This is a genomic window from Pseudomonas sp. LTR0 (assembly GCF_036630035.1).
GTDB lineage: Bacteria > Pseudomonadota > Gammaproteobacteria > Pseudomonadales > Pseudomonadaceae > Aquipseudomonas > Aquipseudomonas putida_Y.
This window is the reverse complement of record NZ_CP123734.1, coordinates 4,390,391-4,447,676: the sequence shown is the minus strand read 5'-3', so window position 1 is coordinate 4,447,676 and position 57,286 is coordinate 4,390,391. Positions and strand designations below refer to the sequence as shown.

Sequence of the window (57,286 nt, the reverse complement as noted above, 5' to 3'; positions counted from 1 at the left end):
GCGCGCCCAGCGGCGTTTGCGCGGCTGACCCATCCCCATGCGCTGCAGCAACCTGCCGTTCATGCGCATTATCGGACGCCGATAGCGCGACAGCCCGATCACCCCGGCCAACGCTGTGCACAGCAGTAACGCACTGCCCAGCAACATGCTTTCCTGGCTGTGGCCCAGGCTGTGGAACAGCGCGTAGCCGGTAATCGCCAGCATTGCGCAGAAGAAGAACACCAGGTCGTTCAACTGGTCCATGGCAAAAACGGCGCCGCTGCGTGCCGGGCTGATGCGGTCTCGCGCCAGCAGGGCCATCAGGGTCAGCGGCCCACCACTGCCGCCAGGGGTGGTGCAGATGGCAAATTCAGTGGCCATGACCACGCCCAGGCTGCGAGCATGGCTCAACTGTTTTGCCTGCTCACCCAGCAACAGGCGCAGGCGCAGCGCATTGATGACCCAGCACAACAGAATCATGCCTAGCAGCATGAGCAGCAAGTGCGGGTCGAACCGGCTCAGTCGCGGCAGCAGCTCGCTACCACCCAGCAACGCTGGCACCAGCGCTGCACCCAGCAATGCCAGCGCCAACCAGGCCCAACGCTTCATGCTGCCCCCTGGCGCTCCAGCCAGGCAGATTTGGTCAATGGTTCGCGACCATCCTTCAACAGTTTCTCCAGTGTTCGCAGCCAATAATCACGGGATGAGCGATGGCGCATGTCTACAGGGTGCAACCCCATGCGTATTGTGCTTGCGCCCCGCCAGCGCTGGCATTGCCAGTCGCACAGCGTGTGGGACAGTTTGCGACGCCATGCGCTTCGGGCGCTCCAGACCAGGCCTGGCGCATCAATGGCCGTAAAGTCCGGCAAACGGTACAAATGCTGCGGTGTGCTGGTGTATTTCAGTGGCAGGCTGCACAGCGCTTGCCGCGTGCCTTGGCTCATGAGCCAGGCAGGTGCGACAAACCCTGCCACAGGCCACCCTTGGCCCTCGAACAGTGCCAGGCCCTCCTGTAGGCGGGTAAGTGCTTCGCTCTCATCAAGGCTGTAGAACTCGCCTTCATGTGTATAGATGCGCCGCATGAAGTAGTCGACGGGGTTGCGCGGTGCGGGTCCTTCGTCTGCATGGGCATAGCCGTGAAGCGCCAGTTCGTCGCCTTTGGCCAGGCGTGCGTCCAGAAGGCGGCAGAACGTAGGTGCCCGGTGCAGCGGATTACGCCGATGGAAGTCCGGGACCACCAGCCATGTCATTGGCACGTTGCCCAGCGCGTCAACGGCCTCTACGAACGGTTCATAGTCCGGCCAGGTTTCCGGGGCAACATCATGCAGCACCAGCATGAGGCTGCGCTGGCTCGCGGAGGGCTCAAGCATGGGCGCGCACCTGTGGCTGGTGGCCGAGCACGGCCTGGTAGTGCTGCAGCAGGCCAGCCACCACGTTATCCCACGAATAATGATGCTCTACATGGTGACGGGCCTGCACACCGAGCTCGCGTATACCTGCCTCGAACGCCTCGCGCACGGCCGACGCCATCGCCCGACCATCGTTGGGCGCGCACAGGCGGCCACACTGTTCGTTGATGATTTCAGGGAAGGCACCGGCGCGCACGGCCACCACGGGCGTGGCGCTGGCCATCGCTTCGAGAATGACCAGGCCGAATGTTTCCTGGTCGCCAGCATGTACCAACAAGTCGGCGCTGGCCATCAGCCGGGCCACCTCTGCAGCCGGGCAGAAGTGATCGATGACGCTGACGTTGTGCGGCACGTTGGCCGGCATGCTCGAGCCTACCAGTAACAGGTGGTAGGGGTCGCCGAGTTGCCGCATGCAGTCAAGCAGTACCGGTAGGTTCTTTTCCCGCGAGCCTCGGCCGGCATAGATCAACAGGCGGCTGGTATCGGCAATGCCCAGTTCGGCACGTACATGTGGGTCGCGCCGGGCGGGGTGGAAAGTGGCAAGGTCAACGCCCAGCGGCTGCACATGGACATCGCGCACGCCCAAACGGCGTAATTTTTCGGCCATCACCTGGCTGGGGGCCAGTACCCGGTCAAAATTGCCGTATAACTTGCTGACGTAGGCCTCGACATTGGGGGCGAACCAGTTGCCCATGCGGTTGCTGACCAGTAACGGCAGGTCGGAATGGTAGAAGCCGATCACTGGCACGTCGAGCTGGCGCCGTGCTTCCAGCGCCGCCCAGGCGGTCAGGTAGGGGTCGCCAACTTCGATCAGGTCGGGCTTGAGCATGCGCAGTGTGTTGCACCAGGGGGCCAGGCGTACCGGAAAGCGGTAGCCTTTGCCAAACGGCAAGGGCGGCGCAGGTACCTGATAGATACCATCGGCGTGTTGGGCACTGGCCCCAGGAATCAACAGGCTATGGCGTACGCCGTGAATGGCGTCGAGACGGTGATGTTTGGCATCAAGATAGGTACGTACGCCACCGCTGGCCGGGGCGTAGAACATGGTGATGTCGGCGATGTGCACGATCAGCATCCCTCCGGGATCGTCTTCGGGTCTGTCATCCGGCGTTGAATTGCCGGCGATGACACGCCTAAAGGTGGACCTATCAGAAGGATAGTTTGTTCGATCAGTTTGAGAGGGGGCGCAATGCCTGGAGCAGCACAAAGGCTGCGCCAGGCGAAGGTGTAGCAGCTATCAGATACGGAAGCTGCCCACCAGATGCTTCAGGCGGCCAGCCTGTTGCTCGAGGTCGGAGCACGCGCGCAGGGTCGCTTGCAGGTTCTCCACGCCTTCCTGGTTGAGCATGTTGATCTCGCTGATGTCCATGTTGATCGCCTCGACCACGGCGGTCTGCTCTTCGGTGGCAGTGGCCACTGACTGGTTCATGCCGTCAATTTCGCCAATGCGCACGGTTACGCTGTCCAGTCGCTCGCCCGCCTGGTTGGCGATCTGCATGCTGTCCTGGCTGTGGCGCTGGCTCTGGTCCATGGTATCGACCGACTCGCGGGCCCCGACCTGCAGCTCTTCGATCATGGTCTGCACTTGCTGCGCCGATTCCTGGGTGCGGTGCGCCAGGTTGCGCACCTCGTCGGCGACCACGGCAAAGCCACGCCCGGCCTCACCGGCGCGGGCCGCTTCGATGGCGGCGTTTAGTGCCAGCAGGTTGGTCTGCTGGGAAATGCTGGTGATCACTTCGAGGATCTGGCCGATATTCACGGTCTTGCTGTTCAGTGTTTCGATGTGCGCGCTGGACGTGACGATCAGGTCGGACAGGCGGTTCATTGCGGCAATGTTGCGCTCGACCACTTGCTGGCCTTCTTCGGCCAGCAGGCGCGCGGAGCTTGCGTGCTGCGAAGCCTGGGCGGCGTTGCCGGCAATTTCCTGGGCAGCTGCTCCCAGTTCGTTGATGGCGGCTGCGACACTGTTGGTGCGGTTGGACTGCTCATCGGAGTTGGTCATCGACGAGTTCGAAGCACTGATCACCCGCAGGGCCACTTCGTTGACCTGCTCGGTGGCCGAAGACACTTCGCGAATGCTGCTGTGAATACGTTCGACGAAGCGGTTGAAGGCGTTGCCGAGGACACCGAATTCGTCGTGGTTGTGGATATGCAGGCGCTTGGTCAGGTCGCCTTCACCTTCGGCAATGTCTTCCATGGCGCGGGTCATGGTGTGCAGCGGCTGCATCAACACGCGGATCAGCAGGCCGAGCAGGCCGATGATGATCACCACCGCCACTAGCGTGGCGATCACCGCAGAGGTGCGGAAGGTGCTGAGCATCGAGAAGGCCTTGTCCTTGTCCACCGACAGGCCGATGTACCAGTTTGCCGACGGCAGGCCGGTAATTGGGCTGAAGGTCAGCAGGCGAGTCTGGCCATCGCTTTGCACTTCGGTCAGCTCACCGGTCAGTTTCGGCGTGTGCTGCGGGAACAGGTCAGACAGCGACTTCATGACCAGGTCTTTATCCGGGTGCACCAGGATCTTGCCCTGGTCGTTGACCAGGAAGGCGTATCCCATGCCGCCGAAGTTCAGCGAGTTGATGATCTGCACCAGGCCGTCCAGGGCCAGGTCGCCGCCGACCACGCCAACGCTGCTGGAGACCTTGTTGAGGATGCCTATGACCATCTTGTTGGTGGTCATGTCGATGTACGGTTCGGTCAGGGTCGCGCCGCTGGCGTTCATGCCGTCCTTGTACCAAGGGCGGGTGCGCGGGTCGTAGCCGTCGGGCATCTTCGCGTCCGGGCGCACGCTGAAACTGCCGTCGACCTTGCCCAGGTAGACCGTGAGGAAGCTGGAGGTCAGCGCATTCTGACCCATCAGGGTTTCGGCGCTGGCTGGGTTCTGGGCAATGTTCTGCGCCAGGTTTTCCACCAGTTTTATCCGGCCCTCGAACAGGTTGCGAATGTTGGTCGACGTGGAGGCGCCCATTTCAGCCAGGTAGTTTTCCAGGTCCTCGCGGATCGCATTACGCTGGAGGTAATCGTTGTAGAGGGTGAAAAGGCTGAAGGCGAGTATCACGATCAGTGATGCCGCCAAAAGAATCTTGTGGCTGAAACGAAGGCTTTTGTTCATGGGCGTAATCGGTTCCGCTAAGGTTCTATATCAGGCGTTCGCACGAGTGGAGCCGTAGGTTGTGCAACATCCCGAGAAGTCCCTTTTCGGTTGTTCCTCTCTATTAAGGCGAATATCACCCACAGGTATCGGCCGAATTAAGCTAAAGCTTGAGCAGAGGATTAAAAAGATGTCGGAATTTTCGACCATCGTTGTAGGTGCGGGCCCGGATGGCCAGCCAGTCGGTCAAGCAATGCGCCTGGCCAACCGGCACGGTCTGGTGGCTGGCGCAACGGGTACTGGCAAGACCGTCACTCTGCAGCATCTGGCGGAGGTGTTCAGCGACGCGGGGGTGGCGGTGTTCGCCGCCGATGTCAAAGGCGACCTTTGTGGTTTGGGCGCTGCCGGTGCGCCGCAAGGCAAGGTGGCTGAGCGCATCGCTGGCATGCCGTGGCTGGGGCATACGCCCCGGGCCTATCCGGTGAGCCTATGGGATATCGCCGGGCAGTCTGGCCACCCGCTGCGCACCACCCTCAGTGAAATGGGGCCGCTGCTGCTGGGCAATTTGCTGGAACTGACCGACAGTCAGCAGGCGGCGTTGTACGCAGCATTCAAGGTGGCCGACCGCGAAGGCCTGCTGCTGCTGGACCTCAAAGACCTCAAGGCCCTGCTGGCGCATCTGAAGGATAACCCGCAGCTGCTCGGCGAAGACAGCGCGCTAATGACCACGGCTTCTACCCAGGCCTTGCTGCGCCGGCTCGCTACCTTGGAGCAGCAGGGCGCCGAGGCACTGTTCGGCGAGCCGGCATTGCAGCTGGAGGACCTGCTGCGCCCTGATCCGGATGGCCGTGGGCGTATCCACCTGCTCGATGCCAGCCGATTGGTGCACGAGGCTCCCAAGGTGTACGCGACGTTCCTGTTGTGGCTGCTGGCCGAATTGTTCGAGCAGTTGCCCGAGCGCGGTGATGCTGACAAGCCGGTGCTGGCGCTGTTCTTCGATGAAGCACACTTGTTGTTCAACGGCACGCCCAAGGCGTTGCAGGAGCGGCTTGAGCAAGTGGTCCGGCTGATCCGCTCCAAGGGGGTGGGTGTCTATTTCGTTACCCAGTCGCCGGGGGACTTGCCCGACGCGGTGCTGGCCCAGTTGGGCTTGCGCATTCAGCACGGCTTGCGGGCGTTCACGGCCAAGGAGCAGAAGTCGCTGCGGGCGGTAGCCGATGGTTTCCGCCCCAACCCGGCGTTCGATACCCTGGCAGTGCTGACCGAACTGGGTATTGGCGAAGCGCTGGTGGGTACGTTGGAAGAAAAGGGCACGCCGGCCATCGTGCAGAGGGTGCTGGTTGCACCGCCGCAGTCGCGTATTGGGCCACTGAGTGCGGTTGAGCGCAGTGCGCTGATTGCCGCTTCGCCATTGGCTGGGCGCTATGACAAGCCGGTGGACCGTGAATCTGCCTATGAAATGCTGACCCAGCGCAAGGGCGAACCGGTAGAGCCGGCGCCACAACCGAAGGCGGATGAAGAGAGCTTTGCCGACAAGGCTGGCGAGTTCTTGCAGAGTGCAGCGGGGCAGGCGATCAAGTCGGCAGTGCGCCAGGCAGCTAACCAGTTGGGGCGGCAGTTGGTGCGCGGGTTGATGGGGTCGTTGTTAGGGAGCAAGAAAAGGTAGTCTTCCTGCGCAGGCCCATACCCTCGGTAGCACAAGGCTGCCCCGGCAAAGAGCAGGGCAGCACAGGAATGACGGCTATGAAAAAGGCGCCCGGGGGCGCCTTCATTCATTGCGGTGTCACTCAGCCAATGGCTTTGGACGCCAGCCAGAACAGGCCGGCCGCCAGGCCCATCGAGGCAGGCAGGGTCAGGACCCATGCCAGCAGGATGGTCTTCACAGTGCCGCCTTGCAGGCCACTTTTGTTGGCGACCATGGTGCCGGCCACGCCGGATGACAGCACATGGGTGGTCGACACCGGCAGGGCGAATACGTTGGCCATGCCGATGGCGCAGGCTGCAGTGATCTGTGCCGACATGCCTTGGGCATAGGTCATGCCTTGTTTGCCGATCTTCTCGCCTACGGTCAACACTACGCGCTTCCAGCCAACCATGGTGCCCAGGCCAAGGGCCAGGGCGACGGCCACGATCACCCAGAACGGGGCGTATTCGGTAGTGGCGGTGAGGTCTTTGCGCAGCTTTTCAAGGTCGGATTTTTCACGGGCGTCCAGGCCTGGCAGCTTGCCAACCTTCTTCGCGGTGTCATCCAGGCACAACAGGTAGCGGCGTACTTCAACGCGCTTATCGGCGTCGAGGCTGTGGTAGTCCGTCACGCCTTTCAGCGAGGTCTGCAGCGCAGCAATGGTCGGTTCGGTCTGCTGAGGGTTGCAGCTGAACTGCTCCGGCAGGTCGCTGGCCTTGGCCTTGCCCAGTGCCAGGAACTCGCCCAGGGTGGCGGCGTTACGCTGGTAGAACTGGCTCATGTGCAGGGTAGCGTCGCGCGTACGCTCGATCTGGTAGGTGGTGCTGTTCAGGTCGAGTACGAATTTGGCCGGCACAATACCGATCAGCACCAGCATGATCAGGCCGATGCCTTTCTGGCCGTCGTTGGAGCCGTGCACGAAGCTCACACCCATGGCGGAAACCACCAGGACCAGACGGTTCCAGAAGGGCGGGTGCTTTTTGTCGTCGAGCTTGCGGCGTTGTTCCGGCGTTTTGTGCATCTTCGACAGCGGGCGCCACCATTTCAGGCCGATCAGCACCAGCGCAGCAACGGCGAAGCCGGCCATTGGCGAGACCACCAGTGACATGGCGATATCGATCGCTTTCTGCCAGTTGACACCGTCGCCCAGCGGAATGTCGTTGATCAGGGCGTTGGCCAGGCCGACACCGAGAATGGAGCCGATCAGCGTATGCGAACTGGAGGCGGGAATGCCAAAGTACCAAGTGCCCAGGTTCCAGGTGATGGCCGCGGCCAGCAACGAGAAGACCATGGCCAGGCCATGTCCGGTGTTCACATTGATCAGCAGCTCTACCGGCAACAGGTGCACGATGGCATAGGCCACCCCTACACCGCCGAGCAGAACGCCAAGGAAGTTGAACACGCCGGAGAAGAACACGGCGAGGTGCGGTGGCATGGCTTTGGTATAGATGACGGTAGCTACCGCGTTGGCGGTGTCATGAAAGCCATTGATGAACTCGAAGGCGAGTACGAAGGTCAAGGCGAGCAGTAGGCTCACCAATACCCAGGCATCCAGTCCGCTGAATAAATCGATCATGAAGGTTGTCTGGCGGGTCATAGGGGGGCGGGATTATGCCAGAAAACCTTGGCAATCGATGCACCTGCAACAGACAGATGACAGTCTTCATGGTGCAAGCGTGTCGTGCAGAGGGGGGCGTTCAGTGGGGTAAATTGCGGCTAAAAGTCGAAAATCATGGCGAAAAATGGCCTAAATGTTGTGAAATGTCCATTTCTCAAAATTTCAAACGGCCGTATGAAATTTGTGTAATTCCATTTCATCATCGGCCAGACAGTAAAGATCGACCTCGCCCGGGTTGACCGGGCGACGACGCGCAGAGGACCCCCGAGGCTCAGGGATTGTCGCTGCGCAGTTCTTTTTCGATGCGTTCCAGTTCCTGGCTGAAGGCCTGGTCGCGAACGCTGGCACGCTTGCGCCAAGGTTTGCGTTCCGGATCCGGTTGTGCGGCGTAGGTGGTGACTTCGCCACCATAAACTTCCTTGTAACGTTCAGCCTGGCGCTCGAGTTCCGCGCGCAGTTCATCTTTCGTCACATGCAGTACCTGAAATAAGTGTAATGACTGTTGTCATGCATTGTGCCACATGCATATTGCCTTGCTGGCCGCAACGGCTTGTTAAAGCGGAAGGTTCCATCACCACGGTAAGCGGAGGGCCTGCGCAGTCGATTATAGCAACCGATAATTCGCCGAACATCGTTATTTACTCAGCACTGACATCATCTGGCGCAAGTAGCAGGATCTGTTCACCAACAGTTTGGACCTTTCGTACAAGTTTGAAAGGAATGAAGGATAGAAGTTCGCTGCAATGTCAGGGCGGGCCGTAACGAAAAACGGCCTCGCCGAAAGGCGAGGCCGTTGCCTGGGGACTTCTTACGGTGGGTACCTGACCAGTCTCTCCAAAGAAGCCACAAGTGGCAGAGGAAAGGTATAAGCAAACGTGTCGGCGGTCAATTGCGATTATCGGCCGTTTGTTCGATAATCGCACGAACCGGTGTTTTTTTTGAGGTGTGCGATGAGTGACGAAACCCTGGACAACGATTCCGGCAATGCGGAGGTGGCGCGACCTGCTTCGGCTGCCATGGCGCCGCCGATCGTGGCTTCCCCGGCCAAGCGCATCCAGGCCTTTACCGGTGACCCTGACTTCATGACCTCTCTGGCACGTGGCCTGGCCGTGATCCAGGCCTTCCAGGAGCGCAAGCGGCACCTGACCATCGCCCAGATCAGCCACCGTACCGAAATCCCTCGCGCAGCGGTGCGCCGCTGCCTGCACACGCTGATCAAGCTGGGTTACGCCACCACTGACGGGCGTACCTATTCGCTGCTGCCCAAAGTGTTGACGCTGGGGCATGCTTACCTGTCGTCCACACCACTGGCAATTTCTGCCCAGCCGTACCTGGATCGCATCAGCGACCAGTTACATGAGGCGGCCAACATGGCCACCCTTGAAGGTGACGACATTCTTTATATAGCCCGTTCGGCCACGGTCGAGCGGCTGATCTCGGTCGATCTGTCAGTGGGCGGGCGCCTGCCGGCCTATTGCACGTCGATGGGCCGCATTCTGCTGGCGGCCATGGACGACACCAGCCTGCGTGAGTACCTGGAACGTGCCGACCTCAAGGCGCGCACCAGCCGTACCCTGAATGACCCTGAATCGTTGTTCGCCTGCATCCAGCAGGTGCGCGCCCAGGGCTGGTGCGTGGTCGACCAGGAATTGGAACAGGGGCTGCGATCGATTGCGGTGCCGGTGTATGACGCTTCGGGGCAGGTATTGGCTGCGTTGAATGTAAGTACCCATGTCGGGCGGGTGACCCGCAGTGAGCTGGAGCAGCGGTTCTTGCCGATTTTGCTGGCGGCCAGCCGGGACCTTTGCCATCAGTTGTTCGGTTGAGTCCGCAGGGAGCACTTTGCGGCCCCGGATCGGAACAGGCAAAACCGTTTCTTGTGCGATAAACGCACAGTGTCGTGCCGAGTGAATTGCTTCACCTCGGCACGCTGATTAATGTCTCTCGCAACGGTCGGCCAGCCGACCGAACAAGAAAAACATAAGAGGCACTTACTCATGAATACTGTCACCTCGCTGCTGCGGCCGCACCCGCATGCAGTAACGTTATATCCAGGCTGACCCAGGCCATTTACCCCAATCATCGCCCTTGTACCGGTTACCCGTGTGCAACGGCCTGACTGTGCCCTACATTCTGGATAACAATAATGAACCAAGCGCAAACCAACGTCGGCAAAAGCCTCGACGTTCAATCTTTCATCAATCAGCAGCCGCTATCCCGGTATCAGTGGCGGGTTGTGCTGCTGTGCTTCCTGATCGTCTTCCTCGATGGCCTGGACACCGCTGCCATGGGTTTCATCGCCCCGGCACTGTCGCAAGAGTGGGGGATCGACCGCGCGAGCCTTGGGCCGGTCATGAGTGCTGCATTGATCGGCATGGTATTCGGCGCGCTGGGGTCCGGGCCGCTGGCTGACCGTTTCGGCCGCAAAGGCGTGCTGGTGGGGGCGGTGCTGGTGTTCGGTGGCTTCAGTCTGGCCTCGGCCTATGCCTCCAACGTCGACCAGTTGCTGGTGCTGCGCTTTCTGACTGGTCTGGGGCTGGGGGCTGGCATGCCCAACGCCACCACGCTGTTGTCCGAATACACCCCGGAGCGCCTCAAGTCGCTGCTGGTGACCAGCATGTTCTGTGGCTTCAACCTGGGCATGGCCGGTGGTGGCTTCATTTCCGCCAAGATGATCCCGGCCTACGGCTGGCACAGCCTGCTGGTCATCGGTGGCGTGCTGCCGTTGCTGCTGGCGCTGGTACTGATGGTCTGGCTGCCGGAGTCGGCGCGGTTCCTGGTGGTGCGCAACCGCGGCACCGACAAGGTGCGCAAGACCTTGTCGCCAATCGCGCCGCAAGTGGTGGCCGAGGCCGGTAGTTTCAGCGTGCCGGAGCAAAAGGCGGTGGCTGCACGCAACGTGTTTGCGGTGATCTTTTCTGGCACCTACGGCTTGGGCACCGTGCTGCTGTGGCTGACCTATTTCATGGGCCTGGTGATCGTCTACCTCCTGACCAGCTGGCTGCCAACCCTGATGCGTGACAGCGGCGCGAGCATGGAGCAGGCCGCGTTCATCGGCGCGCTGTTCCAGTTTGGTGGAGTGCTAAGCGCAGTCGGCGTGGGTTGGGCCATGGACCGTTTCAATCCGCACAAGGTGATCGGTATTTTCTATCTGCTGGCCGGGGTGTTCGCCTACGCAGTGGGGCAGAGCCTGGGTAACATCACTGTGCTAGCCACGCTGGTACTCGTCGCCGGTATGTGTGTGAACGGTGCGCAGTCGGCAATGCCATCGCTGGCGGCCCGCTTCTATCCCACCCAGGGCCGGGCCACAGGTGTATCGTGGATGCTGGGTATTGGCCGCTTTGGTGCGATTCTAGGGGCCTGGAGTGGCGCAACGCTGTTGGGCCTGGGCTGGAACTTCGAGCAGGTGCTGACGGCCTTGCTCGTACCGGCGGCGCTGGCGACCGTGGGTGTGGTCGTCAAGGGGCTGGTCAGCCACTCCGACGCAACCTGAGGGCGAGGGCCGCGTCGCGGCCCATTCGCAGCACAAGGCTGCTCCGGCAGGAGCGGTGTTGTGCTGCGATCAGGGCGCACAACTGCCTGGTGGTGGGGGAATAGTTGTAGAACAAATGGTTCGATAATCGCACGAATAGTCGATTATCGGATTGTAAGGTACCCACCAGTCTCCTTAATCTGGGTTTATCGAAGCACCCTGACCAGGAGCCTCCAAATGCCACGCGCAGACCATTTCCGAACCCACCCAAATCGAGCTGTCCACCATGTGTGACCTCGACGCCCGTACCGCCGCGGCCCATGGCCAGCTGGCAGGAGAAGCCTGATGCACGACGTATTCATCTGTGACGCCATCCGTACCCCCATCGGCCGCTTCGGCGGCGCCCTGGCCAGCGTGCGGGCCGACGACCTGGCAGCGGTGCCGCTGAAGGCGCTGGTAGAGCGCAACCCAGGCGTGCAGTGGGACCAGGTAGACGAAGTGTTCTTCGGCTGCGCCAACCAGGCCGGTGAAGACAACCGCAACGTGGCCCGCATGGCACTGCTGCTGGCCGGCCTGCCGGAAAGCATCCCGGGTGTCACCCTGAACCGCCTGTGTGCGTCGGGCATGGATGCCATCGGCACTGCTTTCCGCGCCATCGCCAGCGGCGAGATGGAACTGGTGATTGCCGGTGGCGTCGAGTCGATGTCGCGCGCCCCGTTCGTCATGGGCAAGGCTGAAAGCGCCTATTCGCGCAACATGAAGCTGGAAGACACCACCATTGGCTGGCGTTTCATCAACCCGCTGATGAAGAGCCAGTATGGTGTGGATTCCATGCCGGAAACCGCCGACAACGTGGCTGATGACTATCAGGTTTCGCGTGCTGACCAGGACGCGTTCGCCCTGCGCAGTCAGCAAAAGGCTGCTGCTGCGCAGGCTGCCGGCTTCTTCGCCGAAGAAATTGTGCCGGTGCGTATCGCTCACAAGAAGGGCGAAATCATCGTCGAACGTGACGAACACCTGCGCCCGGAAACCACTCTGGAGGCGCTGACCAAGCTCAAACCGGTCAACGGTCCGGACAAGACGGTCACCGCCGGCAACGCCTCGGGCGTGAACGACGGTGCCGCGGCGATGATCCTGGCCTCGGCCGCTGCGGTGAAGAAGCACGGCCTGACCCCGCGCGCCCGCGTTTTGGGCATGGCCAGCGGCGGCGTTGCTCCACGTGTCATGGGCATTGGCCCGGTGCCGGCGGTGCGCAAGCTGACTGAGCGTCTGGGGGTGGCGGTAAGTGATTTCGACGTGATCGAGCTTAACGAGGCGTTTGCCAGCCAAGGCCTGGCAGTGCTGCGTGAGCTGGGTGTCGCTGACGATGCGCCACAGGTAAACCCTAATGGCGGCGCCATTGCCCTGGGCCACCCGCTGGGCATGAGCGGTGCGCGCCTGGTGCTGACTGCGCTGCACCAGCTGGAGAAGAGTGGTGGGCGTAAAGGCCTGGCGACCATGTGTGTGGGCGTTGGCCAAGGTCTGGCACTGGCCATCGAGCGGGTTTGACCTGTACCGGCCTCTTCGCGGGCAAGCCAGCTCCCACAGGGATCCACGCAATCACCTGTGGGAGCGGGCTTGCCCGCGAAGAGGCCTGTCCTGTGAGACATAAGGCCAATTGCCAGCCAGATAGCGGAACGAGTGTGTTACCAGGTATGTCTAGATTTACCTAGTACCCTCCAGGAGTAAAACCGTCATGACTTCAACCTATTACACTGGCGAAGAACGCAGCAAGCGCATCTTCGCTATCGTCGGTGCCTCGTCAGGCAACCTGGTGGAATGGTTCGACTTCTACGTCTACGCCTTCTGTGCGATCTACTTCGCCCCGGCCTTCTTCCCCTCGGACGATCCCACCGTGCAGTTGTTGAACACGGCTGGTGTATTCGCCGCAGGTTTCCTGATGCGCCCAATCGGTGGCTGGATCTTCGGCCGCCTCGCCGACCGCCATGGTCGCAAGAATTCCCTGATGATCTCGGTGCTGATGATGTGCTTCGGCTCCCTGATGATCGCTTGCCTGCCCACCTATGCCAGCATCGGCACCTGGGCACCGGCGCTGCTATTGCTGGCTCGCCTGATCCAGGGCCTGTCGGTTGGGGGCGAATACGGCACCACGGCCACCTACATGAGTGAAGTGGCCCTGCGTGGGCAGCGCGGCTTCTTTGCTTCGTTCCAGTACGTCACCCTGATTGGCGGCCAGTTGCTGGCGGTACTGGTCGTGGTGATCCTGCAACAGCTGCTGACTGAAGATGAACTGCGGGCCTGGGGCTGGCGCATTCCTTTCGTGGTGGGGGCCATCGCCGCCCTGATCTCGTTGATGCTGCGCCGTTCGCTGCACGAGACCAGTAGCGCCGAAGCCCGCAATGACAAGGATGCAGGTTCGATCGGTGGCCTGTTCCGCAATCACGCAGCGGCGTTCATCACAGTATTGGGTTACACCGCTGGTGGCTCGCTGATTTTCTATACTTTCACCACTTATATGCAGAAATACCTGGTCAACACTGCGGGCATGACAGCCAAGAACGCCAGCTACGTGATGACCGGAGCATTGTTCCTGTTCATGGTGGTACAGCCGTTCTTCGGCATGCTGTCCGACCGTATCGGTCGGCGCAATTCGATGCTGCTGTTCGGCGCGCTCGGCACCTTGTTCACCGTGCCGCTGCTGATGGCACTGAAAACCGTGACCAGCCCGCTCATGGCCTTCGTGCTGATCAGCCTGGCCCTGTGTATCGTCAGTTTCTACACCTCGATCAGCGGCCTGGTGAAAGCCGAAATGTTCCCGCCACAGGTGCGTGCACTGGGGGTGGGCCTGGCCTATGCGGTGGCCAACGCAGCATTCGGCGGTTCGGCCGAATATGTGGCCCTGGGTCTGAAAACCCTGGGGATGGAAAACACTTTCTACTGGTACGTGACGGCGATGATGGCGATTGCTTTCCTGTTCAGCCTGCGCCTGCCGAAGCAGGCGGTGTATCTGCACCATGATGATTAAGGACGCTGCATGAGCAACCAACTGTTCGACGCCTATTTCACCGCGCCGGCCATGCGCGAGATTTTCTCCGACCGAGGCCGCCTGCAGGGCATGCTGGATTTCGAAGCAGCGCTTGCCCGTGCCGAAGCCTCTGCCGGTTTGGTCCCGCACAGCGCGGTGGCGGCCATCGAGGCGGCATGCCAGGCCGAGCGCTATGACGTTGGCGCGCTGGCCAATGCCATCGCCACCGCGGGCAACTCGGCCATTCCGCTGGTGAAAGCGTTGGGCAAGGTGATCGCCACCGGCGTGCCTGAGGCTGAGCGCTATGTGCACCTTGGGGCCACCAGCCAGGATGCGATGGATACCGGTCTGGTTCTGCAACTGCGCGATGCCCTCGATTTGATCGAGGCCGACCTCGGCAAGCTGGCCGATACCCTGTCGCAGCAGGCCTTGAAGCACGCCGATACGCCATTGGTGGGTCGTACCTGGTTGCAGCACGCCACCCCGGTGACCCTGGGCATGAAGCTGGCCGGTGTACTGGGTGCTTTGACCCGCCACCGTCAGCGCCTGCATGAACTGCGCCCGCGCCTGCTGGTCCTGCAGTTCGGCGGAGCCTCGGGCAGCCTGGCGGCCTTGGGCAGCAAGGCGATGCCGGTGGCCGAAGCGCTGGCCGAACAGCTCAAACTGTCCCTGCCCGAACAGCCCTGGCACACCCAGCGTGACCGCCTGGTGGAGTTTGCCTCGGTACTGGGCCTGGTTGCCGGCAGCCTGGGCAAGTTCGGCCGCGATATCAGCTTGCTGATGCAAACCGAGGCGGGGGAGGTGTTTGAGCCTTCTGCGCCGGGCAAGGGTGGGTCTTCGACCATGCCACACAAGCGCAACCCGGTGGGTGCTGCCGTGTTGATCGGTGCCGCAACCCGCGTGCCGGGCCTGCTGTCGACGCTGTTCGCGGCCATGCCCCAGGAGCACGAACGCAGCCTGGGCCTATGGCATGCCGAGTGGGAAACCTTGCCGGATATCTGCTGCCTGGTCTCTGGCGCCCTGCGCCAGGCTCAAATGATTGCCGAGGGTATGGAGGTGGATGCCGCGCGCATGCGCCATAACCTCGACCTGACACAAGGCCTGGTGCTGGCCGAAGCGGTGAGCATTGTCCTTGCCCAGCGCCTGGGGCGCGACCGTGCCCACCACCTGCTGGAACAATGCTGCCAGCGCGCGGTAGCCGAACAACGGCACCTGCGTGCCGTGCTGGGTGACGAACCGCAGGTCAGCGCCGAGCTGTCTGGCGAAGAACTCGATCGCCTGCTCGACCCTGCCCATTACCTGGGCCAGGCCCGCGTCTGGGTGGCGCGCGCCGTGTCCGAACATCAACGTTTCACTGCCTGAAGGAGACCGCTGTGGCGCACTTGCAACTGGCCGATGGCGTTTTGAATTATCAGATCGATGGCCCGGAAGACGCCCCGGTGCTGGTCCTGTCCAACTCGCTGGGTACCGACCTGGGCATGTGGGACACCCAGATTCCGCTCTGGAGCCAGCACTTCCGGGTGCTGCGCTACGACACCCGTGGTCACGGCGCATCGCTGGTCACTGAAGGCCCTTACAGCATCGAACAGCTGGGCCGCGACGTGCTGGCCCTGCTCGATGGCCTGGACATCCAGAAAGCTCACTTCGTCGGCCTGTCGATGGGGGGCCTGATCGGCCAGTGGCTGGGCATCAATGCAGGTGAGCGCCTGCGCAGCCTGACCCTGTGCAACACGGCCGCCAAGATCGCCAACGACGAGGTGTGGAACACCCGTATCGACACTGTGCTCAAAGGTGGCCAGCAGGCCATGGTCGACCTGCGCGATGCCTCCATCGCCCGCTGGTTTACCCCAGGTTTTGCCCAGGCACAGTCGGAGCAAGCTCAGCGTATCTGCCAGATGCTGGCGCAAACCAGCCCGCAAGGCTATGCCGGCAACTGCGCAGCGGTGCGTGACGCTGATTATCGTGAGCAACTGGGCCACATCCAGGTGCCCGCGCTGATCGTTACCGGTACTGAAGACGTAGTGACCACCCCTGAGCATGGCCGCTTCATGCAGGCCGGTATCCAAGGTGCCGAGTACGTCGACTTCCCGGCGGCGCACCTGTCCAACGTCGAGATTGGCGAGGCCTTCAGCCGCCGCGTGCTCGATTTCCTGCTGGCTCACTGAGGACAACGCCATGGACGAGAAACAACGTTACGACGCTGGCATGCAAGTGCGCCGCGCAGTGCTGGGCGATGCCCACGTGGACCGCAGCCTGGAGAAGCTCAACGACTTCAATGGCGAGTTTCAGGAAATGATCACCCGCCACGCCTGGGGTGACATCTGGACCCGCCCGGGGCTGCCGCGCCATACCCGCAGCCTGATCACCATCGCCATGCTGATCGGCATGAACCGCAACGACGAACTGAAGCTGCACCTGCGCGCCGCAGCCAACAACGGCGTGACCCGCGACGAGATCAAGGAAGTGCTGATGCAGAGCGCGATCTACTGCGGCATTCCGGCGGCCAATGCCACGTTCCACCTGGCTGAGTCGGTGTGGGATGAACTTGGCGTAGAGTCGCGCCAGTAAATCGTGTTCGCGGGCAAGCTCCCTGCCACAGGTCCTGTATAACCCTGCAGACCTGTGGCCGGGAGCTTGCCCGCGATGGCCCTTAAACCGATGCCTTTTTCTCCCGCATGGCAACCGGGCCGGCGTTGGTTTCTACGGCATGCTTCAGCGTCGGGCACAGGCCCAACATGAACGCAGCTTCGGCCACCACGAACAGTGGCCCGATGATCAGGCCACTCAGGTCGTCGACAAATGCCGGCTTGCGGCCTTCGTAGTAATGGCCGATGAACTGGATGACCCAGCCCACCACGAACGCCCCCAGCCCGGCGCCGAGCCATAGTGTTGTCGACTGCACTGCCAGCATCTCACCGACCCACAGGCACAGCCCCAGCAACAGCCCCATCACCAGCCCGAAGCGCAGGTCCAGGCGCAGGTAGAACCACACCGACGCCGCCGCTGCCACCAGGGCAGGGGACAGCCACATGCCAGCCATCTCCCAGCCTGGGCGTGAAAGCAGGATGGTGACTGCCAGTACGATCATGGGAATACCGACGAAGTGGGTGGCGATGTTGCGCGGGTCGCGGTGGTAGTTGGCGTATTGGCTCAGGTGGTCGACGAGGGTTTTCATTGTTGTGCCTCCCTGTTCTGCTTGGTTTCACCTGTACCCGATAGTGATCAGGATAGTCCGCCGTCACCACCATCATCAGCTCAGCGAATGGCGGCAGTTCGCACTGGCAAATTCATGGCAGGGTTTTATTCAGCTGCAGCAAATCATGCCCCCGAAGAAGGTGCATGAATGTTTATAGCGTTAGGTCACTTGAGGGGGAGACTGGCCTCTTCGCGAGTTTTTCCGCGAAGAGGCCATCTGATTCACAGAAGATTCAGCGGATAACTCACAATCAAGCGGTTCTCATCGAACGCGTTGGTGCTGAAGTCGCGACGCATGGTCGAGTTGCGCCATTTCACCGACAGGTCCTTGAAACTGCCCGACTGCACCACATAGGCCAGCTCTGTTTCCCGTGCCCATTCCTTGCCATCGTCCACGCTGCCCACGGTGACGTTTTCACCCTTGATATAGCGGTTCATCAGGGTCAGGCCGGGTACGCCGACGGTGGCGAAGTTGAAGTCATGGCGAACCTGCCAGGAACGCTCCTTGGCATTGTCGAAGCTTGAATTATAGCTGTCGTTGGCCAGGGTACCGCCACTGGTGCCATTGACCCGCATCCAGGCATCGTCGCCGCTGACCTTCTGCAGGCCAACGTAAAAGGTGTGGCCTTGGTAGCGCGCCGAAAGCAAGGCGGAGGCGGTGCGGTTGTCCAGCTTGCCGGCCCGTTCGGCACCATCTTCCTTGCCGATGAAGTAGCCCAGGTTGGCGCCCAGCGTCCAGTCGCCCAGCGGCTGGCTGTGCGTCAGGTTGAGGTACTGCTGGCGGTAGATGTCCTTGAGCTGGGCATCCCACAGGCCGATCATGGTGCGCTTGTCGTTGAAGCTGTACTCACCGCCGCCGAAATTGAAACGGTCGGAGGTGAAGGCAGCTTTGCCGTTGAGCGACATGTCTTCCATGCTGGCATCGTTGCGTGGGCTGTTGCCGCGGAACTGGCCGGCATACAGGGTCAGGCCGGCGATTTCCCTGGAGGTCAGTTGACCACCGCGGAATGTTTGCGGCAACGAGCGACCATCGTCTGAACGCAGGATTGGCAGTACCGGCATCCATTCACCGACTTTCAGCTCGGTTTCGGACAGCTTGGCTTTCAGCGCCACACCCAGCCTGCCGAAGTCATCGGCCGGGCGCCCGTCGTCATGCACAGGTAGCAAGTGAGTGTTGGTGGTGCCTCTGCCGCCGTCGAGCTTGACCGAGTAGAGCCCCAGTACGTCCACGCCGAAGCCGACCGTGCCCTGGGTGAAACCGGAACGGGCATCGAGGATGAAGCTTTGCGTCCATTCCTCGGCCTTGCCCTGTGGGTGGGCCGGGTCAACGAAGTTGCGGTTGATGTAGAAGTTGCGCAGGTTGAGGGTGGCCTTGGCGTCCTCGATGAAACCGCCTTCGTTGGCGGCGAACACGGGGAGGGCGCAGGACATGGCCAACAGGCCGGGCAGCAGCTGGCGTGCGGGTAGCGAAATGCTCATCTGTCGTGGATCTCTTGTTTTTATGGTCGAGCTGTTGCACTGCAGGATCAGGCCTGCAGGTGCGGGTCTTTTTGATGAACTTGGGCAACGTTGCGTGGAGGGGATGGTGCGGGGTTGTGCGGGGGTGAGGCAATTCGCCGCAAACGGAACGGGGCGATAATCGAACGGAATGTTCTGGTTGGTTAATAAGTCTCCTGTGCTGGCCTCTTCGCGGGTAAACCCGCTCCTACAACGGCTTGCGCCCAACCACCGATATGTGTCCACCACACGATCTGTGTAGGAGCGGGTTCACCCGCGAATACGGTGGTGGCTGCGACGGTGAATCACCGGGGGATATTGGCCGGCACAGGCAGTAAAAAAGCAAAGCCCACCGCTAAGGGTGGGCTTGTGCTGTAACAAGGCCGATCAGCCTTTCGGTGTTTCCACCGAAGCCTGCTGGTTTTCCTGCCCGGTCTGCTCGTACCAGCCACCGCCGAGCGCCTTGTACAGGTTGACTTCGCTGGTCAGCTGCGACAGGCGGTCTCCGATCAGAGCTTGCTGGGCACTGAACAGGTTGCGTTGGGCATCGAGGAAGGTCAGGTTGCTGTCAATCCCGATGCGGTAACGGCGTTCGGCCAGGCGGTAGTAGTCCTGGTTTGCCTGCACCAGGTCACGCTGGGCCTGCAACTGCTCGTCGAAGGTCTTGCGCGCCGCCAAGCCATCGGAGACTTCCTGGAAGGCGGTCTGGATGGTTTTTTCGTACTTGGCGACGTTGATGTCCTTCTGGATCTTCGAGTAGTCCAGGCTGGCTTTCAAGCTGCCGGCGTTGAAGATCGGCAGGTTGATCTGCGGCTGGAACAGCCAGGTGCCCTGGCCGCCCGAGAACAGGTGGCCCATGTCGGGGCTCAGGCTGCCGGCGTTGGCGGTCAGGCTGATGCTTGGGAAGAACGCTGCGCGGGCTGCGCCAATGTTGGCGTTGGCGGCCTTGAGCAGGTGCTCGGCTTCCTGGATGTCCGGGCGACGCTGGAGGATATCCGATGGCAGCCCGGCGGGTACTTCGGCCAGTTGGTCGTCATCGAGCGCCAGCGGCTTGGCCAGGTCGGCAGGAATGCCGGTACCCAGCAGCACAGTCAGGCTGTTGACGTCCTGGGCGACCAGGCGCTGGTACTGCGAGTACTTGACCCGGGCGCCTTCCACGGCGGTGCGCGCCTGGCTGACGTCCAGGGCCGAGGCCACGCCGACTTCATTGCTGCGACGGGTGAGGTTGTAGCTTTCCTCGTAGGTCTTCAGCGTTTCTTCGGTCAGCTTGAACAGGGCCTGATCGGCCTGCCAGGTGTAGTAGGCGTTTGCCACGCTGGCTACCAGGGCGATTTGCGTGGAACGACGCGCCTGCTCGCTGGAGAGGTAGGTTTCCAGGGCCTGCTCGGTCAGGCTGCGCACACGGCCGAACAGGTCCAGCTCGTAGGCGCTGACACCCAAAGTGGCCGAGTACTGGCTGGTAATGCCAGATTCGCCTGTTTGCGACATGTTTGCCGGGACACGCTGGCGGCTGCCGCTGCCGGTGGCCGAAACCGCCGGGAACAGGTCGGCGCGCTGAATGCGGTATTGCGCACGGTAGGCGTCGAGGTTCAGCGCCGCGACCCGCAGGTCGCGGTTATTGACCAGCGAGGTCTGGATCAGCTGTTGCAGCGCCGGGTCGTGGAAGAACTGGCGCCAGCCCTGTTCAGCAGCGGCAACATCCGCCGATTGCGTCGGCGAATAGGCAGGGCCTTGCGGCCACTGCGCAGCCACCGGCGCCTCCGGGGTCTGGTAATCAGGGATCAGCGAGCAGCCGCCAAGAATGAAAGCGGTTACCGCCAGGGACAACAAAGACTTGGTCATTGCCCAGCCTCATAACGTGGATTTTCAGGGGTGACGTCTTTTTCCGGCTCTTTGCTGCCGAACAGTGACGACACTGCGACGAAGAACAGTGGTACCCAGAAGATAGCCAGCACGGTCGCACTGATCATGCCGCCGATCACGCCAGTACCGATGGCGTGCTGGCTGCCGGCGCCAGCGCCGCTGGCGATCGTCAACGGTACCACGCCCAGGATGAACGCCAGCGAGGTCATGATGATCGGGCGAAGACGCATGCGGCACGCTTCGATCGCTGAGTCGTACAGGCTACGGCCTTGTTCGTGCAGCTCCTTGGCGAACTCGACGATCAGAATGGCGTTTTTCGCCGCAAGACCGATGGTGGTCAACAGGCCAACCAGGAAGTACACGTCGTTGGACAGGCCGCGCAGGCTGGTGGCGATCAGTGCACCGATGATACCCAGCGGTACTACCAGCACCACAGCGATCGGGATCGACCAGCTTTCGTACAGGGCTGCCAGGCACAGGAACACGAACAGTACCGAAAGGGCGAACAGCGCCGGCATCTGCGAGCCGGAGAGTTTTTCCTCGTAGGACATGCCGGTCCAGGAGAAGCCGATACCGCTTGGCAGCTCGCCAGCAATGCGCTCGACCTCGGCCATGGCTTCACCGGTACTGTATCCAGGCGCCGGTGCACCGAGGATTTCCATCGCTTCGACACCGTTGTAACGCGACAGCTTTGGCGAGCCGTAGGTCCATTCGCCTTTGGCGAAGGAGGAGAACGGCACCATCTCGCCTGCGCCGTTGCGCACGTACCATTTTTGCAGGTCTTCCGGGCTCATCCGCGCGCTTGGTTCGCCCTGGATGTACACCTTCTTGACCCGGCCACGGTCGATGAAGTCGTTGACGTAGCTGGCGCCCAGCGCAATCGACAGGGTGTTGTTGATGTCGGCAATGGTCACGCCCAAGGCGCTGGCACGTTCGTCATCAATGGTCAGCTGGTACTGCGGTTCATCGTTCAGGCCGTTCGGTCGCACGGCGCTGAGGATCTTGCTCTGCGCGGCTTTGGCCAGGAACTGGTTGCGCGCCTCCATCAACTTCTCGTGGCCGACACCGCCGCGGTCCTGAAGGAACACGTCGAAGCCGGTGGCGTTACCCAGTTCAAGCACCGCTGGCGGGGCGAAGGCGAACACCATTGCATCACGGAAGGTGAAGAAGTGCTGCTGGGCACGCTGTGCCAGCGCGAACACGCTGTTCTCCTTCGAGCGCTCATCCCATGGTTTGAGCATGATGAATGCCATGCCCGAGCTCTGGCCGCGGCCTGCGAAGTTGAAACCGTTGACGGTGAATACCGACGATACGGTATCGGCTTCGTCCTTGAGCAGGTATTCACGCATCTGATCGACCACGGCCTGCGTGCGTTCGGCACTGGAGCCAGCCGGGGTCTGCACCTGGGCGAAGAGTACGCCCTGGTCTTCTTCCGGGAGGAACGCGGTAGGGATGCGGGCGAACAGCCAGATCATGCCGACCACGATCAGTGCATAGGCCAGCAGGAATGGCACCTTGTTGCGCAGGATGGTGCCGACACTGCGCTCGTAGCCATTGACGCTGCGGTCGAAGTTGCGGTTGAACCAGCCGAAGAACCCGCCTTTGGCGGTGTGGTGCTCGCCCTTCTTCAGCGGCTTGAGCATGGTTGCGCAAAGCGCCGGGGTGAAGATAAGCGCAACCAGCACCGACAGACCCATGGCCGAGACGATGGTGATGGAGAACTGCCGGTAGATGACACCCGTGGAACCGCCGAAGAACGCCATGGGCAGCAGTACCGCCGAGAGCACCAGGGCGATACCCACCAGGGCGCCCTGGATCTGTTCCATCGAGCGCTTGGTCGCTTCCTTGGGTGGCAAGCCTTCCTCGGACATTACCCGCTCGACGTTCTCCACCACGACGATGGCGTCGTCCACCAGCAAGCCGATGGCCAATACCATGGCGAACATGGTCAGGGTGTTGATGCTGAAGCCTGCAGCGGCAAGGATGCCGAAGGTACCCAGCAATACGACCGGTACGGTCATGGTGGTGATGATGGTGGCGCGGAAGTTCTGCAGGAACAGGTACATCACCAGGAACACCAGCACCACGGCTTCGATCAGGGTGTGGATCACGCCGCTGATCGATTCGGTGACCACTGGGGTGGTGTCATACGGGAATACCGCCTTGACCCCCGGCGGGAAGAACGGTTCCAGGCTTTTGATGGTCTCGCGCAGTGCCTTGGCGGTGTCCAGGGCGTTGGCGCCGGTTGCCAGTTTTACCGCCAGGCCGGAGGCCGGCTTGCCGTTGAACTGGGCGCTGACTGCGTAGTTTTCACCCCCCAGGCCCACTTGGGCGACGTCACCCAGACGCACCTGTGAACCGTCTTTATTGACCTTGAGCAGAATGTTCTCGAACTGCTCGGCGGTTTGCAGGCGGGTCTTGCCGATGATGGTGGCGTTAAGCTGGGTGCCCGGCAGGGCTGGCAGGCCGCCGAGCTGGCCGGAAGACACCTGCACGTTCTGGGCGGCGACAGCTGTCTTGACGTCGACCGGGGTCAGCTGGAACTTGTTCAGCTTGGCCGGATCGAGCCAGATACGCATGGCGTACTGCGCACCGAACACCTGGAAGTCACCCACACCCGCAGTACGCGAGATCGGGTCCTGCATGTTCGAGACGATGTAGTTGGCCAGGTCGTCCTTGGTCATGCTGCCGTCTTCGGAGACCAGGCCGATCACCAGCAGGAAGTTCTTCACTGCTTTGGTGACCCGGATACCTTGTTGCTGCACTTCCTGCGGCAGCAGCGGGGTAGCCAGGTTCAGCTTGTTCTGTACCTGTACCTGCGCGGTGTCGGGGTTGGTACCCTGTTCGAAGGTGGCGGTAATGGTCATGCTGCCGTCGGAGTTACTTTCCGACGACACATAACGCAGGTTGTCGATACCGTTGAGCTGCTGCTCGATCACCTGCACCACGGTGTCCTGCACGGTTTGCGCCGAGGCGCCCGGGTAGGTCACGGCGATGGCGATGGCCGGCGGCGCGATACTGGGGTACTGGTTGATCGGCAGCTTCAGGATCGACAAGGCCCCGACCAGCATGATCACCAAGGCGATCACCCAGGCGAAGATCGGGCGATCGATAAAGAACTTCGACATGGTTTACTCCGCTTTGGCGTCTGCTTTTGCCGCGCTGGCCTGATCAGGGCCGGCCGGCTTCTTGACGTTGGTGGCTTCGCTGACCTTCACCTCAACGCCTGGGCGCACGTACTGCAGCCCTTCGGTGATCAGGCGGTCACCCGGGTTGAGGCCTTCCTCGATCAGCCAGTCGCTACCCAAGGTGCGGCTGGCCTTGAGCTGGCGCAGTTCGACCTTGTTCTCCTGGTTGACCACCAGGGCGGTTGGTGCGCCCTTGAGGTCGCGGGTCACGCCTTGTTGCGGTGCCAGGATGGCGTTGGCGTTGACACCGGCCTTGAGCCGCGCATGCACGAACATGCCTGGCAGCAGGGTGTGATCGGGGTTGGGGAACAGGGCGCGCAGGGTCACTGAGCCTGTGGTCTCGTCCACCGCGACTTCGGAGAACTCCAGGCGGCCTTCCTGTTTGAACAGGCTGCCGTCTTCCAATACCAGCTGAACCGAGGCGGCGTTGTCGCCGGCCTTCTTCAACTGGCCGCTTTCCAGGTCACGGCGCAGCTTGAGCAGCTCGGCGGTGGACTGGGTAACGTCGACATAAATAGGGTCGAGCTGCTGGATGGTGGCCATGGCATCGGTCTGACCATTGCTCACCAGTGCACCTTCGGTGAACGAAGAACGGCCGATACGGCCGCTGATCGGCGCCAGAACCTTGGTGTAGCGCAGGTCGATCTGTGCGCTCTTGAGCGCAGCCTCGGCCTGCAATCGTTTGGCATTGGCGTCGTCATATTCCTGTTTGGAGACGGCCTGCTCGTCAATCAGTTGCTTGTAGCGTTCGGCCAGCGAGCGTGTAGCCAGCAGGTTGGCCTTGGCATTGGCCAGGGTGGCTTCGTATACGGCAGGGTCGATCTGATACAGCTGCTGGCCTTCCTTGACCTCACTGCCTTCCTTGAACAGGCGTTTGAGGATGATGCCGTTGACCTGCGGGCGCACTTCGGCGACGCGGTAGGCACTGGTACGCCCCGGCAATTCCGAGGTGAGGGTGAAGGCTTGCGGCTGGATGGTCACGACGCCGACCTGAGGAGCCTGCGCCGCTGGCGCTGCTTCTTCTTTCTTACAGCCACTGAGCAAGGTTGCCAGGGCGACGGCGGAAACCAGAGCGGTAACGGCTGGCTTGAATTGCATGAGGATCCTCGGGTCGCTGGAGCAGGGAGACGCTCAAGAGTAATGGAAGAGATCTTGATCTGGGAAAAATGCTATCCGGTGGATAAATAGCTTGCTAAGGAATATACTTACATTCATGGTTGTTTGTAAATACTGCTGGGCTGTACTCAGGTATTGCGTCAGCGCTTGATTAGTTCATCCGAGAGGCCCCCAGCAGAGGTTCCCCGGAGCGTTCCCCGCACGCGCTGCGCGTTCGGGCCAGATGAGGTTGTACTGCCATGGTCCGTCGAACCAAAGAAGAAGCCCAGGAAACCCGCGCCCAGATCATCGAGGCGGCGGAAAAGGCCTTCTACAAGCGCGGGGTTGCGCGAACCACCCTGGCCGACATCGCCGAACTGGCGGGTGTGACGCGGGGGGCGATCTACTGGCACTTCAACAACAAGGCCGAGCTGGTGCAGGCGTTGCTCGACAGCCTGCACGAGACCCATGACCATTTGGCGCGCGCGAGCGAAAGCGAGGATGAAGTCGACCCGCTTGGCTGCATGCGCAAGCTGCTGTTGCAGGTGTTCAACGAGCTGGTGCTCGATGCCCGAACCCGCCGTATCAATGAAATCCTGCATCACAAGTGCGAGTTCACCGATGACATGTGTGAAATTCGCCAGCAGCGCCAGGGTGCGGTGCTGGATTGCCACAAGGGCATCACCCTGGCGCTGGCCAATGCCGTGCGCCGGGGCCAGTTGCCTGGCGAGCTGGATGTCGAGCGCGCGGCGGTGGCCATGTTTGCCTATGTCGATGGCCTGATCGGGCGCTGGCTCTTGCTGCCTGACAGTGTCGATCTGTTGGGTGATGTCGAAAAATGGGTCGACACCGGGCTGGATATGCTGCGCTTGAGCCCGGCTCTGCGCAAATGACACTTTGTTAAGGATTGTGAGGGAGTGTTTCCCCTTTGTGTTAAGGGGGGATTAAGGGCGCGGCTGCCTTGCGGCTGTGCGCAGCACAAGGCGGCTCTTGCAGCGATTGCGTAGCCTTCAGCGGCCGCGCAATTGCCGGTCGGGCAAAGCCAATGCCGCAAACAGCCCCAGCACCGCGACAAGTGCACTCCCCATCAGCAACTTCCTGAACGTGTCCAGCAACCGCCCCTGAGTCACCAGGTCCACCTCCGCGGCCTTCAAGCTCCCCAGCAACGGATTACCCGACAGTTTGAAACCACCCTGATGCAGCAGTGCCAGCAACAGGCTGGACATGCACGCCACGCCCATGGCTCCGCCCAGCGAGCGGAACAGGTTGGTGGTGCTGGTGGCCACGCCGATGTCCTTGCTGGCCACCGCGCTTTGTGTGCCCACCAGCGAGGTCGGAAATTGCAGCCCGCAGGCAATACCGGTAAGCAGCATGAACAGCGCACCGAGCAACGCTGATTGCGGCGGAGTCAGTGCCATCGCGAAAATGGCCACTGGCATCAGCAGTGCACCGGCCAGGATCTGCGGCTTGTAGCGCCCGGTCCGGCTGGTCATGCGGCCACCTGTGAAGGCGCCCATGGGCAGCCCCATGGCCAGCGGCAGCAGGTGCAGGGCGGCGCTGTCGGCACCTGCGCCGGTGATGCCTTGGTAACGCAAGGGCATGAGCATGGTCAGGGAAATGGACTGGAAACTGGCGAAGAAGATCACTGCCCAGCACAGCACCGCCACCCGGTTGCTGAACAGGCTGAGCGGCAGCAGCGGCTCTGTGCAGCGGCGTTCGTGGGCGATGAAAAGCGTCAGGCCCAGCAGGGCGCAGCCGAACAGCGCCAGCACGGCCGGGTCGGCCCAGGCGTGGCCCTGGCCCACCAAGGTGATGCCCAGTAGCAGGCTGCCAAGGCCAAGGATCAACAGCACGGCGCCAAGGTAGTCTACCTGTGCCTCGCGACGCTGCAGCGGCATGCCACTGAGGGCTCGGTGTATGGACCACAAGGCGACCAGCCCCAGCGGCAGGTTGATCCAGAACACCCAGCGCCACGACAGGTACTCGGTCAACCAGCCGCCCAGCACTGGCCCGGCCACGCTGGCCGCGGCGTACATGCTGCTGAAGTAGCCCTGGTAGCGGCCGCGTTCGCGTGGGGGCACGAAGTCGCCAATGATTGCCTGGCTCACCGAGACCATGCCGCCTGCGCCAATACCCTGCAGTACCCGGGCCAGCAACAGTTGCTGCATGTCCTGGGCCATTGCACAGGCAATGGAAGCCAGGGTGAACAGGCTGATGCCGGTGAGGATCATCCGGCGCCGGCCGTAAAGGTCGCCCAGTTTGCCGTAGATCGGCACAGCCACGGTCATTGCCACCATGTACCCGGAAATGACCCAGGCCAGCATGCCGACATCGCTGAACTGTGCCGAGATGGCGGGCAGTGAGACGGCGACGATGGTCTGGTCCAGAGCGCCAAGGAAGATGGCCAGCATGAGGGCGGTGAGCACGTTGCGCAGGGAGGTAGGGGGCAGGGCGGCGGTCACGGGAATACCTTGTTTTGTCTACGGCAGCCCCTTGGCGGGCAAGCCTGCTCTCAGAGAAGCCCCCGAATTGTACCCTGAGTTAGGTAGCTTCCTATGTACTATCTGCATCCCCTATGCAAGATCGGCATTGGCGCATTCATCCAGCGAGGCATGGCTGCGTGATATCGTTGGTATGCCACAGAGGCTGAAATTCGGGGCTTGCACCAGCTTGGTGCAACATTTTGCCGCAGGTTTTTCAGTACGCTGTCTCCCACACCTTTTATTCCTCTGCCTGCATGTCGAGCATGACCGCCCAGATGGCGACGGTTGGAACAGGTCAGGTAGACCCGATTACAGGGGTCGGTAGTTACCGTTCAAATTTCAACTTTTTTGCGGAGTGATCATGCCCAAGGCTTCCCACCAAGATCTGCGTTTTGCCTTCCGCGAGCTGCTCGCTTCAGGTTCCTGTTTCCACACTGCCTCGGTGTTCGACCCGATGTCGGCACGCATTGCCGCAGACCTGGGCTTCGAAGTCGGTATCCTCGGCGGTTCGGTCGCTTCGTTGCAGGTGCTGGCTGCTCCGGACTTTGCTCTGATCACCCTAAGCGAGTTCGTCGAGCAGGCCACCCGCATTGGTCGGGTCGCGCAACTGCCGGTACTGGCGGACGCCGACCACGGCTATGGCAACGCACTGAACGTGATGCGTACGGTGATCGAACTGGAGCGCGCCGGTGTGGCCGCACTGACCATCGAGGACACCCTTCTGCCCGCCCAGTTCGGGCGCAAGTCCACCGACCTGATTCCGGTCGATGAGGGTGTTGGCAAGATCCGTGCGGCGCTGGAGGCACGGGTCGACTCGTCCCTGTCGATCATTGCCCGAACCAACGCGGGCGTACTCAGCACCGAAGAAATCATCGTGCGTACGCAGAGCTACCAGAAAGCGGGCGCTGATGGCATTTGCATGGTCGGGGTCAAAGACTTCGAGCAGCTCGAGCAGATTGCCGAGCACCTGACGGTGCCGCTGATGCTGGTCACCTATGGCAACCCGAACCTGCGCGATGACGAACGCCTGGCGCGTCTGGGCGTGCGCATCGTAGTCGATGGCCATGCGGCTTACTTTGCCGCAATCAAGGCCACTTACGACTGCCTGCGGCTGCAGCGTGGTCGGCAGAACAAGTCGGAAAACCTCAGTGCCACCGAGCTGTCGCACACCTACACCCAGCCTGAAGACTACATTCGCTGGGCCAAGGAATACATGAGCGTCGAGGAGTGATCGGCAGAGCGCCGTCCATTCAACGGACGGCGCTCAAGTTTGCACTCCACAGTCGGCCATTGAGTCGCCTGCTTCGCGGGCATGCCCGCTCCCACTGGGACCGCGCAGATCCCAAGGCATGTGCATACCTGTGGGCGACCCCGAGAAAGGGCTGTCACAGGCTGGCCTGGCCTTCCAGCCAGTCCAGTAATTCGAGCAACCCCGGCGGCAAGCTTCTGGCCTGGCTCACCAGGTAATACCCCTTGCCCGTCAGCACCTTCAGCGCAAACGGCATGCACAACCGCCCACCGCGCAGGTCATCGCCAATCAGCGACCAGTCACCGATCGCCACCCCTGTGCCCTGCGAAGCCATGGCCATCGCCATGTCCAGTGTCTCGAAATGCTGTTTGGGTCCATGTGTGGCCAGCGTCACTCCAGCCGCCTGCAACCACAACCGCCAGTCGTGTTCATCTCGCGAGGGGTGCAGCAGCATGTGCCTGGCCAGGTCTTCCACCTGCTGCAACGGCACTGGCCCTTCACGCAGTGATGGAGCGCACACTGGGGTCAGTTGCTCATCGAACAGTTTGCGCACATGTAGCCCGTGGTTTGGTGCATTGCCATAGACCACCGCTGCATCGAAGCCCTCGCGACGCAAATCCACCCCGTGCTGCACGGTCGTGGTCAGCTCCACCGGTACGTCCGGGCGCAGTGCCTGCCATTCCATCAGGCGCGGTAGCAGCCAACGCATCACGCAGGTGGGTGCCTTGAGCTGCAAGGTAGTGCTGTGCTCACCCACTTCGCGCACCCCCTGTTCGATCAGCGCGAACACCTGCTGCACCCGCGGCAGCCAGTCCAGGCCTTCACGGGTCAGGCTCAACCCGCGGGCCTCGCGCTTGAACAGGGCATAACCCAGGTGTTCTTCGAGAGCTGCAATCTGGCGGCTGACAGCGCCTTGGGTGATGTGCAACTGCTGCCCTGCGCGGGTGAAGTTGCAGTGCTGGGCGGTGACCAGAAATGTGTGCAGGGCAGGCAGGGGTGGGAGGCGTTTCATTGCAGTAAGCCATGATCACAGGACATGGCTAGTATGTGTTTTTTTACATTGTGGCGATAGCCGTGGCTTGGGTCCAATAAGGGCATACCCCAACAAGATTCATGGTGATCCCTGATGGCAACCTGCGGCGAAGTACTGGTCAAACTCCTTGAAGGCTATGGCGTCGATCATGTCTTCGGCATTCCCGGTGTACATACCGTGGAGCTCTATCGTGGCCTTGCGGGCTCTTCCATTCGCCACATCACCCCACGTCATGAGCAAGGTGCCGGGTTCATGGCTGACGGCTATGCGCGCACCCGCGGCAAACCCGGGGTGTGCTTCATAATCACCGGCCCGGGCATGACCAATATCACCACTGCCATGGGCCAGGCCTATGCCGACTCGATCCCGATGCTGGTGATTTCCAGCGTGCAGTCCCGTGACCAGCTGGGCGGTGGCCGTGGCAAGCTGCACGAGCTACCCAACCAGGCCGCGCTGGTATCGGGTGTGGCGGCGTTTTCCCACACCTTGATGAGTGCAGCCGACTTGCCGCAGGTGCTGGCCCGGGCATTTGCCGTGTTCGACAGTGCCCGGCCACGCCCGGTGCATATCGAAATCCCGCTTGATGTGCTGGTTGAGCCGGCCGACTTCCTGCTGCCGGGCCGCCCCGTACGTGGTAGTCGGGCAGGGGCTGCACCGCAGGCCGTGGCGCAGATGGCTGAGCGACTGGCCAGTGCACGTCGGCCGCTGATTCTGGCCGGTGGCGGGGCGTTGGCTGCGGGCGCTGCGCTGGCGCGCCTGGCCGAACACCTTCAGGCCCCGGTGGCGCTGACCATCAATGCCAAAGGCTTGCTGCCTGCCAGCCACCCATTGCAGATCGGCTCGACCCAGTCGTTACCCGCCACACGGGCGCTGGTTGCCGAGGCCGACGTGGTGCTGGCGATCGGCACCGAACTGGCCGAAACCGATTATGACGTGACCTTCAAGGGTGGTTTCGAGATCCCGGGCAGGCTGTTGCGTATTGACATCGACCCGGACCAGACCGTGCGCAATTATCTGCCGGAGCTGGCGCTGGTAGCCGATGCCGAGCTGGCAGCCGAAGCGCTGATCGGCGCCCTGCAAGCCCAGCCGCAGCCAGTGTACGAAAGCACTTGGGGCGTGGCTCGCGTGGCCAATCTGCGCAAGGTCCTGGCGGCAGACTGGGACCAGCCCACCCTGAGCCAGACGCGTTTGCTGAGCGCCATACTGGAGCGCCTGCCGAATGCGATTCTGGTGGGCGACTCGACCCAACCTGTGTACACCGGCAACCTGACACTCGACATGGAGCAGCCACGCCGCTGGTTCAACGCCTCGACCGGCTACGGTACCTTGGGTTACGCGTTGCCAGCAGCCATGGGCGCTTGGTTGGGCAGTGCCGAGCAGGCCGTCGAACGCGCCCCGGCGGTGTGCCTGATTGGTGATGGTGGTTTGCAGTTCACCCTGCCGGAACTGGCCAGTGCAGTGGAGGCGCAGGTCCCGCTGATCGTACTGCTGTGGAATAACCAGGGGTATGAGGAAATCAAGAAATACATGGTCAATCGGGCGATCGAGCCGGTCGGGGTGGATATCCATACCCCGGATTTCATCGGCGTGGCGCGGGCGTTGGGCGCGGCAGCAGAGAACGTGGCCGATATCGCCCAATTGCAGGCCGTGCTCGGGCAAGCGGCGGAGCGCAAGGGGCCGACCTTGATTCAGGTGGACCAGAATCAGTGGCAGGCCGCGGTGTTGGGGTGAAGCATTGCGATTGCCTGTATCGGCCTCTCGCGCCTGCAGGCAGCGCGCAATTTTCGCATCTGTGCAAAAACCTGTAGGAGCGGGTTTACCCGCGAAAGCGCCGCTGCAGGCGAATGTCGAGCTTCAGACCGCAGTAGCCCTCAACCGAGCCACATCGCGAATCGGCGGCGCGCCGTAAAGCCGGCTGTATTCACGGCTGAATTGCGACGGGCTTTCATAACCCACCCGATAAGCCGCCACCGCCGCCTCCAGCCCGTCGTTCAACATCAGCCGCCGCGCTTCCTGCAGGCGCAGTTGCTTCTGGTACTGAAGCGGGCTCATCGAGGTCACGGCCTTGAAGCGGTGGTGCAAGGTCGAGGTACTGAGGTTGACTTCACGGGCCAGGTCCTCGATCCGCAGCGGCTGTTGGTAGTTGTTGTTGAGCCAGGTGATGGCCTGGCACACCCGGTGGGTCTGGCTGTTGGCCAAGGCAATTTCATACAGCCGGTAACCCTGCGGACCACGCAGCAGGCGGTAGAGAATCTCGCGGCGGAACAGCGGCGCCAGCATTGCGATGTCGCGGGGGGTGTCCAGCAGGCGCAGTAGCCGCAGCAGGGCATCGAGTAATGCGGCATCTGTCCTTTCCACATACAAACCACGGCCAGAAGGTCGATTGGGTACCAGCATCGGCCCGCTCTCGGCGATCAGCTGGCTGATCTCGGCCGGGTCCAGGTCCATGCGCAGGCCCAGGCTTGGGTTCTCGGGGCTGGCATCCAGCCTCACGGCACTGAGTGGCAAGGTCACCGAAACGACCATGTAATGCAGTGGGTCGTAGGCGTACTGCTCGTCACCCAGGAACAGGCTTTTGCTGCCCTGGGCAAGGATGCACAGGGCAGGCTGCGCCAGGGTGGGTACAGAACGCACATTTTCGGTGTGACGCACCAGGTACAGGTCATCGATGGCCGATGCTGGGCCATAGGGCTCGCCCGCGTGGCGGTTGATCAGCTCGGCCAGCTCCAGGCGCTGCAGTTCCAGGGTCGGTTCGGTGGACGTGGCGGTGGTCATGATGGCTTTCCTCTGCTGACCGACGCAGCATAGGTTTGGGCAAAGACGGGCGCTAGTCGAAAGCTGCACGCCGATTGCCTGATCCTGCCGCGCTGCAGGATCAGGCAATCGGCGTGCAGTAATGGCCTAACGCGCCGCGCGGGTGAGCGCCTAACCTTGGCAGCATGGCTTTTCCGTCCGCCTGCTTCAAGGAGATTGTGCAATGACCCTTAAACAACCGGTCACCCACCTTGCTTTCATCCGTGCCAGCAGCGGGCGCTCGGCAGAGCTGGGCGCGCGCCTGCGTGACATGCTTGAGCCTTCGCTGCGTACACCGGGTTGCCTGAGTTTTACCGTGCAGCGTTCGCAGGCTGATGCTGACCTGTGGTTGCTCAGCGGAAGCTGGCAGGACCAGCAGGCGATGAGTGGTTACTTTGCTTCGCCGACACTGGAGGTGTTTGGTGAGCTGGTGCAGGCCCAGGTGGTCAGCAGCCTGGACTTGCATACCTTCGATTGAGCGTTGATGAGGTAAAGTGACGCCTTTGTTCAATCACGCGGACAGCAATATGGCACGTAGGGAATTCACTCATTTCGAAGCGGTATCGGCGATGGTGCCGGTGGAAGGTGGCGGCTACAACGCCGCCATCGCGGTCAAAGCCTTGGGCATGGGCGGCGCGCCGCGCTTTCACAAGGTTCTCGACGGGCAGGTGTTCAAGGGCGCCGTGGCCGCCGACGAAGCGGCCACCGCTGAGCTGCAACGCCTGCAGGGCGTCAGCGAAGAGGGTGAGCTGGTCTGGTGATCAGGCCGGCGGCCGGGCCATCTTGAACAGGTTGCCCAGCTCGAAATAGTCCGCCGGGCCACCCCCCCGCAGGATAGGCTCGGCGGCAGCGGTATCGTAGATGCCGTTGTTCAGCAGGTGCTCGGCAATGTGCACCGCCACCACTTCCCCAAGGATCAGCCAGCTGGGCACCTGTTCCTGGTCGGCCCGCTTGAGCTGGACGATCTGGCTGACCTTGCACTCGAAGGCTACCGGCGTTTCACCCACGCGCGGCACCTTGACGATGCTCGAGGGTGCGGCAGTGAGGCCGCTCAATTCGAATTCGTTTACTTCGGCAGCAACCGGTGCGCAGCTCAGGTTCATTTGCTCGGCCAGAGGGCGGGTGGCCAGGTTCCAGACGAACTCACCGGTCTGCTCGATGTTGTTCAGGCTGTCTTTGCGCCCGACGCTGCAGAAACCGATGATCGGCGGGATGTAGTTGAACGCATTGAAGAAGCTGTAAGGCGCCAGGTTCAGGCGGCCTTCGCGGTCCTGAGAGGAGATCCAGCCGATAGGGCGGGGACCGACGATGGCATTGAACGGGTCGTGCGGCAGGCCGTGGCCTTTGGCGGGTTCGTAGTAATACATCTGTGCTGGGCTTGTTGGCCCTACCTCCTGGTGGACAAGGTGCCTAGTGTGCCAAGCCTGAGCTCGCCTGCAAATGATCAAGCCCGGCCGAAGCCGGGCTGGGTGCTCGCAATCAGGTATCAGCTGATGCGGTGCGCGTTGGTGCGGTTGAAGCCATCTTCGGCAAAGTGCTGGCCGCCGGTGCGGTCGAAACCGTCTTCGGCGAAGCGTTGGCCGTTGGTGCGATCGAAGCCGTCTTCGGCGAAGCGCTGGCCGTTGGTGCGATCGAAGCCGTCTTCGGCGAAGCGTTGGCCGTTGGTGCGATCGAAGCCGTCTTCGGCGAAGCGTTGGCCGTTGGTGCGATCGAAGCCGTCTTCGGCGAAGCGCTGGCCGTTGGTGCGATCGAAGCCGTCTTCGGCGAAGCGTTGGCCGTTGGTGCGATCGAAGCCGTCTTCAGCGTAGCTGGCGGGCTGGGTTTGAGCCGCGGCAAAGGTGTGAGCGTCGGTCCGGTCGAAGCCATCTTCGGCGAAGGCGCCAGCTGCGAAAACCGAGAGGGCCAGGGTCAGGATCAGTTTATTTTTCATGGTCGTTGCTCCAGGGGTTTGTGAGTTGTTTGTTTCTATGGGTTTAATCCTACGCCGAATAATTTGATTAAAAAGCGCAAAAAACAGCGATTAATAATCTATTTGTTCGATGTTTTTAGCCGAGTATGTCGTGCTTCAGGCCTCAAGCCTGGCTTGGGAGCGTTCGCGCGGGCGCCAACGTTCTGCCAGCCATTGCAGCTTGATAAGGTGGAATTAATAGGGCGTTAAGAAGGAAAGGTCTGAATAGAAAAGGGGCGCTCCATGCAATGGAGCGCCCCTTTCAGTATTGCCAGGCCAGCGTTACTCAGTGGTAATCCGCGAGTGCTGCTTGGTGTCCTTCATGGTCGCGTAAACCAGCAGCGAGCAGGCGATACAGGCGGTGACGTACCAGTAAAAGCCGCTCTCCATCCCAGCGCTCTTGAACCACAGGGCCACGTATTCGGCGGTGCCACCGAAGATCGACACGGTCAGGGCATACGGCAGGCCCACGCCCAGGGCGCGAATCTCGGTAGGGAACAGCTCGGCTTTGACCACGGCGTTGATCGAGGTATAGCCGCTTACGATGATCAGCGCTGCCATGATCAGGAAGAACGCCCCCCACCAGCTCTGGATGGTGTGCAGGGTGCTGAGGATTGGGACGGTGAACAGGGTGCCGAGCACACCGAAGGCGATCAGGATCGGACGGCGGCCGATCTTGTCGGACAGACCACCGATCACCGGCTGCAGGCACATGAACAGGAACAGCGTGGCGGCCGAGATGGTGGTCGAGTCACTGATGCTCATACCTACGGAGTTGACCAGGTACTTCTGCATGTAGGTGGTGTAGGTGTAGAAGGCCAGGGTACCGCCCATGGTCAGACCGACGACGGTCATCAGCTCCTTGGGGTGACGCAGCAGCGTGCGCATCAGGCTTTCCTTGGCCTTTTCCTTCTTGGTGAACGAGGCGGTTTCTTCCATGCCGCGACGCAGGTACAGGGCCACCACGGCGCACAGCGCACCGATCACGAACGGCACGCGCCAGCCCCAGGCGTACAATTGCTCGGTGGTCAGGGTCTGTTGCAGGACGATCAGCACCGCCAGGGCGATGAGCTGGCCGGAGATCAGGGTCACGTACTGGAAGCTGGAGAAGAAACCACGGCGCTCCTTGCTGGCCATTTCGCTGAGGTAGGTGGCCGAGGTGCCGTATTCACCACCCACCGACAGGCCTTGCAGCAGGCGTGCGATGACCAGCAGGACTGGCGCGGCGACGCCGATGGTTTCATAACCGGGGGTCAGGGCGATGACCAGCGAGCCCGCGCACATGAGCAGTACCGACGCCATCAGCGCGGCCTTGCGGCCCTTGCGGTCGGCGTACAGGCCCATCAGCCAGCCACCGATCGGGCGCATGAGGAAGCCCACGGCGAAGATCGCGGCGGTATTGAGCAGTTGTGCGGTGGAGTCGCCGGCCGGGAAGAAAGCCTTGGCGAAGTACAGCGAGAATGCGGCGTAGACGTACCAGTCGTACCATTCGACCATGTTGCCGATGGACCCGCTGAAAATCGACTTCAAGCGGCTGGCGGTGGTTTTTTCTGCGGCAGGCGCGGTGGCCGCCCCGGCGGGCAGGGAGGTGGCGTTATCCATCAGGGATACCTTCTCGTTGTTTTTGTGGAGCGCGCCGTGGCGCAGCTTGCCAAGGCAATTGCAGAAGGTGTGCCAAATGGGTGCAGGCTGATTCATTTGAGGGCGTCAAATATCCCAAGCCGGCACAGTAGTGGGGGTTGCGCCGCCCTTTGCAGGTGCGGGCCTGACCGCGAAGGGCTGCAAAGCAGTCTGAAATCTCGACGAGATGAGCGGTTTTTCGCCTACCCGGTCCTGGTCATGAGCGGATTTCCGCTTATGCCTGCCCAATAAAATCCTCGCGCACCAGCCCATGCCGTTGCATCTTCTCGTTAAGCGTGCGCCGCGGTAGTTGCAAAGCCTCCATCACCGACTTGATCTCGCCCCCATGCTGACGCAAGGCCGCACGCAGGCATTGCGCCTCGAATGCTTCCATCTGCTCGCCCAGCGACTGCCCGGCAGGTGCCACCTCGATGTTTGGCGAACCCAGCCCCAGCGCATGCCGCTCCGCCGCATTGGCCAGCTCACGCACGTTGCCAGGCCAGTCATGTGACAGCAGCTGCGCCAGCTGTGCACCCGATAGCGGAGGGGCCGCGCGACCAAGCTTTTCACCGGCAGCGCGGGCAAAGTGTTCGAACAGCAGCGGAATGTCCTCTCGCCGCTCGCGCAGCGGTGCCAGGCGCAATTCGGCGACGTTCAGGCGGTAGGCCAGGTCTTCTCGGAAGCGCCCGGCACGCGCCTCCTCGAGCAGGTCGGGCTTGGTCGCAGCAATGATGCGCAGGTCGACGCTGATGCTCTGGTTGGCCCCCAGGCGCTCCAACTTCTGCTCCTGAATCACCCGCAACAGCTTGGCCTGTTGGGCCAGTGGCATGCTCTCGATTTCGTCGAGGAACACGGTGCCACCGTTGGCATACTCCAGCTTGCCGATCCGTTTACCCTGGGCGCCCGTGAAGGCGCCGCTCTCATGGCCGAACAGTTCGGCCTCGAACAACGACTCGGGGATGGCCGCGCAGTTAAGGGCTACAAAGGGCTTGGCGGCACGGGGGCCAAAGTCGTGCAGACAGCGGGCCACCCGCTCCTTGCCACTGCCGGTTTCACCGCGGATCAGCACGTTTACCGGCAGGCTGGCCAGGTCCAGGACTTGCCGGCGCAGCTGTTGCAGGCCCTGGGACATGCCCAGCAGCGTGACTTCCAGGCGTGACTTGAGGTCGGCCTGCTCGTGGAGCCGGCGGTTCTCCAGCACCAGCTGGCGCTTTTCCAGGGCGCGACGCAGGCTGCCCAGCAAGTCTTGCGGCGTGAAGGGTTTTTCCAGGAAGTCATAGGCCCCGCTGCGCATGGCTTCTACCGCCATCGGTACATCACCGTGACCGGTCAGCAAAATCACGGGCAGGTCGGGGTCGTTCGCTTGCAGGCGTTCGAGCAATTGCAGGCCATCCATACCCGGCATGCGTACATCGCTGATGATCACCCCAGGGAAGTGCTGCGGCAGGTGCGCCAGGCACTCTTCGGCGCGAGCGAACAACTGCACGCTGAAGCCGGACAGGCTCAGCCATTGCTCTACAGCAGTGCGGATACTGGCTTCATCATCGACGACGATCACCGAATTCAACATACAGGCTCCAGGTCACGGGGCAGGGTAAGGCTCAGGCGCGCGCCGCCAGGCAGGTTTTCGGCCCGCAACTGGCCGCCGGCCTCATGGACGATGCCGTAAGAGATGGCCAGGCCCAGCCCTAGCCCTTCCCCCACCGGTTTGGTGGTGAAGAACGGGTCGAAGACCTTGGCCAGGTCGGCTTCGGCAATGCCGCCACCCGAGTCGAGCACACTCAGGCGCCATAGCTCCCCGTCGGGTTCGATGCGGATCTCCAGGCGTTTGTAACGCTTGTCGATCATGGCGTCGAGTGCGTTGTGCAGGAGGTTTATCAGCACCTGCTCCAGGCGGATGGCATCGCCGCGTACCCAGGCCGGGCGTGCCAGGTACAGAGCCACCTCCACTTCCTCGCTGCGAATGCGCGCTTCCAGCAGGTGCAAGGCCTGGTCGACCACGGTTGCCAGGTCAAGGCGTTCGCGCAGGCCCATCGGACTGTTGCGGGCAAAGGTTTTCAGGTGGCTGGTAAGTGCTGCCATGCGCGTGAGCATCTGTTCCAGCGGCTCCAGCGCTTGCCGCGCTTCGTCATGGCGACCATGGTCAAGCAGCAGGCGCAGGGTTTCCAGTTGCATACGTTGGGTGGTCAGCGGCTGGTTGATTTCATGGGCCATGGCCGCTGACATTTGCCCGAGTGCGGCCAGTTTGGCTGATTGCACCAGGCCTTCCTGGGCAGTGCGCAGCTCGCGGGTGCGCTCCTCGACCTGGCGTTTGAGTTCTTGCCGGCTGCGCTGGCGCAGGCGTGCCAGGCGCAGGCGTTGACTGACGAAAAGGGCGGCGAACACCAGGCTCAGCCAGACGGCGGCGGCGCCAAGGGCTGCATTACGGCCGTCTGCAGCGACCTGCGGTTTGCGCAGCAGGTGCAAGGTCCAGTTTTCGCCTTCCAGCGGCAGGCTTTCCCACAAGTACTCGGTGCTACCCTCGGGGCCTTGCACGCGGCTAAGGGTGCTGTAGGGGGCAAACCGCGTCAGTACCTGATGCTGTAGCGGCACCAGCGGTTGCTTGTCGTACTGACGGGTTTCGGCCAGCTCGGCTCGGTCGGCGCCACTGAGCGGCTGAAGCTCGCGGTAGCGCCAGCCATCCTGGTTTGCGATGAACGTAATGCCGCGGGCGTCGCTGACCAGCAGGATATCGTTGCCCTGTCGCCATTCGCGTTCCAGCTCTGGGAATTCCAGCTTCACCACCATGGCACCAAGGAATCGGCCGTGCTCGTCGTTCACCGCGCTGGCGAGGAAGTAGCCCGGCACGCCACTGGTCACGCCCACGGCATAGAAGCGGCCACTGCCCTGGCTGCGGGTTTGCTTGAAGTAGGGACGGAAACCGTAGTTGGAGCCGACGTAGCTGCTGGGCAGCCGCCAATTGCTGGCGGCAATGGCCAGGCCGGTGCGGTCGAGCAGTTCGAGGGTGGAGGAATTGGCGGCGCCATTGATACGTTCGAGCTTGTGGTTCAGGGCGTTCTGAACGCCTTCGTCGACCGGGCCGCGCAAGGCTGCGATCAGTTCCGGGTCGAGCGCCAGCACGGCGGGGAGGGCACGGTAGCGGTCGATCAGGGTGTGCAGTGCGTTGGCGTACAGGCCCAGTTGCTGGCTGGCACGCTTGGCGTCGTCTTCCATGGCCTGGCGCTTGGCCTGGTGCATGGCCCAGCCGGCGCTGAGTGCGGTACCCAGCACGATCAGCAGGGTGATCAGCCCCAGACGCAGGGCGCGAAAGGAAAAGGGCATTGGGGGCGGATCCGGTGTTGGGGTATCGGGGCCGGCCTCTTCGCGGGTAAACCGCTCCTACAGGTACTCTGCAGCACCTGTAGGCGCGGGTTTACCCGCGAAGAGGCCGGAACAGGCGGCCTTTTTCAGTCAAAGCAATTCAAAGCTCTGCTGCTGCACCGCCTGGGAATCCAGCCCTACCTGGACATTGAACTCCCCAGGTTCGGCAACCCGCTGCAACTGGCCATTGTAGAACTTCAGGTCGTCCTCGCTGATGCGGAAGGTCAACGTGCGGGTTTCGCCCGGTTCAAGCATCAGCTTCTGGAAGTTTTTCAGCTCTTTCACCGGGCGGCTCATCGACGCCGACACATCCTGCAGGTACAACTGCACCACCGTCTCGCCTGCAACCTTGCCGGTGTTCTTGACCGTTACCTTGGCTTCCAGCGTATCGCCGCGCTTGAGATCCTTGCCCGACAGGTTCAGGCCCGACAGCTCGAAGCTGCTGTAGCTCAAGCCATAGCCGAACGGGTAAAGCGGCCCGTTGGGTTCTTCGAAGTATTGCGAGGTGTAGTTGCCCGGCTTGCCCGGCGTGAACGGCCGGCCGATGCGGGTGTGGTTGTAGTACATCGGGATCTGGCCCACAGACCGTGGGAAGGTAATGGCCAGCTTGCCGGAGGGGTTGTAGTCGCCAAACAGCACGTCGGCGATGGCATTGCCGCCTTCGGTGCCGGCGAACCATGTTTCCAGGATGGCGTCGGCCTGCTCGCGCTCCCAGCTGATCGACAGCGGCCGGCCGTTCATCAACACCAGCACCAGCGGTTTGCCGGTGGCCTTGAGCGCCTTGATCAGCTCGCGCTGGCTGGCCGGGATCTCCAGGGTGGTACGGCTTGACGACTCGTGGGACATGCCGCGGGACTCGCCGACCACGGCGACCACGACGTCGGATTGCTTCGCCGCCTTGACTGCTTCATCGATCAGCACGGCAGGCGGGCGTGGGTCGTCGACGATTTCCGGGGCATCGAAGTTGAGGAAGTTCAGGTAGTCGAGTATCGCCTTGTCACCCGTGACGTTGGAGCCTTTGGCGTAGACCAGCTTGGCCTTGCCTTCCACGGCGCGGCGCAAGCCTTCGCGCACGGTCACCGAGTGGACGGGTTTACCGTCGGCGGCCCAGCTGCCCATCATGTCGATCGGGGCATCCGCCAGCGGGCCGACCACGGCAATGGTGCCGGCCTTTTTCAGCGGCAGGGTCTGGTTGCGGTTTTCCAGCAGCACCAGGCTGCGGCGTGCCACGTCACGCGCAGCTTCGCGGTGCAGGCGGTCGTTGCTGTAGTAGTCTTTCAGGTCGGTTTCAGCCTTGCCGATACGCACGTATGGGTCTTTGAACAGGCCCATGTCGTACTTGGCGCCAAGCACCTCACGCACCGCCTGGTCCAGTTCGCGCTGGGTCACCTCGCCGGACTTCAGCAGGCCCGGTAGCTCTTCGCCGTACAGGGTATCGTTCATGCTCATGTCGATGCCGGCCTTGATCGCCAGCTTGGCGGCTTCACGGCCATCACGGGCGACGCCGTGGCGAATCAGTTCCTGGATGGCACCGTGGTCGCTGATGGTCACGCCCTTGAAGCCCCACTCCTTGCGCAGCAGGTCGTTCATCAGCCAGGTGTTGGAGGTGGCCGGTACGCCGTTGATCGAGTTCAGCGCGACCATCACGCCACCGGCACCTGCATCGAGCGCGGCGCGATAGGGTGGCAGGTAGTCGTTGTACATTTTCGGCAGGCTCATATCGACCGTGTTGTAGTCGCGCCCGCCTTCCACGGCGCCATACAAGGCGAAATGCTTGACGATGGCCATGATGCTGTCGGGGTTGGCCGGGCTGCTGCCCTGGAACGAGCGCACCATTACCTGGCCGATTTTCGAGGTCAGGTAGGTGTCTTCGCCGAAACCTTCACTGGTGCGGCCCCAGCGCGGGTCACGGGCGATATCCACCATTGGCGCGAACGTCATGTCCAGGGCGTCGGCCGAGGCTTCGATCGCGGCGGTGCGGCCGACCTTGGCGACGGCCTCCATGTCCCAGGTAGCGGCCATGCCCAGGCCGATCGGGAAGATGGTGCGCTCGCCGTGGACGGTATCGTAGGCGAAGAACATCGGGATCTTCAGGCGGCTGCGCATGGCCGCGTCCTGCATTGGCCGGTTTTCGGGGGCAGTGCGTGAGTTGAAGGTGCCGCCGATGCGGCCGGCGGCGATCTCCTCGCGGATCTTGTCGCGGGGCATTTCCGGGCCGATGCTGATCAGGCGCAACTGGCCGATTTTTTCGGCTTCGGTCATCTGGCTGATCAGATGCTCGATGAATGCCTGCTTGTCCTGCAGGGGCGGGGCGGAGGGGGCGGCGAGGGCCGCCTGACTGGCAAGGCCCATGGCCAGGCCCAGCAAAGACAGTTTCATCATCAATTCCGTTATGGGGCCGCTGCCGTATCCACGGTGATAGGTGCGCGACCGAAGTTTTCAGGCGGCTATTGTTGTACGATTTGCGGGCAATTCTTCCAGCGGCGGATTATGCCTGAATATGTCGCCTGCGGATGAAGCCCCGAATGCCGGGATAACAACTATAAGAACGCTCAAGAGACCGACGGCATGACCCCCTTCGACGAATACCATCAGCGGCAGATTGCCGAAGCCATTGCCCGTGCCGAACGGCGTACCGATGCCGAACTGGTGACGGTGCTGGCCCGCCGAGCAGACGATTATGCCTATTGGCCGTTGCTCTGGGCCGCCGTGCTGGCGCTGGCCGTACCCGGTCTGTTGCACTGGCTGCTGGCTTGGCCCAGCGTGCGCGGTGTGCTGATGGGCAACGTGCTGTTGTTCGTCGGCCTGTGCCTGCTTCTGCGCAACCCGCGCCTGGCCGATTGGTTGATCCCCCGTGCCTTGCGCCGCTGGCGCGCCTCGCGCCTGGCCCGCCAGCAGTTTCGCGAGCAGAACCTGCAGCGCACAGCAGGCGCTACGGGCGTGCTGATTTTTGTCAGCGAGGCGGAGCGGCATGTGGAAATACTGGTCGATCGGGGTATTGAACACTGCCTGGATGCCGAAGCCCGCGCGGCCATCGGTGCCCGCTTTGCCGAGCAGGTGCGCCAGGGGCGAACGTTCCAGGGCTTTGTCGAGTGCATCGAGGCGTGTGGCGAGCTGCTTAGCCAGCACGTGCCGCCAACCCATGCCCGCAACGAATTGCCCAACCGTTTGGTGATTCTCGACTGAAGGAGCACCAGCGTTTCTGGAGAGCGCTCCCACAGGGTGCTTGGGGCACGTTAGAATAGGCGTTCCGCTACCCAAGGCTCCCTTTTTCATGTCCGCCAGTACTTCTGCCTCTTGCGCGCCGGATGCGCGCGCTCAGTTTCTCGACCTGCTGAACGCCGCCCTGCACGGCGAAACCCTGGTCAAGCTGGTGCTGGCGCGCCATGTCGGTGCCGACCAGACCTTGCAACGGATCATTGCCAAGCCGCTGCAGGTCAAGGGCCAGCCGTGCCTGTCGCTGGTCTACCGCCACCAGACCCGCGACATCACCCGCAACCTGCCGCTGGACCAGGCCCAGGTGCTGGTTGCCGAGTTGCTGCCGGACAGCTTCCGCAATGCTCACCTGTTCGATGCTGACGGCGAAGTGCAGCTGACCTTCAGCAAGAAGGGCAAACCGATGCTCCAGCGCCACGGTGCCCAGGCGCCGCGTGTGGCCGACGCGGGCAGCGGGCATGACCGCGAGAAGAAGCGTTATCTGGAACTGTCGCGGCCATTTCTGCGCGACCTCGGTGTGACCGACGCACAAGGCGCACTGATCCCGTCCATGTCGCGCAAGTGGAAGCAGATCAACAAATTCATCGAGGTCTTCGATCACGCCCTCGCCAATGCACCGGTGTCGGCGGAACAGGCGCTGCGGGTGGCCGACTTCGGTTCGGGCAAGGGCTACCTGACCTTTGCCATGCACGATTACCTGCGCAACAGCCTGGGCCGCGACGCACAGGTGACTGGCGTGGAACTGCGCCAGGACATGGTCGACCTGTGCAACACCGCAGCCGCACGCCTGGACCACCCGGGCCTGGAGTTCCAGTGTGGTGATGTACGCAGCGTGGTGCCTGAGGCCATCGAGGTGATGATCGCCTTGCATGCCTGTGACATCGCCACCGACTACGCCATCCACACCGGCATCCGCTGCAACGCCGCAATCATCATGTGCTCGCCGTGCTGCCACAAACAGATCCGCCCGCAACTGCACAGCCCGGGGTTGCTGCAACCCATGCTGCAGTACGGCCTGCACCTGGGCCAGCAGGCCGAAATGCTCACCGACAGCCTGCGCGCGCTGTATCTGGAAGCCTGTGGCTATGAAACCAAGGTGTTCGAGTTCATCTCGCTGGAGCACACCAACAAGAACAAGATGATTCTTGCGGTGAAGCGGCGCCAGGCGGGGGATAACGGGGCGTTGCTGGAGAAAATTGCCCAGCTCAAGGCGTTCTATGGGGTGCAGGAGCATTGCCTGGAAACATTGTTGCGCGCGGATGGATTGCTTTGATGGTCATCTTTGCGTGAATGTTGGCGCGCCCCCAGGCTCTTGCAGTTTCATGCTTTTTACATGTCATTAAATGCCGCTATCGATATGCCTGATATGATGATCAGGATTGAGATGGACTTCCTCAGGATGCCAGAGGGTGCGATATCTTCGCTAATGAAGTTCGGAAAGAACCGGGTGGCGATGATTCCAAAAATAAGTACAAACACAGGGTGAATACTAACAACGACTGAGACCAAGGCCGCGCCGCCGCCTACTGCCAATGCAGCCATGAAAAATACGTAGCCTCCTACATCGAATAGATTGGTGGCGGCGAAAATGCTAAATTGCCTGGCGTTAAGAACTTTCAGGTCCTGAATTATTAGCCTTCTCCAGGCAGGGTTAAGCAGCAGTAGAAGCCCACCGAATGCATACCCTGAAAAGTTGAAAAGCAGAACGAACTCAAGGTTTTTGCTTTTTAGTATTTCGTCGGAAATGATGGTTGATATAGCGCCAAAAAATGCGGATACAAATACCATCGCAACATGCCTTCTTTCTCCTAGCCCAAGAATTGTTTTTTTTGACAGGCAGAGCGATAAAATACCCCCGGTGATCAAGAAAAATCCTAAAAACTGCTCGTGCGTGGGGAAAGCGTGAAATATTAATATGGATGCCGCCAGAACAAATAGTGGCTCTGACTGATGGATAGGTATCACTACCGAAACATCCATGTCCTCCAGGGAGTAGCTATATGCGAAATACTGAAGGAATATAGCAAGCCCAGAAAGTATATTAAGGCTGGCGAATAGGGGGTCGATTTCAGAGACATCAAGAAAAGTAAGTATGGCTGCGGCAAAAAATATATTACCTATGCTGAGAAGAAAAATAAAGGGTATATAATTTGATGTTATATGTTCAATGGCGAATTTGTCTAGTATGTTGGATAGGCTCCATAGTAATGGTGCCATTAGAGATAAGTATATCCAAGTCATGGGTGACGCTCCAGGGCACCGATGATCGTGCTTTTGCTATGTTGTAATAGTTCATGGGAAAAATCGTCAGTGTTATGATCAAAAAGGAATGTATTGTTGTAGGTGAATGATTGTGAGGTTTCATGTGCCAAAATGTTGTCCAGTATAGTTGGCGCCTCCTTTAATCTTGATGAGTGGCGAAGCTTCAAGATTGTTATTGTGTTTCCATAGTGTGCAGCTTCATCCCTAGCGGCGTTACGTATCCAGGTTGACAGACATGAAGGTCCCAAGCTATCAAAAAAATCAAAGTCTTGCTTGTAGGCTCTTGTGCTTGTTATTTCATCGAATGCAATAGAGAGCAGAATGGTGAATTCATCAGTCAGAAATTTTTCAATGGCCCCAAAGTCTGGCTCTCTGGCATTCAGCTGGCGTTCGATGAGCTCTTCGCTTTGTCCGTAAAGAACGCTGTTTATCTTGCGCAGGCCTCTGTAGTGGTTTTGTTCGTCGAGATGCCAAAGGCATGTAAACTCCAGGAATTCATCGCTTAGATTAAGGTCTTTACGTTTCAGGAGATAGAGAAGAAAGTGCTTCGAATCGAACTCGGAACTCATGTCGTGCCATAAATTTTCTTGGCGACGCTTGATGTCTTTCTTGTTTTTGGTAATGGTAGCAGGTGAAAGTTCTTTCAATAGTTCGACTGATGACCAGTCATGGCACTTCAGGCCGATTGCCGTCTTTATATAGCCCATGTTTGTACGTCCTGTACGTGTTCAAGGAATTTCTCAAACTGCCATGAGAGGTAGGTTGAGGGATAAAGGCTATCCTTTGCGTTGTAATCAGGTGACCAGTTTGTGTATGCGCCGACCAGCTCTCCCAAATAGGGTTGTGCAATGCCGAGTATGAACTGGAAATCGATTTCCTCCGCCTCCACAATTCCATGTCTTGGGTTTTCTAAGGCCCATCTGATGCCAGCTATTACACCTGCAACTACTTGTAAGGTGGTGGCAGAACTTTGGGGATTCAAAGCTTGAGCTGCACAGTTTTTAAGGGCAGAGCCGTACCAATATGCATTCTTCTCATGTCCCATCAAGAGAACGCCGAGATAGTCAGCGGGGGTGTGGGTCAATGACAGTAAGTGAAGATATCTGGTCGCCAAACTCATCAGAGAGTATGGGGAGAAGTGCGGTTGCAGTCGCTCCGTACCCTATAATTATAAATTTCATCGGGTAACTTCCTGTTATTTTGTCTGTTGATGAATCAGGTCAAGGCCCGGCGCGATGGTGCGCGGTACATATAAGACGCACTTGATAGAATCATCAGACGTATGAGCGGTCAAGATTTTTTGCAGGTGCAGTTGCATTTTAAAGTAAGTACTACGGAGCGATCCTAATGGCTTGTAGGATATTTCTGGTCTTGCTCGGAGTTTGGAAGTTGGTATTCTGATTGCATCCCTCTGCGTCCTGGCAATTTTGCGCGCCAGTTAAGGCGTGTGGTCGATAACGGCTTGGGCAGCAAAGCGGTGATAGTTGCGCCAAATGCTGGGAAGGAGAAGTAGCGATGGAATATGGGTTAACGCTCAAGTATCAGTTGAGCGAAAAAGTAGGCACCGATGCGATATTGGAACATCTGGCCGAAGGCGGGTGTAGTTTGCGCTGGTCGGTTTAGGACAGCCAATTCGATTGGCGCTAGTATTTATCCGCGAATCTACCTCTGCGAAAGAAGCGATCAAGAGCGCGCTGAAAGGCGTTTGCAGTGTTGTGACCAGCGCTCGTCTCATCGAAGCGACATCTGGTCTCTTAGGCTCTGTACGAAAGTCTTGGGGCGCAGGTCAGGCAAGGCGAAAACAACCGAGGAAGCGGAGTGTACTGGAGTACATGAGCATTCCAAGGCTGTTTTCAACGCAGGATGAACAAGTATAAAGGCTTTTCGTACAGAGCCTAAGGCAACTACTGGCTTGCTCAGGGCACCTTGGAGCTGGCTCGCAGAGCGTTGCTGTAAATGTCTCAAGTGCGTATGAGCGAGTGTTTGGTGCTTGTGACTCAACCTATTGAGCTTCTGCTCAAGCCCCTCGTTCAAGGCTGGACGGCACTTCGACAGCCAATGCTGCCTGCCCCAGCGGATGGGTGCTGGCATCGAAGAAATGCAGCGTCGTCCCCGGCAAATCCCCGAAACGATCTGCAAAATGCTGCTTCTGATTAATCACCGACGCCTCGCCCAGCGGCCGAATGGCAATGGACAGCTGTTGCGGACGTGCTTGGCGCACAGCGTCGAGCAGGTGCCGGTCACTGCTGTCCAGGTGCTGCCCGAACAGGCATAGCCCCTGGCTTTCCCCTGCCAGCTGCCCCAGGCACCAGCTCAGATAGTCCGAGTTGCGGATGGCGCGCAGTTTCTCGTCGCTGCGGTCTTCGTTGACGAACAGCGGTACTTCACCCGGGATGTTCACGGCAAACCCATCGAGCAGTTCGGCACTTTCAGCGCTGCGCTGGCGGGTGGTGCCGTCGGGCAGCTTGAGCAAGTGCAGGCCGCCATGCAGGTGCATCACCCGGGTACCTTCGCTGCCGGTGCGTCGCACGTCGAAATAGCCCTGTTCGTCGAACAGCTCGGCGAAGCCATTCGGGGCGTGCTGCACGGCCCATGGCAGCAGCAGGTCGTAGTTGCTGGTGTAGACGCTTCGATAGCTGCGCAGCGCCTGATTGAGGGTTGCCAAGGTGGCCGGCGGCAGCAGTTGCCAGGGCAGATGCACCGTACGCACGGCGTGGATCAACGCTTCCTTGATCGAGTAGTAGCGGTTCAGCGGTGCGGTGGAGTTGATGGCCAGGGCGGCATTGGTACGCACCGTGGTGTTGAGGGCGCTGAGCACCGGCTCGAACAGTTCCGTGGCCAAGGACTTGAACAGTGCCTGGTCGCTGACGGCTAGGCCTTTCTTGCGGCCTGCGCGTTGCGCTTGCTCGAACAGCGAGAAGTAGCCGAACGGCTTCCATACTGCGCGGCTGGCGCCATTGCCCAGCAGCAGGGCGTCGCAGGGGTGGCGGGCGGCGAGTTCTGGCCAGGGGGTAAGGGTGGCATCGAGTGCGGGCATGCTGGGTCCGTTGGGTGGTGCGGGAACGGGGGCGACTTTAGCATGTCGTGCGAGGTGTGCGAGGGTTGGTGTCAAGGCGATGGTCTTGTGTTGTCTGTGCTGGCCCTTTCGCGGGTAAACCCGCTCCTACAGGTCCATGTAGGAGCGGGTTTACCCGCGAAAGGGCCAGCACAGTCGCAGCACGTTGAACAGGACGAAAGCCGCTCAGCCCTGTTCGGTCACTTGCACACTGCGGTTTCGGTTGCGCCACACGCGGTACGCGCGAATTCCCGCGCGTACCGAGCCGAATAGCAGTTTGTCTTCCATGTCCCGCGCCATCCCCGAGCGCACCAGCATGCGCAGGAAAGTACCGCGGGCGCGGGCGATGGCGAAGAAGATGCCTTGGGCCGCCAGGGTGTCACGCACTTCGCGTAGGGCGGCGATGCCGCTGACATCGATGCTGGTGACCGCTTCGGCATCGAACAGCACGGCTTTAGGCTGGTCCTGGCTTTGCACGGCTTCCAGCAGGCGCATCTTGAAGTAGTCGGCATTGAAGAACAGGATGGCGTCGTCGAAGCGGTACACCACCAGGCCAGGCACGGTGCGGGCGTCCTTGAACTTGCGGATGTCCACCTGGCCTTCGGTGCCCGGCAGCCAGCCCAGTACGGCATCGGTGGGCTGGTAGATGCTGTAAAGCAGGCGCAGGATCGCCAGGGTTACGGCAAACACGATGCCGGGCAGCACGCCCAGGCCCAGTACGCCCGCCGTGGTCAGCAGGCACAGCCAGAACTCGAAGCGGCTAAGACGCCGGATGTGCCCCAGCGACTTGATGTCGATCAGCCCCCAGCCAGCCATCAGCAACACTGCGCCCAGCGCAGCCTGCGGGATCCACGCCATGGGTGCGGTGAAAAACAGCAGGATCAGGGCGATCACCAGTGCAGCGATGATGCCCACCAACTGGCTTTTGCCTCCGACCATGTCGTTGACTGCAGTGCGTGAGTCGGCGCCGCTGATGGCAAAGCCCTGGGAAACCCCGGCCGCCAGGTTGCTCACGCCCAGCGCGACGAATTCGTGGTTGGCGTTGATCGCATAGCCATGCCGGGCGGCAAAGCTGCGTGCGGTAAGCATGGCGCTACAGAAGCTGACGGTAGCGATACCCAGGGCGTCGCGCAGCAGGCTCTTCATTTCCGCCAGGTTGCTGTGTGGCCAGGCCAGTTGCGGGATGCCTGCAGGTACTGGCCCAAGGACGGCAACGCCGAAGCGGTCGAGGCCGAACAGGCCAACCAGCAGCATGAACAGCGCCACTACCGTGAGGGCTGCGGGCAGGCGCGGGTAGCGCCGTGGCAGCCAGATGAGCAGGCCCAGGGCGACCAGACCGATGATCAATGTGACCCAGTGAATTTCCCCCAGGCGCTGGAAGAAGTTGATCAGGCTGAGGATGAAGCCGTCGCCCTCGATCTTGAAGCCCACCACCTTGGACAGCTGCCCGGCGATCAGGCTCAGGCCGATACCGTTGAGGTAGCCGATCAAGATCGGCCGCGAGAAAAAGCTGGCGATGAACCCGGCTCGCGCCAGGCCGGCGGCAATCAGCATCACGCCGACCAGCACGGTGACGATCACCGACAGTTCAGCGATGCGCTGTGGGTCGCCCATGGCCAGCGGTGCCACGGCACCGGCGATCATCGCGCAGGTGGCGGCGTCGGGGCCGACCATCAGCTGGCGCGAGCTACCGATCAGCGCGTAGACCATCATCGGTAGCACACAGGCGTACAGGCCATATTGCGGCGGCAGCCCGACGATCTGCGCATAGGCAATGGCAATGGGAATCTGGATCGCGGCTACCGACAGGCCGGCTTGCAGGTCGGCGTGGAACCATTCACGGCGGTAGTGCAGCAGATTGGCAAGGCCCGGTAGCCAGTGGGAGAGAAACATGCGTTGTCCTTTCGAATGGTTTCACGAATCCATTGAGCATATCCGCCACAAGCCGTTTCGCTTGCACGCACTGAGGCCCGATGCGCATTGAAGCGGATCGGCGGGTAAATGGCCATGGGCCAGATCACGGGAAGGGGAAAAACGAAAAAAGGAGCCAAGGCTCCTTTTGACTGCGATGACGTTGCTGGAACGCCATGCGGGAATGCGATGTGGAGCGGGTAGAGGGAATCGAACCCTCAACTAAAGCTTGGGAAGCTTTCGTTTTGCCACTAAACTATACCCGCATCTGAGCTGGACTTTTTACCAGAACCTTCAGCGAATTAGAAGCCCAAGTTATAAAAAAGCTTGTCGGCGCCTGTGGCCTGCGGGTATTTGCTACAAGGCGCCGAGCCGCTCAGATGGCAAATGCATGCTGCCCCTGTTGCACAGGTTGGTAACGTTGGCGGGGTTCACGCACGGTTGGCTTGAGGAACCCCAGCATGACACTGCGGGTGTTCTCGCAGGCGGTCTTGTTCTCCATGTCCAGGAAGTGGCCCGCGTCGCGGATCACGCTGAACTGGCTTCTGCCCACATGCTTGCTGAACTGCCGCGCATCCTCGACGGTGGTGTATTCGTCGCGTTCGCCGTTGATGAACAGTACCGGAATGTTGATATTGCGCGCGCCTTGCAGCGCACGTTCCAGGTCGTGCTCCAGCACCTGGTTGATGTGGAAGTGCATCTGTGCGTACTCGTGGCTGTCCAGGCTGCTCACATGGCGATAGTTGAAGCGCTTGAACAGCGACGGCAAGTGCTTGCCGATGGTGTCATTGACCAGGTTGCCGACCTGATAACGGTCGCAGGCGGCCAGGTACTGGCAGCCACGGTCCAGATAGTCGCGCATCGGCTCGTTGATCACTGGCGAGAACGAACTCACCACTGCCTTCTTCACGTACCGCGGCTGGTGCGCCAGCGCCAGCAGCGTGCTTGCGCCACCCCACGAAAAAGACATCACGTGGTCTGCCTGGAAGTGCTCGATCAGCTCAAGGAGGATATGCGCCTCGGTCTCCTTGCTGATCAGCCGTTCCTGACGGTTGTGCGGCTTGGACTTGCCTGAATACGGCTGGTCGAACAGAACCACGTTGAACTGTGGGTGCAGGTTACGTACCGTCTGGGCGAACGAGGCCGTGGTGGCCAGCGAGCCGTTGATCAGGATGATCGTGTTTTCGGCCGCATCCGCGCGATAGAACTCCGTGTAAACCCGATACTGACCTTGGATATCAAGTACAGCGATTTCTGGCCTCATGTCATCGACTCCTGGCGCAAAAAGGGTATTCGCGTCACCTAGGGTGCACGTGCTTTATGACAGGTAGGCATTTGCCTGAAGATAAAACCGGGGGCCCTGTGTCGATCCTTGGCACTTGCGTCGACGGTATTGTTTTTGGCGGGCAATTTGCCGTGCCCCAAGGCATCTAGGCCTTGGGTGGCCGGCAAAAAGTGTCATCGACCGCGGGTGTGACTTGGTAGTCACATGCAGACTGACGATTTGGATTCAAGCAGTGGGTTGGGGATCGCGCAAGTGCCGTTCGGTAAGTAATGTGACTTTTGTCGCTGAGCGGTCGTATGACGAGCCGGGCTGTCTGTTGCGGCCTAGACGGTGGCTATCTCATGCGCCGTCAGTTCACGATACTCCCCCGGCGCCAACCCCGGATCCAGCCGGATCGCCCCCATGCTTTCCCGATGCAGCCCCACCACCTTGTTGTTGAAATGCCCGAACATGCGCTTGACCTGGTGATAACGCCCCTCGACGATCGACAGCCGGGCCTGGCGGGGGCTGAGGATGTCCAGCTGGGCAGGCTGGGTGGTCAGGTTTTCGAAGGCGAAATAGAAACCCTCGCGAAACTTGGCCACATAGTGCTCGCCAATCTCGTCCTCGGTGTCCACCAGATAATGCTTGGGCAGCTTGGTAGCAGGCTGGGTCAGGCGCCTTGACCACTGGCCATCATTGGTCAGGATCATCAGCCCGGTGGTGTTGAAGTCCAGGCGCCCGGCGATGTGCAGGTCATCTCGCAACACCGTTGGCAGCAGGTCGAGAACGGTACGGTGTTGCGCATCGTGGGTGGCGCTTACGCAGCCGGTAGGCTTGTACAGCATCAGGTAGCGGGCCGGGCGGCCGGCCTGCAGCAGTTGCTCGTCCAGCTCTACGCGGCTGAACTCACGGACTTCGGTCAGCGGGTCGCTGACGATCTGGCCGTCCACCCGCACGCGGCGTTGCACCAGCATCAGGCGAACTTGCTGGCGGTTGTAGCTGGGCAGGTTGGCGAGGAAACGGTCAAGGCGCATGGTAACGATCAGTGGGCAGCGGATGGACGGAGCTGTTCTTCAACGGCGGCGCAGCGCGGGCACAGACAGGCCTTGTTGCGCAGTTCGTCGGGCAGGGCCTGGAGCACGGCCGGGTCGATGGTCACGCTGTAGCACCAACACGCCTGGGTGGCGCGGCGTGGGTCGGCCAGGCTGCACTGGTTGAGGGCACCGCAAGCGGGGCAGAGTTGCTGGTCATTCATGGCGGGTTTCACTGCAGACGCGGTTGCGGCCAGCCTGCTTGGCACGATAAAGCGCGCGGTCGGCGCGGGTCAGCAGGGCGTGCAGGGTATCCCCCGGTTGCAGGCTGCTCAGGCCGATGCTGGTGGTCAGCCGCAGCGGCTGGTCGTCGTAACTGAAAGTCAGCTGCTCGGTGCGTCGGCGGATCTTTTCCGCCACCTCGATGGCCTGGCGGTCTTCAGCTTCGCGCAGTAGCACGATGAATTCCTCGCCGCCCCAGCGGCACAGTATATCTGACTGACGCAGGCTGCCTTGCAGCACATTGGCGAATTGGCGTAGCACTTCGTCACCTGCCAGGTGGCCGTGGGTGTCGTTCAGCGCCTTGAAGTGGTCCAGGTCGATCAGCAAGGCCACCAGTGGGCTGCTGTCGCGCCGGGCTTCTCGCAGCGCCTGGGCGGCGAGCAGGTCGAAGCTGCGCCGGTTGTGCAGGCCGGTGAGGCTGTCGAGTGTGGCCAAGGCTTCGGTGCTGGCCTGGTGTCGGCGGACCATGGCATGCACCAGTGCCAGCACCACCAGGGTGATCATCGTACAGATCGCCAGATTCAGGTACAAAGCGTGGCGAATGCGGTCGAGGATGCCGGTTTCGCGTTTGTCCACCAACAGGTACCAGTCCAGTTCGGGCAGGTGGCGCACGTTGAGAAAGTGGCTGTGGTTTTCGCTGTCATGGTACTCTTGGCTGCCTTCACCTGGCACCAACTGCTCGGCCAGCATATCCTTCAGCTCAGGGTTGTCGCTGAGTCGCTGGCCGACTTGCAAACCATGCGGGCCGCCCTCGGAGCCGGTCAGCAGCACCTTGCCTTTGGCATCCGTGAATAGCACCGCACGCTGGTAGCGGCGTTGGTACTGATCGATCAGCTTGACCACCGACGATACGCTCAGCCCTACGCCTGCAGCGCCGATGAAGCGTTGCTGGTAGTCGTGCACCTTGTAGTTGATGAACACGGTCAGGCTGTCCTGGTTGGCCATGTCCAGATCGACGTTGATCTCATAAGGGGCCTTGAGTTCACGCAGGCGGAAATACCAGGCATCACGCCAGGTACCTGGTTCGACATGCTTGAGTACACCTTTGGCCTGGTAGTAGGTCAGCGTGCGATCGGACACGAAAAAGGACGTGAAAATGTCCTGCTTGCCCGTGACCTCGCCCAGGTAGCGGGTCATGCGTTCGGTATCCTGCTCGCCGGACAGCACCCAGTCGCGCAGGAAGGTGTCCTGGGCCATCATCGAGGCGATCAGCACCGGGCGGATCAGGTCTTTCTGGATTTCCGAGTAGACAGTGTCGGAGGTCAGCGGCAATTCGGTATTGATGATGCCGTCGCGGATGGCGCTGCGCGAGGAGAAGTAGCTGAGCAGCGAAGTAGCCAGGAAGCCGCAGGCCAGTAACACGAGCAGGGTAACGATCAGCGAGCGCTGCGAGAACAGAGCGGAACGTAAGGGCATGATCTTCCCGTGATGTGTGCCAAGCCGCTTATTCTAGTGAGATGGCCGGCAAATGACTGCAAGTTTTTCAGGGTTATTTCACCTGTATCAAGTTATTGCAGGAATGGCACTGCACCTGCGCGCCACTGTCTTATTCAGTGTCGATTAACGTATCTCGTGTCGACGCTCGCCAGCGCCGCTGTTCGGGCACTCCAGCGGTCCAGGAGGCCGCCATGTCCTATCGAATCCTGTTGGTCACCCTGCTGGGGCTGATGACTTCGGCCTGCGTCCCGTACTATGAGCGCGGGGGCTATTACCGTTCGGACTACTACTCCACCGACCGCTATGTGGCGCCGGGGTATTACCGCCATGACCGCTACTATGTGGCGCCAGCCCCGCGCTACTACTATCAGCCTACCCCCCGTTACTACCGTGGGGCGGCCCCTGCACCCCACTACCGGCCATATGCGCAGCCAGGGATGAACCAGTGGCATGGCAACCCGCGCCATGACTATGGCAATCGCCAGCGGCAAGACTACAGGCAGGACCGGGATCGCCATGACTATCGCAATGGCAGCCAGCGTTACCGGCAGGGCGATCGGCACTCCAATCGGCAGGTGGACGACCGCGGCCGCTGGGACGGGCGGCGCGGGCAGGGACGAGGAGGAAACTGGCAGCGCTAGGTGAGTGGAGGCGGGGGCTGAAAAGCAGCCCCCGGATCAGCAAGCTAACCCACATCCGCCAATGGGTGCCGCCCTTCCCACGCCTTGGCAAAATGCGCCTCGACTACCGCCGCCGGCACTTGCGCCACATCAGGCCAGTGCCAGCGCGGCTGATTGTCTTTGTCCACCAGGCGAGCGCGCACACCTTCACTGAATTCAGGGTGGCGGCAACAGTTCAGGCTCATGCTGTATTCCATCTGGAACACCTGCGCCAATGACAGGTACCGCGCCCTGCGGATCTGCTCCCAGACCAGATGCGCCGTCAGCGGGCAACCCTCATGCAGGCGTTGACCGGCATCTGCCAGCAATGGGTCGTCATGCTGCTTGAGCCTTTCCAGCGCGCGCCAGGCTGAGGCAGCATCAGCCACGTCGAGTAACTGATCGATCTCTTGCCGTCGCGGCAACCACTGGGCATCAGGCAGCTCGGCGCAGGCACGATGCTGCTCGGCCTTGAGCAGGCTATTCAGTTGTATGGCGGTCTGCTCCTGCCAGTTGAGTTGCAGCAACTCCTCGATCAAGGCTTCTTGCTGGTGCTCGCCCAGAAAGCGGTCAGCCAGGCCCAGGTCAAGGGCATCGCGGGCGTTGATCGGTGCACCTGTCAGGCCGAAGAACAAACCCAGCTTGCCCGGCAGCCGGGTCAGGAACCAGCTGGCGCCTACGTCAGGGTAAAGGCCGATGCTGATTTCCGGCATGGCCAGCCGGCTGCTGGGTGTGACGATGCGTACGTTGGCGCCTTGCAGCAGCCCCATGCCGCCACCCAGGACATGCCCATGACCCCAGCACAATAACGGTTTGGGGTAGGTGTGCAGGGCAAAGTCCAGGCGATATTCGGCGGCGAAGAAGGAGGCCGCCAACGGCGGGACACTGCCGGGGTGGTCGCGGCAGGCTTGCACCAGCGCACGTACATCGCCGCCTGCGCAAAAGGCTTTTGCCCCGTTGCCGCGCAGCAGCACGCAGACGATACCCGGGTCGCGGGCCCAGGCATGCAGTTGTTCGCCCAGCACCTCGATCATCGGCAGGTTCAGGGCATTGAGCGCCTTGGGTGCATCCAGGGTGGCGATGCCGATGCGGGCGCCATCGACGCCGGTGAGTACCTCGCAGTGAATGGTCATGGACTACCTCTCGCAAGTCATCGCTCAAGTATGGCTTGCCTGGCCGATCATGCCGGTCGTCGGTCGGATCGTTTGACAAGCGCGAAGGGCTTACCTAGTGTCGCGCCATTGTTTATGGAAGGCCCCATGACTGAAGACGATCGCATCAAACTCGAACCCAGCTGGAAGGCCGCATTGCGCGGTGAATTCGACCAGCCTTACATGCACCAGCTGCGCGAGTTCCTGCGTGGCGAGTACGCTGCCGGCAAGGAGATCTACCCGCCAGGGCCGCTGATCTTCAATGCGCTCAATTCGACACCGCTGGATCAGGTGAAGGTGGTCATCCTCGGTCAGGACCCGTACCACGGGCCGGGGCAGGCACATGGCTTGTGCTTCTCGGTGCAACCGGGCGTGGCCACGCCGCCGTCGCTGGTCAATATCTACAAGGAGCTGCAGCGCGACCTGAACATCCCGATCCCCAGCCACGGCTACCTCCAGAGCTGGGCGGAACAAGGCGTTCTATTGCTCAACACGACCATGACCGTCGAGCGCGCCAATGCCGCGTCGCATGCCAAGAAAGGCTGGGAATTGTTTACCGACCGGATCATCCAGGTGGTCAGTGAGCAATGCCCGAACGTGGTATTCCTGCTATGGGGGGCTCATGCGCAGAGCAAGCAGAAGCTGATCGACGGTACCAAGCACCTGGTATTGAAGTCGGTCCATCCTTCACCGCTGTCGGCGTATCGCGGGTTCATCGGCTGCGGGCATTTCAGTCGTGCCAACAGCTTCCTCGAGCAGCGGGGGCTCGGGCCCATCAACTGGGCACTGCCCCCACTGTGAGAAACCGCGGGTGGGTTACGCAATCGCTCAGGGCGTCATGCTGATGCGCGGCTCGCTGCGCTGGCCAATTGCAATACCCCGCTCATGGTTCTGGCGCACATACTCCACCAAGGCTTCCAGGTCGGAAATGCCGGTGTCCTGACGTCGCCTTCCTTCTTTGAACGTGGCCAAACCACCGCCACCATCGGCCAGGAACAGGTTGCTGACTACGCGATAATGGGTCAACGGCTCTAGGGGTTTCCCATGCAGACGTACACTACCCTCGACCACACGGCTGCCGACAGGCCGTGAACCATCCCATTCATAATGGAAACCTTTCGATACTTGCAGCGGATTGAAATTGCCCCTGTTCCATTGAAGGTTGAGCAGTTCGGTAATCTGCCTGCCTGTCAGTTCCTGAACTATCAGAGGGTTATTGAACGGTTGTACGGCGAATAATTGTTCGTAGGTCAGGTCGCTATCGGCAGGTTGTATCAGGTCACTTCGCAGCCCACCCAGGTTGAGAAAGGCAACCTGTGTCTGAAACGCTTGGGTCATGGCCAATTGGGCATCCGTGACCAGGTTCCCCAAGGTTGTTTCACCGGCGGCATTTTCTTCGCGGTCAAGTTCTGC

General features: G+C 61.1%; 48 protein-coding genes, 1 tRNA gene and 1 pseudogene (2 of these 50 cut by a window edge). 18 read left to right on the top strand and 32 right to left on the bottom strand.

Translation table 11 applies throughout. From position 1 onward, the window contains the following. The 4 genes from QCL51_RS20380 to QCL51_RS20365 all read right to left on the bottom strand — a co-directional run. A protein-coding gene (locus QCL51_RS20380) for a lysylphosphatidylglycerol synthase transmembrane domain-containing protein (RefSeq protein ID WP_021785797.1) crosses the window boundary here: on the bottom strand, positions 1-588 show its 5' portion. It extends 405 nt beyond the left edge of the window; the window shows 588 of its 993 coding nt (coding positions 1-588); its start codon is at positions 586-588; its stop codon lies beyond the left edge, outside the window. Further along, complete coding sequence (locus tag QCL51_RS20375; RefSeq protein WP_103469443.1) at positions 585-1,349, bottom strand: DUF2334 domain-containing protein; 765 nt, start codon at positions 1,347-1,349, stop codon at positions 585-587. The genes QCL51_RS20380 and QCL51_RS20375 overlap by 4 nt, the downstream gene beginning before the upstream one ends. Then, positions 1,342-2,463 carry a glycosyltransferase family 1 protein gene (locus QCL51_RS20370; RefSeq protein WP_021785795.1) on the bottom strand — a complete coding sequence of 374 codons (1,122 nt, stop codon included), beginning with the start codon at positions 2,461-2,463 and terminating at the stop codon, positions 1,342-1,344. Before QCL51_RS20370 ends, QCL51_RS20375 begins: the two co-directional genes overlap by 8 nt. Before the next feature lie 162 nt (positions 2,464-2,625). Continuing rightward, positions 2,626-4,500 (bottom strand): methyl-accepting chemotaxis protein, encoded by a 1,875-nt coding sequence (locus QCL51_RS20365; RefSeq protein WP_021785794.1) that lies wholly within the window; start codon positions 4,498-4,500, stop codon positions 2,626-2,628. 169 nt (positions 4,501-4,669) lie between these two features. Here QCL51_RS20365 and QCL51_RS20360 point away from each other — a divergent pair, with 169 nt between their 5' ends. Then, positions 4,670-6,145, top strand: coding sequence for a helicase HerA-like domain-containing protein (locus QCL51_RS20360; protein WP_021785793.1), 1,476 nt, complete (start codon positions 4,670-4,672; stop codon positions 6,143-6,145). Positions 6,146-6,266: 121 nt separating this feature from the next. On the opposite strand, the gene QCL51_RS20355 is transcribed toward QCL51_RS20360, so the two are convergent. Further along, entirely contained in the window at positions 6,267-7,739 is a 1,473-nt protein-coding gene (locus QCL51_RS20355; protein ID WP_028697497.1) for an inorganic phosphate transporter, read from the bottom strand. A 313-nt stretch (positions 7,740-8,052) separates the two neighbouring features. Then, positions 8,053-8,253: a hypothetical protein gene (locus tag QCL51_RS20350; protein WP_021785791.1), complete on the bottom strand. Its 201-nt coding sequence runs from the start codon at positions 8,251-8,253 to the stop codon at positions 8,053-8,055. A gap of 544 nt (positions 8,254-8,797) precedes the next feature. Between QCL51_RS20350 and pcaR the strand changes: the two genes are divergently transcribed. From pcaR to pcaC, 8 genes and pseudogenes are all read left to right on the top strand, one after another. Continuing rightward, a complete protein-coding gene (gene pcaR, locus QCL51_RS20345; protein ID WP_033723735.1) occupies positions 8,798-9,607 on the top strand; it encodes a pca regulon transcriptional regulator PcaR in 810 nt (269 codons plus the stop codon). Between the two features lie 320 nt (positions 9,608-9,927). After that, the gene (locus QCL51_RS20340) at positions 9,928-11,274 is read left to right on the top strand and encodes an MFS transporter (protein ID WP_021785789.1); all 1,347 of its coding nucleotides are present in this window, start codon (positions 9,928-9,930) and stop codon (positions 11,272-11,274) included. Positions 11,275-11,503: 229 nt separating this feature from the next. Beyond that, positions 11,504-11,599: pseudogene (locus tag QCL51_RS20335) on the top strand (CoA-transferase subunit beta); the annotation flags it as partial. Further along, positions 11,596-12,801, top strand: a complete 1,206-nt coding sequence (gene pcaF, locus QCL51_RS20330; RefSeq protein WP_173401673.1) for a 3-oxoadipyl-CoA thiolase — start codon at positions 11,596-11,598, stop codon at positions 12,799-12,801. The pseudogene QCL51_RS20335 and the gene pcaF, both read left to right, overlap by 4 nt. Before the next feature lie 187 nt (positions 12,802-12,988). Next, positions 12,989-14,278, top strand: a complete 1,290-nt coding sequence (locus QCL51_RS20325; RefSeq protein ID WP_084850837.1) for an MFS family transporter — start codon at positions 12,989-12,991, stop codon at positions 14,276-14,278. A 9-nt stretch (positions 14,279-14,287) separates the two neighbouring features. Next, positions 14,288-15,640 carry a 3-carboxy-cis,cis-muconate cycloisomerase gene (locus tag QCL51_RS20320; protein ID WP_319298500.1) on the top strand — a complete coding sequence of 451 codons (1,353 nt, stop codon included), beginning with the start codon at positions 14,288-14,290 and terminating at the stop codon, positions 15,638-15,640. 11 nt (positions 15,641-15,651) lie between these two features. Further along, the gene (pcaD, locus tag QCL51_RS20315) at positions 15,652-16,443 is read left to right on the top strand and encodes a 3-oxoadipate enol-lactonase (protein WP_319298503.1); all 792 of its coding nucleotides are present in this window, start codon (positions 15,652-15,654) and stop codon (positions 16,441-16,443) included. 10 nt (positions 16,444-16,453) lie between these two features. Beyond that, on the top strand, positions 16,454-16,846 hold the full coding sequence (gene pcaC / locus QCL51_RS20310) for a 4-carboxymuconolactone decarboxylase (RefSeq protein ID WP_010952489.1): 393 nt from the start codon (positions 16,454-16,456) through the stop codon (positions 16,844-16,846). A gap of 82 nt (positions 16,847-16,928) precedes the next feature. Here the strand turns inward: pcaC and QCL51_RS20305 are convergent, their stop codons facing one another. From QCL51_RS20305 to ttgA, 5 genes are all read right to left on the bottom strand, one after another. After that, a complete protein-coding gene (locus QCL51_RS20305) occupies positions 16,929-17,453 on the bottom strand; it encodes an Mpo1-like protein (protein ID WP_275966803.1) in 525 nt (174 codons plus the stop codon). Between the two features lie 242 nt (positions 17,454-17,695). Then, on the bottom strand, positions 17,696-18,952 hold the full coding sequence (locus QCL51_RS20300; protein WP_021785783.1) for an OprD family porin: 1,257 nt from the start codon (positions 18,950-18,952) through the stop codon (positions 17,696-17,698). A 405-nt stretch (positions 18,953-19,357) separates the two neighbouring features. Then, positions 19,358-20,812: an AdeC/AdeK/OprM family multidrug efflux complex outer membrane factor gene (locus QCL51_RS20295; RefSeq protein WP_021785782.1), complete on the bottom strand. Its 1,455-nt coding sequence runs from the start codon at positions 20,810-20,812 to the stop codon at positions 19,358-19,360. Next, the gene (ttgB, locus tag QCL51_RS20290) at positions 20,809-23,961 is read right to left on the bottom strand and encodes a multidrug efflux RND transporter permease subunit TtgB (RefSeq protein ID WP_021785781.1); all 3,153 of its coding nucleotides are present in this window, start codon (positions 23,959-23,961) and stop codon (positions 20,809-20,811) included. The genes QCL51_RS20295 and ttgB overlap by 4 nt, the downstream gene beginning before the upstream one ends. Before the next feature lie 3 nt (positions 23,962-23,964). Further along, positions 23,965-25,119 carry a toluene efflux RND transporter periplasmic adaptor subunit TtgA gene (gene ttgA / locus QCL51_RS20285; protein WP_021785780.1) on the bottom strand — a complete coding sequence of 385 codons (1,155 nt, stop codon included), beginning with the start codon at positions 25,117-25,119 and terminating at the stop codon, positions 23,965-23,967. Positions 25,120-25,376: 257 nt separating this feature from the next. Between ttgA and ttgR the strand changes: the two genes are divergently transcribed. Further along, positions 25,377-26,009: an efflux transport transcriptional regulator TtgR gene (ttgR, locus tag QCL51_RS20280; RefSeq protein ID WP_021785779.1), complete on the top strand. Its 633-nt coding sequence runs from the start codon at positions 25,377-25,379 to the stop codon at positions 26,007-26,009. Between the two features lie 117 nt (positions 26,010-26,126). On the opposite strand, the gene QCL51_RS20275 is transcribed toward ttgR, so the two are convergent. Then, positions 26,127-27,578: an MDR family MFS transporter gene (locus QCL51_RS20275; protein WP_338444116.1), complete on the bottom strand. Its 1,452-nt coding sequence runs from the start codon at positions 27,576-27,578 to the stop codon at positions 26,127-26,129. A 382-nt stretch (positions 27,579-27,960) separates the two neighbouring features. Here QCL51_RS20275 and QCL51_RS20270 point away from each other — a divergent pair, with 382 nt between their 5' ends. Further along, positions 27,961-28,830, top strand: coding sequence for an oxaloacetate decarboxylase (locus QCL51_RS20270; protein WP_021785777.1), 870 nt, complete (start codon positions 27,961-27,963; stop codon positions 28,828-28,830). 154 nt (positions 28,831-28,984) lie between these two features. Here the strand turns inward: QCL51_RS20270 and QCL51_RS20265 are convergent, their stop codons facing one another. Next, the gene (locus tag QCL51_RS20265) at positions 28,985-29,860 is read right to left on the bottom strand and encodes a LysR substrate-binding domain-containing protein (RefSeq protein ID WP_021785776.1); all 876 of its coding nucleotides are present in this window, start codon (positions 29,858-29,860) and stop codon (positions 28,985-28,987) included. 114 nt (positions 29,861-29,974) lie between these two features. Here QCL51_RS20265 and QCL51_RS20260 point away from each other — a divergent pair, with 114 nt between their 5' ends. Beyond that, positions 29,975-31,612 carry a 5-guanidino-2-oxopentanoate decarboxylase gene (locus QCL51_RS20260; protein WP_021785775.1) on the top strand — a complete coding sequence of 546 codons (1,638 nt, stop codon included), beginning with the start codon at positions 29,975-29,977 and terminating at the stop codon, positions 31,610-31,612. A 123-nt stretch (positions 31,613-31,735) separates the two neighbouring features. Here QCL51_RS20260 and QCL51_RS20255 read toward each other — a convergent pair whose 3' ends face one another. Further along, positions 31,736-32,656, bottom strand: a complete 921-nt coding sequence (locus tag QCL51_RS20255) for an AraC family transcriptional regulator (RefSeq protein WP_021785774.1) — start codon at positions 32,654-32,656, stop codon at positions 31,736-31,738. A 202-nt stretch (positions 32,657-32,858) separates the two neighbouring features. On the opposite strand from QCL51_RS20255, the gene QCL51_RS20250 reads away from it, so the two are divergent. Together QCL51_RS20250 and QCL51_RS20245 are read left to right on the top strand one after the other, a co-directional pair. After that, a complete protein-coding gene (locus QCL51_RS20250) occupies positions 32,859-33,152 on the top strand; it encodes an antibiotic biosynthesis monooxygenase family protein (RefSeq protein WP_021785773.1) in 294 nt (97 codons plus the stop codon). A 16-nt stretch (positions 33,153-33,168) separates the two neighbouring features. Continuing rightward, a complete protein-coding gene (locus tag QCL51_RS20245) occupies positions 33,169-33,435 on the top strand; it encodes a hypothetical protein (protein ID WP_014859143.1) in 267 nt (88 codons plus the stop codon). On the opposite strand, the gene QCL51_RS20240 is transcribed toward QCL51_RS20245, so the two are convergent. The 6 genes from QCL51_RS20240 to bglX form a co-directional block, all read right to left on the bottom strand. Further along, positions 33,436-34,041, bottom strand: a complete 606-nt coding sequence (locus QCL51_RS20240) for a flavin reductase (protein WP_010952506.1) — start codon at positions 34,039-34,041, stop codon at positions 33,436-33,438. Between the two features lie 119 nt (positions 34,042-34,160). Continuing rightward, positions 34,161-34,604, bottom strand: coding sequence for a hypothetical protein (locus tag QCL51_RS20235; RefSeq protein WP_021785772.1), 444 nt, complete (start codon positions 34,602-34,604; stop codon positions 34,161-34,163). A gap of 300 nt (positions 34,605-34,904) precedes the next feature. After that, positions 34,905-36,224, bottom strand: a complete 1,320-nt coding sequence (locus QCL51_RS20230) for an MFS transporter (RefSeq protein ID WP_028697504.1) — start codon at positions 36,222-36,224, stop codon at positions 34,905-34,907. Between the two features lie 253 nt (positions 36,225-36,477). Continuing rightward, positions 36,478-37,812: a sigma-54 dependent transcriptional regulator gene (locus tag QCL51_RS20225; RefSeq protein ID WP_103469436.1), complete on the bottom strand. Its 1,335-nt coding sequence runs from the start codon at positions 37,810-37,812 to the stop codon at positions 36,478-36,480. After that, complete coding sequence (locus QCL51_RS20220) at positions 37,806-39,563, bottom strand: ATP-binding protein (RefSeq protein WP_021785769.1); 1,758 nt, start codon at positions 39,561-39,563, stop codon at positions 37,806-37,808. Before QCL51_RS20220 ends, QCL51_RS20225 begins: the two co-directional genes overlap by 7 nt. 129 nt (positions 39,564-39,692) lie before the next feature. Further along, complete coding sequence (gene bglX, locus QCL51_RS20215) at positions 39,693-41,984, bottom strand: beta-glucosidase BglX (protein WP_021785768.1); 2,292 nt, start codon at positions 41,982-41,984, stop codon at positions 39,693-39,695. Between the two features lie 186 nt (positions 41,985-42,170). Between bglX and QCL51_RS20210 the strand changes: the two genes are divergently transcribed. Further along, a complete protein-coding gene (locus tag QCL51_RS20210; protein WP_021785767.1) occupies positions 42,171-42,788 on the top strand; it encodes a TPM domain-containing protein in 618 nt (205 codons plus the stop codon). A gap of 88 nt (positions 42,789-42,876) precedes the next feature. Beyond that, the gene (locus QCL51_RS20205) at positions 42,877-44,091 is read left to right on the top strand and encodes an SAM-dependent methyltransferase (RefSeq protein ID WP_021785766.1); all 1,215 of its coding nucleotides are present in this window, start codon (positions 42,877-42,879) and stop codon (positions 44,089-44,091) included. A gap of 56 nt (positions 44,092-44,147) precedes the next feature. Here QCL51_RS20205 and QCL51_RS20200 read toward each other — a convergent pair whose 3' ends face one another. The 10 genes from QCL51_RS20200 to QCL51_RS20155 all read right to left on the bottom strand — a co-directional run bounded on the left by QCL51_RS20200 (position 44,148) and on the right by QCL51_RS20155 (position 54,042). Beyond that, positions 44,148-45,059 carry an EamA family transporter gene (locus QCL51_RS20200; RefSeq protein WP_021785765.1) on the bottom strand — a complete coding sequence of 304 codons (912 nt, stop codon included), beginning with the start codon at positions 45,057-45,059 and terminating at the stop codon, positions 44,148-44,150. Then, positions 45,056-45,787: a hypothetical protein gene (locus QCL51_RS20195; RefSeq protein WP_021785764.1), complete on the bottom strand. Its 732-nt coding sequence runs from the start codon at positions 45,785-45,787 to the stop codon at positions 45,056-45,058. The genes QCL51_RS20200 and QCL51_RS20195 overlap by 4 nt, the downstream gene beginning before the upstream one ends. Next, positions 45,775-46,125, bottom strand: coding sequence for a hypothetical protein (locus tag QCL51_RS20190; protein ID WP_135192771.1), 351 nt, complete (start codon positions 46,123-46,125; stop codon positions 45,775-45,777). Before QCL51_RS20190 ends, QCL51_RS20195 begins: the two co-directional genes overlap by 13 nt. A gap of 972 nt (positions 46,126-47,097) precedes the next feature. Next, entirely contained in the window at positions 47,098-48,117 is a 1,020-nt protein-coding gene (locus tag QCL51_RS20185) for a DUF4917 family protein (RefSeq protein ID WP_028697506.1), read from the bottom strand. A gap of 204 nt (positions 48,118-48,321) precedes the next feature. Continuing rightward, entirely contained in the window at positions 48,322-50,028 is a 1,707-nt protein-coding gene (locus QCL51_RS20180; protein ID WP_021785759.1) for a SulP family inorganic anion transporter, read from the bottom strand. Positions 50,029-50,238: 210 nt separating this feature from the next. Continuing rightward, positions 50,239-50,312, bottom strand: a tRNA-Gly gene (locus QCL51_RS20175). A gap of 110 nt (positions 50,313-50,422) precedes the next feature. Further along, complete coding sequence (gene phaG / locus QCL51_RS20170; RefSeq protein ID WP_003252003.1) at positions 50,423-51,310, bottom strand: (R)-3-hydroxydecanoyl-ACP:CoA transacylase; 888 nt, start codon at positions 51,308-51,310, stop codon at positions 50,423-50,425. A gap of 344 nt (positions 51,311-51,654) precedes the next feature. Beyond that, positions 51,655-52,347 carry a 16S rRNA pseudouridine(516) synthase gene (locus QCL51_RS20165; RefSeq protein ID WP_021785758.1) on the bottom strand — a complete coding sequence of 231 codons (693 nt, stop codon included), beginning with the start codon at positions 52,345-52,347 and terminating at the stop codon, positions 51,655-51,657. An 8-nt stretch (positions 52,348-52,355) separates the two neighbouring features. Continuing rightward, positions 52,356-52,568, bottom strand: coding sequence for a cysteine-rich CWC family protein (locus QCL51_RS20160; RefSeq protein WP_021785757.1), 213 nt, complete (start codon positions 52,566-52,568; stop codon positions 52,356-52,358). Beyond that, the gene (locus QCL51_RS20155; RefSeq protein WP_338444107.1) at positions 52,561-54,042 is read right to left on the bottom strand and encodes a diguanylate cyclase; all 1,482 of its coding nucleotides are present in this window, start codon (positions 54,040-54,042) and stop codon (positions 52,561-52,563) included. The genes QCL51_RS20160 and QCL51_RS20155 overlap by 8 nt, the downstream gene beginning before the upstream one ends. 212 nt (positions 54,043-54,254) lie before the next feature. On the opposite strand from QCL51_RS20155, the gene QCL51_RS20150 reads away from it, so the two are divergent. Continuing rightward, a complete protein-coding gene (locus QCL51_RS20150; protein WP_338444105.1) occupies positions 54,255-54,704 on the top strand; it encodes a hypothetical protein in 450 nt (149 codons plus the stop codon). 44 nt (positions 54,705-54,748) lie between these two features. Here the strand turns inward: QCL51_RS20150 and QCL51_RS20145 are convergent, their stop codons facing one another. After that, on the bottom strand, positions 54,749-55,855 hold the full coding sequence (locus QCL51_RS20145) for an enoyl-CoA hydratase/isomerase family protein (RefSeq protein WP_103469430.1): 1,107 nt from the start codon (positions 55,853-55,855) through the stop codon (positions 54,749-54,751). A 126-nt stretch (positions 55,856-55,981) separates the two neighbouring features. Between QCL51_RS20145 and ung the strand changes: the two genes are divergently transcribed. Then, complete coding sequence (ung, locus tag QCL51_RS20140) at positions 55,982-56,674, top strand: uracil-DNA glycosylase (protein WP_021785753.1); 693 nt, start codon at positions 55,982-55,984, stop codon at positions 56,672-56,674. A gap of 27 nt (positions 56,675-56,701) precedes the next feature. Here the strand turns inward: ung and QCL51_RS20135 are convergent, their stop codons facing one another. Then, positions 56,702-57,286 carry the end of a bifunctional metallophosphatase/5'-nucleotidase gene (locus tag QCL51_RS20135; RefSeq protein WP_338444102.1) on the bottom strand. Its footprint extends 1,098 nt past the window's final position, so only the last 585 of its 1,683 coding nucleotides appear in the window; its start codon lies off the right edge, out of view; its stop codon occupies positions 56,702-56,704.

Excerpts from the sequence above, each read along its gene's own strand:
- QCL51_RS20375 (WP_103469443.1), bottom strand. The coding sequence starts at position 1,349 with ATGCTTGAGCCCTCCGCGAGCCAGCGCAGCCTCATGCTGGTGCTGCAT.
- QCL51_RS20370 (WP_021785795.1), bottom strand. The coding sequence starts at position 2,463 with ATGCTGATCGTGCACATCGCCGACATCACCATGTTCTACGCCCCGGCC.
- QCL51_RS20365 (WP_021785794.1), bottom strand. The coding sequence starts at position 4,500 with ATGAACAAAAGCCTTCGTTTCAGCCACAAGATTCTTTTGGCGGCATCA.
- QCL51_RS20360 (WP_021785793.1), top strand. The coding sequence starts at position 4,670 with ATGTCGGAATTTTCGACCATCGTTGTAGGTGCGGGCCCGGATGGCCAG.
- QCL51_RS20355 (WP_028697497.1), bottom strand. The coding sequence starts at position 7,739 with ATGATCGATTTATTCAGCGGACTGGATGCCTGGGTATTGGTGAGCCTA.
- pcaR (WP_033723735.1), top strand. The coding sequence starts at position 8,798 with ATGGCGCCGCCGATCGTGGCTTCCCCGGCCAAGCGCATCCAGGCCTTT.
- QCL51_RS20340 (WP_021785789.1), top strand. The coding sequence starts at position 9,928 with ATGAACCAAGCGCAAACCAACGTCGGCAAAAGCCTCGACGTTCAATCT.
- QCL51_RS20325 (WP_084850837.1), top strand. The coding sequence starts at position 12,989 with ATGACTTCAACCTATTACACTGGCGAAGAACGCAGCAAGCGCATCTTC.
- QCL51_RS20320 (WP_319298500.1), top strand. The coding sequence starts at position 14,288 with ATGAGCAACCAACTGTTCGACGCCTATTTCACCGCGCCGGCCATGCGC.
- pcaC (WP_010952489.1), top strand. The coding sequence starts at position 16,454 with ATGGACGAGAAACAACGTTACGACGCTGGCATGCAAGTGCGCCGCGCA.
- QCL51_RS20305 (WP_275966803.1), bottom strand. The coding sequence starts at position 17,453 with ATGAAAACCCTCGTCGACCACCTGAGCCAATACGCCAACTACCACCGC.
- QCL51_RS20300 (WP_021785783.1), bottom strand. The coding sequence starts at position 18,952 with ATGAGCATTTCGCTACCCGCACGCCAGCTGCTGCCCGGCCTGTTGGCC.
- QCL51_RS20295 (WP_021785782.1), bottom strand. The coding sequence starts at position 20,812 with ATGACCAAGTCTTTGTTGTCCCTGGCGGTAACCGCTTTCATTCTTGGC.
- ttgB (WP_021785781.1), bottom strand. The coding sequence starts at position 23,961 with ATGTCGAAGTTCTTTATCGATCGCCCGATCTTCGCCTGGGTGATCGCC.
- ttgA (WP_021785780.1), bottom strand. The coding sequence starts at position 25,119 with ATGCAATTCAAGCCAGCCGTTACCGCTCTGGTTTCCGCCGTCGCCCTG.
- ttgR (WP_021785779.1), top strand. The coding sequence starts at position 25,377 with ATGGTCCGTCGAACCAAAGAAGAAGCCCAGGAAACCCGCGCCCAGATC.
- QCL51_RS20270 (WP_021785777.1), top strand. The coding sequence starts at position 27,961 with ATGCCCAAGGCTTCCCACCAAGATCTGCGTTTTGCCTTCCGCGAGCTG.
- QCL51_RS20265 (WP_021785776.1), bottom strand. The coding sequence starts at position 29,860 with ATGAAACGCCTCCCACCCCTGCCTGCCCTGCACACATTTCTGGTCACC.
- QCL51_RS20260 (WP_021785775.1), top strand. The coding sequence starts at position 29,975 with ATGGCAACCTGCGGCGAAGTACTGGTCAAACTCCTTGAAGGCTATGGC.
- QCL51_RS20255 (WP_021785774.1), bottom strand. The coding sequence starts at position 32,656 with ATGACCACCGCCACGTCCACCGAACCGACCCTGGAACTGCAGCGCCTG.
- QCL51_RS20250 (WP_021785773.1), top strand. The coding sequence starts at position 32,859 with ATGACCCTTAAACAACCGGTCACCCACCTTGCTTTCATCCGTGCCAGC.
- QCL51_RS20240 (WP_010952506.1), bottom strand. The coding sequence starts at position 34,041 with ATGTATTACTACGAACCCGCCAAAGGCCACGGCCTGCCGCACGACCCG.
- QCL51_RS20235 (WP_021785772.1), bottom strand. The coding sequence starts at position 34,604 with ATGAAAAATAAACTGATCCTGACCCTGGCCCTCTCGGTTTTCGCAGCT.
- QCL51_RS20230 (WP_028697504.1), bottom strand. The coding sequence starts at position 36,224 with ATGGATAACGCCACCTCCCTGCCCGCCGGGGCGGCCACCGCGCCTGCC.
- QCL51_RS20225 (WP_103469436.1), bottom strand. The coding sequence starts at position 37,812 with ATGTTGAATTCGGTGATCGTCGTCGATGATGAAGCCAGTATCCGCACT.
- QCL51_RS20220 (WP_021785769.1), bottom strand. The coding sequence starts at position 39,563 with ATGCCCTTTTCCTTTCGCGCCCTGCGTCTGGGGCTGATCACCCTGCTG.
- bglX (WP_021785768.1), bottom strand. The coding sequence starts at position 41,984 with ATGATGAAACTGTCTTTGCTGGGCCTGGCCATGGGCCTTGCCAGTCAG.
- QCL51_RS20210 (WP_021785767.1), top strand. The coding sequence starts at position 42,171 with ATGACCCCCTTCGACGAATACCATCAGCGGCAGATTGCCGAAGCCATT.
- QCL51_RS20205 (WP_021785766.1), top strand. The coding sequence starts at position 42,877 with ATGTCCGCCAGTACTTCTGCCTCTTGCGCGCCGGATGCGCGCGCTCAG.
- QCL51_RS20200 (WP_021785765.1), bottom strand. The coding sequence starts at position 45,059 with ATGACTTGGATATACTTATCTCTAATGGCACCATTACTATGGAGCCTA.
- QCL51_RS20195 (WP_021785764.1), bottom strand. The coding sequence starts at position 45,787 with ATGGGCTATATAAAGACGGCAATCGGCCTGAAGTGCCATGACTGGTCA.
- QCL51_RS20190 (WP_135192771.1), bottom strand. The coding sequence starts at position 46,125 with ATGGGACATGAGAAGAATGCATATTGGTACGGCTCTGCCCTTAAAAAC.
- QCL51_RS20185 (WP_028697506.1), bottom strand. The coding sequence starts at position 48,117 with ATGCCCGCACTCGATGCCACCCTTACCCCCTGGCCAGAACTCGCCGCC.
- QCL51_RS20180 (WP_021785759.1), bottom strand. The coding sequence starts at position 50,028 with ATGTTTCTCTCCCACTGGCTACCGGGCCTTGCCAATCTGCTGCACTAC.
- phaG (WP_003252003.1), bottom strand. The coding sequence starts at position 51,310 with ATGAGGCCAGAAATCGCTGTACTTGATATCCAAGGTCAGTATCGGGTT.
- QCL51_RS20165 (WP_021785758.1), bottom strand. The coding sequence starts at position 52,347 with ATGCGCCTTGACCGTTTCCTCGCCAACCTGCCCAGCTACAACCGCCAG.
- QCL51_RS20160 (WP_021785757.1), bottom strand. The coding sequence starts at position 52,568 with ATGAATGACCAGCAACTCTGCCCCGCTTGCGGTGCCCTCAACCAGTGC.
- QCL51_RS20155 (WP_338444107.1), bottom strand. The coding sequence starts at position 54,042 with ATGCCCTTACGTTCCGCTCTGTTCTCGCAGCGCTCGCTGATCGTTACC.
- QCL51_RS20150 (WP_338444105.1), top strand. The coding sequence starts at position 54,255 with ATGTCCTATCGAATCCTGTTGGTCACCCTGCTGGGGCTGATGACTTCG.
- QCL51_RS20145 (WP_103469430.1), bottom strand. The coding sequence starts at position 55,855 with ATGACCATTCACTGCGAGGTACTCACCGGCGTCGATGGCGCCCGCATC.
- ung (WP_021785753.1), top strand. The coding sequence starts at position 55,982 with ATGACTGAAGACGATCGCATCAAACTCGAACCCAGCTGGAAGGCCGCA.